Annotated in this window: 53 protein-coding genes, 5 tRNA genes, 1 other RNA gene and 2 pseudogenes (1 of these 61 only partly in view); 34 read left to right on the top strand and 27 right to left on the bottom strand. The window is 70.5% G+C overall.

Annotation, left to right across the window (positions count from 1 at the left end; all coding sequences use genetic code 11):
• The 3 genes from hrpA to ACWEQO_RS25590 all read left to right on the top strand — a co-directional run.
• Nucleotides 1-99, top strand: the final stretch of a protein-coding gene (hrpA, locus tag ACWEQO_RS25600) for an ATP-dependent RNA helicase HrpA (RefSeq protein ID WP_452985376.1). The gene continues 3978 nt to the left of window position 1, outside the view; only the last 99 of its 4077 coding nucleotides appear in the window; its start codon lies beyond the left edge, outside the window; its stop codon occupies nucleotides 97-99.
• Nucleotides 100-193: 94 nt separating this feature from the next.
• Nucleotides 194-268, top strand: a tRNA-Asp gene (locus ACWEQO_RS25595).
• A 429-nt stretch (nucleotides 269-697) separates the two neighbouring features.
• Complete coding sequence (locus ACWEQO_RS25590) at nucleotides 698-949, top strand: DUF6274 family protein (RefSeq protein ID WP_452985375.1); 252 nt, start codon at nucleotides 698-700, stop codon at nucleotides 947-949.
• Nucleotides 950-1515: 566 nt separating this feature from the next.
• Here ACWEQO_RS25590 and bldC read toward each other — a convergent pair.
• The gene (gene bldC / locus ACWEQO_RS25585) at nucleotides 1516-1722 is read right to left on the bottom strand and encodes a developmental transcriptional regulator BldC (protein ID WP_003949541.1); all 207 of its coding nucleotides are present in this window, start codon (nucleotides 1720-1722) and stop codon (nucleotides 1516-1518) included.
• A gap of 560 nt (nucleotides 1723-2282) precedes the next feature.
• Entirely contained in the window at nucleotides 2283-3137 is an 855-nt protein-coding gene (locus tag ACWEQO_RS25580) for a hypothetical protein (protein ID WP_452985374.1), read from the bottom strand.
• 275 nt (nucleotides 3138-3412) lie between these two features.
• Here ACWEQO_RS25580 and ACWEQO_RS25575 point away from each other — a divergent pair, with 275 nt between their 5' ends.
• Nucleotides 3413-4501, top strand: a complete 1089-nt coding sequence (locus ACWEQO_RS25575; protein ID WP_452985373.1) for a Leu/Phe/Val dehydrogenase — start codon at nucleotides 3413-3415, stop codon at nucleotides 4499-4501.
• Between the two features lie 372 nt (nucleotides 4502-4873).
• Nucleotides 4874-5125: a DUF3073 domain-containing protein gene (locus tag ACWEQO_RS25570; protein ID WP_361458267.1), complete on the top strand. Its 252-nt coding sequence runs from the start codon at nucleotides 4874-4876 to the stop codon at nucleotides 5123-5125.
• A 184-nt stretch (nucleotides 5126-5309) separates the two neighbouring features.
• On the opposite strand, the gene purM is transcribed toward ACWEQO_RS25570, so the two are convergent.
• From purM to purS, 8 genes are all read right to left on the bottom strand, one after another.
• Complete coding sequence (gene purM, locus ACWEQO_RS25565) at nucleotides 5310-6392, bottom strand: phosphoribosylformylglycinamidine cyclo-ligase (RefSeq protein WP_452985372.1); 1083 nt, start codon at nucleotides 6390-6392, stop codon at nucleotides 5310-5312.
• 40 nt (nucleotides 6393-6432) lie between these two features.
• Nucleotides 6433-7959 (bottom strand): amidophosphoribosyltransferase, encoded by a 1527-nt coding sequence (gene purF, locus ACWEQO_RS25560; protein WP_361458261.1) that lies wholly within the window; start codon nucleotides 7957-7959, stop codon nucleotides 6433-6435.
• A 305-nt stretch (nucleotides 7960-8264) separates the two neighbouring features.
• A complete protein-coding gene (locus tag ACWEQO_RS25555; protein ID WP_452985371.1) occupies nucleotides 8265-9071 on the bottom strand; it encodes a sterol carrier family protein in 807 nt (268 codons plus the stop codon).
• A 9-nt stretch (nucleotides 9072-9080) separates the two neighbouring features.
• The gene (locus ACWEQO_RS25550) at nucleotides 9081-9920 is read right to left on the bottom strand and encodes a M23 family metallopeptidase (RefSeq protein WP_452985370.1); all 840 of its coding nucleotides are present in this window, start codon (nucleotides 9918-9920) and stop codon (nucleotides 9081-9083) included.
• 48 nt (nucleotides 9921-9968) lie between these two features.
• On the bottom strand, nucleotides 9969-10469 hold the full coding sequence (locus ACWEQO_RS25545) for an ArsR/SmtB family transcription factor (RefSeq protein ID WP_452985369.1): 501 nt from the start codon (nucleotides 10467-10469) through the stop codon (nucleotides 9969-9971).
• A gap of 135 nt (nucleotides 10470-10604) precedes the next feature.
• The gene (purL, locus tag ACWEQO_RS25540; RefSeq protein ID WP_452985368.1) at nucleotides 10605-12863 is read right to left on the bottom strand and encodes a phosphoribosylformylglycinamidine synthase subunit PurL; all 2259 of its coding nucleotides are present in this window, start codon (nucleotides 12861-12863) and stop codon (nucleotides 10605-10607) included.
• Entirely contained in the window at nucleotides 12860-13540 is a 681-nt protein-coding gene (purQ, locus tag ACWEQO_RS25535) for a phosphoribosylformylglycinamidine synthase subunit PurQ (protein ID WP_361458246.1), read from the bottom strand. Before purQ ends, purL begins: the two co-directional genes overlap by 4 nt.
• On the bottom strand, nucleotides 13537-13800 hold the full coding sequence (purS, locus tag ACWEQO_RS25530; RefSeq protein WP_202275301.1) for a phosphoribosylformylglycinamidine synthase subunit PurS: 264 nt from the start codon (nucleotides 13798-13800) through the stop codon (nucleotides 13537-13539). The genes purQ and purS overlap by 4 nt, the downstream gene beginning before the upstream one ends.
• A gap of 351 nt (nucleotides 13801-14151) precedes the next feature.
• Here purS and ACWEQO_RS25525 point away from each other — a divergent pair, with 351 nt between their 5' ends.
• The 8 genes from ACWEQO_RS25525 to ACWEQO_RS25490 all read left to right on the top strand — a co-directional run bounded on the left by ACWEQO_RS25525 (nucleotide 14152) and on the right by ACWEQO_RS25490 (nucleotide 19010).
• The gene (locus ACWEQO_RS25525) at nucleotides 14152-14469 is read left to right on the top strand and encodes a histone-like nucleoid-structuring protein Lsr2 (RefSeq protein WP_361458242.1); all 318 of its coding nucleotides are present in this window, start codon (nucleotides 14152-14154) and stop codon (nucleotides 14467-14469) included.
• 220 nt (nucleotides 14470-14689) lie between these two features.
• Nucleotides 14690-14761 (top strand) — tRNA-Gly (locus ACWEQO_RS25520).
• Nucleotides 14762-14841: 80 nt separating this feature from the next.
• Nucleotides 14842-14914: transfer RNA gene (locus ACWEQO_RS25515), tRNA-Gly, on the top strand.
• A gap of 173 nt (nucleotides 14915-15087) precedes the next feature.
• Nucleotides 15088-16074 (top strand): ABC transporter ATP-binding protein, encoded by a 987-nt coding sequence (locus tag ACWEQO_RS25510; protein ID WP_452985367.1) that lies wholly within the window; start codon nucleotides 15088-15090, stop codon nucleotides 16072-16074.
• Nucleotides 16071-16922, top strand: coding sequence for an ABC transporter permease (locus ACWEQO_RS25505; RefSeq protein WP_452985366.1), 852 nt, complete (start codon nucleotides 16071-16073; stop codon nucleotides 16920-16922). The genes ACWEQO_RS25510 and ACWEQO_RS25505 overlap by 4 nt, the downstream gene beginning before the upstream one ends.
• Nucleotides 16923-16947: 25 nt before the next feature.
• The gene (locus ACWEQO_RS25500; protein ID WP_452985391.1) at nucleotides 16948-18285 is read left to right on the top strand and encodes a sensor histidine kinase; all 1338 of its coding nucleotides are present in this window, start codon (nucleotides 16948-16950) and stop codon (nucleotides 18283-18285) included.
• Complete coding sequence (locus tag ACWEQO_RS25495) at nucleotides 18282-18911, top strand: response regulator (protein WP_452985365.1); 630 nt, start codon at nucleotides 18282-18284, stop codon at nucleotides 18909-18911. Before ACWEQO_RS25500 ends, ACWEQO_RS25495 begins: the two co-directional genes overlap by 4 nt.
• Nucleotides 18912-18934: 23 nt before the next feature.
• Nucleotides 18935-19010, top strand: a tRNA-Gly gene (locus ACWEQO_RS25490).
• A 52-nt stretch (nucleotides 19011-19062) separates the two neighbouring features.
• Here the strand turns inward: ACWEQO_RS25490 and ACWEQO_RS25485 are convergent.
• The 6 genes and pseudogenes from ACWEQO_RS25485 to ffs form a co-directional block, all read right to left on the bottom strand.
• Nucleotides 19063-19962 carry a phosphoribosylaminoimidazolesuccinocarboxamide synthase gene (locus ACWEQO_RS25485; RefSeq protein ID WP_452985364.1) on the bottom strand — a complete coding sequence of 300 codons (900 nt, stop codon included), beginning with the start codon at nucleotides 19960-19962 and terminating at the stop codon, nucleotides 19063-19065.
• 166 nt (nucleotides 19963-20128) lie between these two features.
• Nucleotides 20129-21454 (bottom strand): annotated as a pseudogene (locus tag ACWEQO_RS25480) (N,N-dimethylformamidase beta subunit family domain-containing protein); the annotation flags it as partial.
• 212 nt (nucleotides 21455-21666) lie between these two features.
• Nucleotides 21667-23523 (bottom strand): hypothetical protein, encoded by a 1857-nt coding sequence (locus ACWEQO_RS25475; RefSeq protein WP_452985363.1) that lies wholly within the window; start codon nucleotides 23521-23523, stop codon nucleotides 21667-21669.
• 305 nt (nucleotides 23524-23828) lie between these two features.
• Entirely contained in the window at nucleotides 23829-25082 is a 1254-nt protein-coding gene (gene purD, locus ACWEQO_RS25470; RefSeq protein WP_452985362.1) for a phosphoribosylamine--glycine ligase, read from the bottom strand.
• A gap of 167 nt (nucleotides 25083-25249) precedes the next feature.
• Nucleotides 25250-27568 (bottom strand): DNA polymerase III subunit gamma and tau, encoded by a 2319-nt coding sequence (locus tag ACWEQO_RS25465; RefSeq protein ID WP_452985361.1) that lies wholly within the window; start codon nucleotides 27566-27568, stop codon nucleotides 25250-25252.
• 71 nt (nucleotides 27569-27639) lie between these two features.
• Nucleotides 27640-27738: signal recognition particle sRNA small type (gene ffs, locus ACWEQO_RS25460), an RNA gene on the bottom strand.
• Between the two features lie 72 nt (nucleotides 27739-27810).
• Between ffs and ACWEQO_RS25455 the strand changes: the two genes are divergently transcribed.
• Nucleotides 27811-27898 (top strand) — tRNA-Ser (locus tag ACWEQO_RS25455).
• Between the two features lie 89 nt (nucleotides 27899-27987).
• On the opposite strand, the gene ACWEQO_RS25450 is transcribed toward ACWEQO_RS25455, so the two are convergent.
• Both ACWEQO_RS25450 and ACWEQO_RS25445 read right to left on the bottom strand, forming a co-directional pair.
• Nucleotides 27988-29334: a hypothetical protein gene (locus ACWEQO_RS25450; protein ID WP_452985360.1), complete on the bottom strand. Its 1347-nt coding sequence runs from the start codon at nucleotides 29332-29334 to the stop codon at nucleotides 27988-27990.
• A gap of 78 nt (nucleotides 29335-29412) precedes the next feature.
• Nucleotides 29413-30942, bottom strand: a complete 1530-nt coding sequence (locus ACWEQO_RS25445) for an ATP-binding SpoIIE family protein phosphatase (RefSeq protein ID WP_452985390.1) — start codon at nucleotides 30940-30942, stop codon at nucleotides 29413-29415.
• 857 nt (nucleotides 30943-31799) lie between these two features.
• Between ACWEQO_RS25445 and ACWEQO_RS25440 the strand changes: the two genes are divergently transcribed.
• Nucleotides 31800-32003 carry a hypothetical protein gene (locus tag ACWEQO_RS25440; RefSeq protein WP_452985359.1) on the top strand — a complete coding sequence of 68 codons (204 nt, stop codon included), beginning with the start codon at nucleotides 31800-31802 and terminating at the stop codon, nucleotides 32001-32003.
• A gap of 89 nt (nucleotides 32004-32092) precedes the next feature.
• Here ACWEQO_RS25440 and ACWEQO_RS25435 read toward each other — a convergent pair whose 3' ends face one another.
• The 3 genes from ACWEQO_RS25435 to ACWEQO_RS25425 form a co-directional block, all read right to left on the bottom strand.
• Nucleotides 32093-33859 carry a tyrosine-type recombinase/integrase gene (locus tag ACWEQO_RS25435; protein WP_452985358.1) on the bottom strand — a complete coding sequence of 589 codons (1767 nt, stop codon included), beginning with the start codon at nucleotides 33857-33859 and terminating at the stop codon, nucleotides 32093-32095.
• Nucleotides 33856-34155 carry a helix-turn-helix domain-containing protein gene (locus ACWEQO_RS25430; protein WP_363044036.1) on the bottom strand — a complete coding sequence of 100 codons (300 nt, stop codon included), beginning with the start codon at nucleotides 34153-34155 and terminating at the stop codon, nucleotides 33856-33858. The genes ACWEQO_RS25435 and ACWEQO_RS25430 overlap by 4 nt, the downstream gene beginning before the upstream one ends.
• A 142-nt stretch (nucleotides 34156-34297) precedes the next feature.
• Nucleotides 34298-34840, bottom strand: a complete 543-nt coding sequence (locus tag ACWEQO_RS25425; RefSeq protein ID WP_452985357.1) for a helix-turn-helix domain-containing protein — start codon at nucleotides 34838-34840, stop codon at nucleotides 34298-34300.
• 274 nt (nucleotides 34841-35114) lie between these two features.
• Between ACWEQO_RS25425 and ACWEQO_RS25420 the strand changes: the two genes are divergently transcribed.
• From ACWEQO_RS25420 to ACWEQO_RS25405, 4 genes are all read left to right on the top strand, one after another.
• Nucleotides 35115-36644 (top strand): DnaB-like helicase N-terminal domain-containing protein, encoded by a 1530-nt coding sequence (locus ACWEQO_RS25420; protein WP_452985356.1) that lies wholly within the window; start codon nucleotides 35115-35117, stop codon nucleotides 36642-36644.
• Nucleotides 36645-36894: 250 nt separating this feature from the next.
• Nucleotides 36895-37794: a DUF2637 domain-containing protein gene (locus ACWEQO_RS25415; protein WP_452985355.1), complete on the top strand. Its 900-nt coding sequence runs from the start codon at nucleotides 36895-36897 to the stop codon at nucleotides 37792-37794.
• Between the two features lie 192 nt (nucleotides 37795-37986).
• Nucleotides 37987-38478 carry a mobilization protein gene (locus ACWEQO_RS25410; RefSeq protein WP_452985354.1) on the top strand — a complete coding sequence of 164 codons (492 nt, stop codon included), beginning with the start codon at nucleotides 37987-37989 and terminating at the stop codon, nucleotides 38476-38478.
• Nucleotides 38475-40190: a relaxase/mobilization nuclease domain-containing protein gene (locus ACWEQO_RS25405; RefSeq protein WP_452985353.1), complete on the top strand. Its 1716-nt coding sequence runs from the start codon at nucleotides 38475-38477 to the stop codon at nucleotides 40188-40190. The genes ACWEQO_RS25410 and ACWEQO_RS25405 overlap by 4 nt, the downstream gene beginning before the upstream one ends.
• 23 nt (nucleotides 40191-40213) lie before the next feature.
• Here the strand turns inward: ACWEQO_RS25405 and ACWEQO_RS25400 are convergent, their stop codons facing one another.
• The gene (locus ACWEQO_RS25400) at nucleotides 40214-40762 is read right to left on the bottom strand and encodes an ATP-binding protein (protein WP_452985352.1); all 549 of its coding nucleotides are present in this window, start codon (nucleotides 40760-40762) and stop codon (nucleotides 40214-40216) included.
• 331 nt (nucleotides 40763-41093) lie between these two features.
• Between ACWEQO_RS25400 and ACWEQO_RS25395 the strand changes: the two genes are divergently transcribed.
• Complete coding sequence (locus tag ACWEQO_RS25395) at nucleotides 41094-41717, top strand: nucleotidyltransferase domain-containing protein (RefSeq protein WP_452985351.1); 624 nt, start codon at nucleotides 41094-41096, stop codon at nucleotides 41715-41717.
• On the opposite strand, the gene ACWEQO_RS25390 is transcribed toward ACWEQO_RS25395, so the two are convergent.
• The 3 genes from ACWEQO_RS25390 to ACWEQO_RS25380 are packed head-to-tail and all read right to left on the bottom strand — an operon-like array spanning nucleotide 41704 to nucleotide 44659.
• Nucleotides 41704-42162 (bottom strand): PPC domain-containing DNA-binding protein, encoded by a 459-nt coding sequence (locus tag ACWEQO_RS25390; protein WP_452985350.1) that lies wholly within the window; start codon nucleotides 42160-42162, stop codon nucleotides 41704-41706. The genes ACWEQO_RS25395 and ACWEQO_RS25390 overlap by 14 nt on opposite strands.
• Nucleotides 42163-42189: 27 nt before the next feature.
• Nucleotides 42190-43191: an asparaginase gene (locus ACWEQO_RS25385; RefSeq protein WP_452985349.1), complete on the bottom strand. Its 1002-nt coding sequence runs from the start codon at nucleotides 43189-43191 to the stop codon at nucleotides 42190-42192.
• Nucleotides 43192-43249: 58 nt separating this feature from the next.
• Nucleotides 43250-44659 carry a helix-turn-helix domain-containing protein gene (locus tag ACWEQO_RS25380; protein WP_452985348.1) on the bottom strand — a complete coding sequence of 470 codons (1410 nt, stop codon included), beginning with the start codon at nucleotides 44657-44659 and terminating at the stop codon, nucleotides 43250-43252.
• Nucleotides 44660-44964: 305 nt separating this feature from the next.
• Here ACWEQO_RS25380 and ACWEQO_RS25375 point away from each other — a divergent pair, with 305 nt between their 5' ends.
• The 14 genes and pseudogenes from ACWEQO_RS25375 to ACWEQO_RS25310 all read left to right on the top strand — a co-directional run.
• Nucleotides 44965-45726, top strand: coding sequence for a hypothetical protein (locus ACWEQO_RS25375; protein ID WP_452985347.1), 762 nt, complete (start codon nucleotides 44965-44967; stop codon nucleotides 45724-45726).
• Nucleotides 45723-46409 (top strand): dTMP kinase, encoded by a 687-nt coding sequence (locus ACWEQO_RS25370; RefSeq protein WP_452985346.1) that lies wholly within the window; start codon nucleotides 45723-45725, stop codon nucleotides 46407-46409. The genes ACWEQO_RS25375 and ACWEQO_RS25370 overlap by 4 nt, the downstream gene beginning before the upstream one ends.
• Nucleotides 46402-47271, top strand: coding sequence for an isocitrate lyase/phosphoenolpyruvate mutase family protein (locus ACWEQO_RS25365; protein ID WP_452985345.1), 870 nt, complete (start codon nucleotides 46402-46404; stop codon nucleotides 47269-47271). The genes ACWEQO_RS25370 and ACWEQO_RS25365 overlap by 8 nt, the downstream gene beginning before the upstream one ends.
• The gene (locus ACWEQO_RS25360; RefSeq protein WP_452985344.1) at nucleotides 47262-47732 is read left to right on the top strand and encodes an NUDIX domain-containing protein; all 471 of its coding nucleotides are present in this window, start codon (nucleotides 47262-47264) and stop codon (nucleotides 47730-47732) included. Before ACWEQO_RS25365 ends, ACWEQO_RS25360 begins: the two co-directional genes overlap by 10 nt.
• Before the next feature lie 5 nt (nucleotides 47733-47737).
• Nucleotides 47738-48403: a TylF/MycF/NovP-related O-methyltransferase gene (locus tag ACWEQO_RS25355; protein ID WP_452985343.1), complete on the top strand. Its 666-nt coding sequence runs from the start codon at nucleotides 47738-47740 to the stop codon at nucleotides 48401-48403.
• On the top strand, nucleotides 48400-49323 hold the full coding sequence (locus ACWEQO_RS25350) for an NAD(P)-dependent oxidoreductase (RefSeq protein ID WP_452985342.1): 924 nt from the start codon (nucleotides 48400-48402) through the stop codon (nucleotides 49321-49323). Before ACWEQO_RS25355 ends, ACWEQO_RS25350 begins: the two co-directional genes overlap by 4 nt.
• Nucleotides 49320-50186, top strand: coding sequence for a hypothetical protein (locus ACWEQO_RS25345; RefSeq protein WP_452985341.1), 867 nt, complete (start codon nucleotides 49320-49322; stop codon nucleotides 50184-50186). The genes ACWEQO_RS25350 and ACWEQO_RS25345 overlap by 4 nt, the downstream gene beginning before the upstream one ends.
• A gap of 30 nt (nucleotides 50187-50216) precedes the next feature.
• Complete coding sequence (locus ACWEQO_RS25340) at nucleotides 50217-52100, top strand: radical SAM protein (protein ID WP_452985340.1); 1884 nt, start codon at nucleotides 50217-50219, stop codon at nucleotides 52098-52100.
• The gene (locus ACWEQO_RS25335) at nucleotides 52097-52816 is read left to right on the top strand and encodes a 2OG-Fe(II) oxygenase (RefSeq protein WP_452985339.1); all 720 of its coding nucleotides are present in this window, start codon (nucleotides 52097-52099) and stop codon (nucleotides 52814-52816) included. The genes ACWEQO_RS25340 and ACWEQO_RS25335 overlap by 4 nt, the downstream gene beginning before the upstream one ends.
• A 94-nt stretch (nucleotides 52817-52910) precedes the next feature.
• Nucleotides 52911-53072, top strand: coding sequence for a hypothetical protein (locus ACWEQO_RS25330; RefSeq protein ID WP_452985338.1), 162 nt, complete (start codon nucleotides 52911-52913; stop codon nucleotides 53070-53072).
• A gap of 56 nt (nucleotides 53073-53128) precedes the next feature.
• On the top strand, nucleotides 53129-54019 hold the full coding sequence (locus tag ACWEQO_RS25325; protein WP_452985337.1) for an aKG-HExxH-type peptide beta-hydroxylase: 891 nt from the start codon (nucleotides 53129-53131) through the stop codon (nucleotides 54017-54019).
• A gap of 105 nt (nucleotides 54020-54124) precedes the next feature.
• Entirely contained in the window at nucleotides 54125-54598 is a 474-nt protein-coding gene (locus ACWEQO_RS25320; RefSeq protein WP_452985336.1) for a hypothetical protein, read from the top strand.
• Entirely contained in the window at nucleotides 54595-55257 is a 663-nt protein-coding gene (locus tag ACWEQO_RS25315) for a hypothetical protein (RefSeq protein WP_452985335.1), read from the top strand. The genes ACWEQO_RS25320 and ACWEQO_RS25315 overlap by 4 nt, the downstream gene beginning before the upstream one ends.
• Before the next feature lie 410 nt (nucleotides 55258-55667).
• Nucleotides 55668-55778, top strand: a pseudogene (locus ACWEQO_RS25310) (adenosylhomocysteinase); the annotation flags it as partial.
• Nucleotides 55779-55818: 40 nt separating this feature from the next.
• On the opposite strand, the gene ACWEQO_RS25305 reads toward ACWEQO_RS25310, so the two are convergent.
• Nucleotides 55819-56364 carry a Pycsar system effector family protein gene (locus ACWEQO_RS25305; RefSeq protein ID WP_452985334.1) on the bottom strand — a complete coding sequence of 182 codons (546 nt, stop codon included), beginning with the start codon at nucleotides 56362-56364 and terminating at the stop codon, nucleotides 55819-55821.
• A 110-nt stretch (nucleotides 56365-56474) separates the two neighbouring features.
• Nucleotides 56475-56907 (bottom strand): hypothetical protein (locus ACWEQO_RS25300; protein WP_452985333.1); only part of this gene is annotated, 433 nt, incomplete at its 5' end.

Below are 56907 nucleotides of genomic sequence, written 5' to 3'. Positions count from 1 at the left end.
GAGGAGCTGCGGGTCAGCTATTTCGCCCACGCGCTGGGCACGGCGTACCCGGTGTCGGACAAGCGGATCGTGAAGGCGATCGACGCCGCGGTTCCGTGACCGGAGCGGCACGCAGGGTGAATTCGACCAGCGGGCCAGGACTCCTGTACAGTCTCTTCTCGCAGCGCAAGAAGGTGATCGCGCCGCGAAACCTGGTCCTGTGGAGCAGTTAGGAGTGCTCGCCACCCTGTCAAGGTGGAGGCCGCGGGTTCAAATCCCGTCAGGACCGCTTTGTCGAAGGGGCCCACACCGTACGGTGTGGGCCCCTTCTCCATGAGGCGACCAGGTCAGGAGAGAGGCTGCGCCCGCGGCGGCGGCCGCCGCCGAACACGGCGAATCCCGTCAGGACCCCTTCACCGTGCGACGACCGGGTCGGGCCGGAACAAGAGGCCGTGCCCGCGCCCGTGCCCGCCCCCCACGCCCGCTGCCGCGGTCCGGTCGCCCCGAAGGCATGATCGCCCCGAAGGCGCTCACCGGCGGCGTGAGGGCCTTTCAGGTAGTCCCGCGCGTCTGTCCCGCTCCGGCCGGACCCCGTTACCCGCTCCGAGCGCCTCCAGGGCCTTCGACGGGACTTCCTGCGCCTTGACGGGACGGGATTCCCTGGGTACCCCGGACAGCAGGGCAGGCCGCTCTCCGTGCGGCCCTCTGGAGGTGGCACATGGCCGCATCGGCCAGGCACGAAACGCGGGCGCTGCTCCGCGCGCACCTGTCGGCCGCGTCGTCGCTCGGGGGGCACCTCACCCGCCACTGTCCTGTCTGCCACCGCCTGTTGCGGCTGGCGATGGACTCCGCTCCCCACGACTTCACCGCGGGCACCGAAAACGCCGAAGACGCCGAAGACGCCGAAGACGCCGAAGACACCGAGGGGCCACCGGAGCCCGTCGAGAGCGAGGGCGCCGTGACCGCCTGACCCACCCACCCGGACCACCGCCCCGGCCGGCGTCCCGACCGCCCAGTTGCCGGGCCCCGCCGCCGAGTTGCTCGCCTCGTCCTCGACGCCGGTCCCCTTTAGCGCATATGCCGGTGGCTCAACAACCCGGCCGTCATGTGACGGGTGTCACCGCATGAGTTTTGGAATGTGCGGTACTTGCTCCCGCCCTGAGCCGAGTCAATTTAATATGTACAATTGCACTCCTCTCAGGGGCCCGCACAGATGGCCCCACAGTCGCTCCCGGAGTCGGACAGGCCCGCGCACGAAGCACCCGTCGATCCGCCCGGCCGGCCTTCCGGGGCCTCGGCCAGCAGCGATCACCGAGCGTTCACACCCTCTGGCCGGCGGCCCGGCGCACAAAAAAATCGCGCTGGACTCGGCGGAGTCCAGCGCGATCGACGACGTACCCTGTGCAGCTGCCCGGAACGTCACGTCCGGCCTGGGAGAGGGGCCTGTTGGGGCAGTCCCCGCGTCGTGTGGAGCTGTGGTTCCGGACGTCTCGACCAGTTGGGGGACCAGCCGGTTTGTCCGGGTTATTCAGTTGTTCAGGCCTCGCTGCGCTGCTGCGGAATGCCCGCGAGCAGGGCGCGGACCTCGGCTTCGCGGTAGCGGCGGTGCCCGCCGAGCGTGCGGATCGACGTGAGCTTGCCGGCCTTCGCCCAACGCGTGACCGTCTTCGGGTCCACGCGGAACATGGTGGCGACCTCAGCCGGGGTCAACAGCGGCTCGGCATCAGGGGTGCGAGCGGTCATGAGCGGCCTCCTCGGGAGAACCGAACCTTCTCGGTTCTTTCCTCTAAATTCTGCACCTTGACCCGCGTTGCCCGAAATGGTGGACGCGGGTCGAGTCGGTTATAGGACGAACGGCTTGTCCTCGGCACTACAACTACACCATCCGTCCAGCCGCGTCGGCCAAACCGATGGAATTGCCCTCCCAGGTGTTCATCAGCCGCGGAAGCCGATGGACCATGCCATAGCGGACAGTTACCCGCTTGTGACGATCAGTCACAGGCGAGGTCAGGAGCCACTCGACCCCCCAAAGCGTGCAATGTGGAGATTCCACCCATAGTCGAGCACAGCAGGACGGAGGAGCCCTCCCGGACTCCTTGTCCTATTTTGGCACGAGGGGGTGCAAGGGGCGCAAGGGCCGCGTACGTGCGGTCCGTCACGCTTGACCCGCTTGGGACATACGCCCGGATCGACGCCTACGTCCGTTGTCGGGTCCGGGCTGACGCAACCTCAGGGCGATGAGAAAACCCCAAGAAGGGCGTTTGGTCAAACGCCCGTTCGCCTTCCCGGCCGTGCGGCGGGCGTCAGTTGGCCGACCGCAGGTCCCGTACGGAACGCCACCGCTCCACCAGCCGCCCGTAGGCCTCCCCGGCGGCCACCCCGTCGCCGCGGCGCAGGGCCGCGATCCCCTCGGCCACGTCGGCCGCCGAGTGGTCGCCCTCCAGGGCGCCGGCCGGCAGGGCGTGCACCAGGCCGCCGTAGTCCAGCTCGACCAGTGAGCGCGGATGGAACTCCTCCAGCCAGCGCCCGACGTCCACCAGGCCGTCGATCAGCGGTCCGCCGTCCATGGTGTCCTTCAGCGCCCTCAGCCCGCGCGCCACCCGTCGCCGCGCCTCGACCATGGGCGTCCGGTAGCGCAGTACGGGGGCCCCGGTGGAGCCCCCGCCGCTGGGACCCTTGTCGTACTCGCGCTCCTCGTCCGAGAACAGCACGAACCAGTTGATCGGCACCTGCCAGGTCGCCGTGCGGATCCACGGCCTGGCGTCGGGGTGGGCGGTCAGCCAGCGCTCGTAGTCCTCGACGGCCTGGCGTCGTACGAACGGGGGCAGGAACGCGTCCAGGACGGGCAGGGGAAACTCCTCGGCGAGTTCGCCCAGGGCCTGCCAGCCGCGCAGCCGGGTGCGCCAGGGGCAGACGCAGACCACTCCGTCGACCTCCAGCACGAACGCGTCCTCGCTCTCCCGCACCGGGACCGGGACCGGCGGGGTGGGCACGACGTCGGCCAGGGCCCGGCGGAGTTCGTCCTGGTAGGAGGGGAGGTCGGTGCGGCGGGCGTAGCGGGCCCAGTGGCCGCGCTCCGGCTCCGGGAAGGCGGCCAGCGGTTCGTACACGCGCAGATAGGTCGCGTAGGGGACGACCACCGAGGAGACCTTGGGCACGCCTGCTCCCTCCCCCGCGCACCGGCGCGAAAACCTGAGGGCCCGCTCACACGCGCGCGGGTGACGCGGACGCACGGGCAATCCAGGCAAATGGTCGCACGGCGGCACCCCGGGGGTGACCACGGGAACGTGATCCTGGACACGGCACCGTTCTCGGCCACGGCAGGGCCTAATCTCGTGCTCACAGCCTCCGCGGGCTCCTCCATCGCCACAAGCGGCGGGGGAGCTTTCGGGATCTGCGTCCACCCGCCGCTACTTACTCAGGAGTCACCACCGTGACCGACGTATCTGACGGCGTCCTGCACACCCTGTTCCGTTCGGACCAGGGCGGTCACGAGCAAGTCGTGCTCTGCCAGGACCGTGCAAGTGGCCTCAAGGCCGTCATCGCCCTCCACTCCACCGCTCTGGGCCCCGCCCTCGGCGGTACGCGCTTCTACCCGTACGCGACCGAGGAGCAGGCCGTCGCCGACGCGCTGAACCTCGCCCGCGGGATGTCGTACAAGAACGCCATGGCCGGCCTCGACCACGGCGGGGGCAAGGCCGTGATCATCGGGGACCCCGAGACGGTCAAGAGCGAGGAGCTGCTGCTCGCCTACGGCCGGTTCGTCGCCTCACTGGGCGGCCGGTACGTCACCGCCTGCGACGTCGGCACCTACGTCGCGGACATGGACGTCGTGGCCCGCGAGTGCCGCTGGACCACCGGCCGCTCCCCGGAGAACGGCGGCGCGGGCGACTCCTCGGTGCTCACCTCCTTCGGCGTCTACCAGGGCATGCGGGCCGCCGCCCAGCACCTGTGGGGCGACCCCTCGCTGCGCGACCGCAGGATCGGCGTCGCGGGCGTCGGCAAGGTCGGCCACCACCTGGTGGAACACCTGCTCAAGGAGGGCGCGGAGGTCCTGGTCACCGACGTGCGCGAGGACGCCGTGCGGCGGGTCCTGGACCGGCACCCGCAGGGCGTCACGGCCGTCGCCGACACCGAGGCGCTGATCCGGACCGAGGGACTGGACGTGTACGCCCCCTGCGCTCTGGGCGGTGCGCTGAACGACGCCAGCGCGCCGGTGCTGACCGCCAAGGTGGTCTGCGGCGCCGCCAACAACCAGCTCGCCCATCCGGGCGTGGAGAAGGACCTCGCCGACCGGCGGATCCTCTACGCGCCGGACTACGTGGTGAACGCCGGCGGTGTCATCCAGGTCGCCGACGAGCTGCACGGCTTCGACTTCGACCGGTGCAGGGCGAAGGCGGCGAAGATCTTCGACACCACGCTCGCAATCTTCGCACGTGCGAAGTCCGACGGGATTCCGCCGGCCGCGGCGGCCGACCGGATCGCCGAGCAGCGGATGGCGGAGGCCCGCGCGGCGCGCTGAGACGCGAGCAACGGGAAAGACGGGAACGACGAGCACGGGGTGGGGGCGGGCCGACCGGTCCGCCCCCACCCCTGCCCCGACGTTGTTCGTACGTTCGGCCGGTACCTGTGGCGGAACACTTCGAGAGAACTCTCACTTCTCCCGGCGGGTCGGCCCTCGACAAGTGCCCAAAATCGCAGTTGACCTGCGAGAACAGGGTGCCGTAGGGGGCACGGAAGGGGGCACGTCATGCGGGCGACGTACCGTATGGGCGTGGGCTCAGGTACCGTGGGAGCCCTACGGACCGGCCTCTCCACGGAGAGTTCGTTCCGGACCATGAACGCGTGTCAAGACTCTGGGGCCGTCGAGCCCCGTCGTTGAGGGGGTCGAGCCATGGGGCGCGGCCGGGCCAAGGCCAAGCAGACAAAGGTCGCCCGCCAGCTGAAGTACAACAGCGGTGGGACGGACCTCGCACGTCTGGCCGAGGAGCTGGGTGCATCGCCTTCGAACACATCACCGAATATCAACGGTGACCCGATCGAGGACGATGAGCAGGACGACCTGTACGCACGGTACGCCGACCTCTATGAGGACGACGACGAGGACGAGGACGGCCAGTCCCCTCCCCGACGTCGTGGCGCTTGACCTTGCACTGATTCATCAGCCCGGTCGGTGACTCCGGTCACCGACCGGGTTCTGTGCTGTCCGCGCGGCCCGGGTCCACCGGGCGCGGTCCGGTGGGGCCGGGCCCGGTGGGCCCGGCTCCGGTCCGCCGGTCCGTACGGGGATCCACCGTGCTCGGTCCGCTGCTCGGCGTGTCCGTCCTGCATCAGCTCGCGTAGTCACCCACCAGTGCCGCTCCCGTGGTGTGCTCGCCGCGGTCGGTGATCTCACCGGCCACCCAGGCGTCCACACCGCGGTCGGCCAGCGTGGTCAGCGCCGCGTCCGTGGACTCCTCCGGAACGATCGCGATCATGCCGACGCCCATGTTGAGGGTGCGCTCCAGCTCCAGACGCTCGACCGAACCGGTCCGGCCGACGAGGTCGAAGACCGGGGCCGGGCTCCAGGTCGAGCGCTCCACGACCGCGTGCAGCCCGTCCGGGACGACGCGGGCCAGGTTGGCCGCGAGGCCGCCGCCGGTGACGTGGCTGAAGGCGTGCACCTCGGTGGTGCGGAGCAGGGCCAGGCAGTCCAGCGAGTAGATCCGGGTGGGCTCCAGGAGCTCCTCCCCGAGGGTGCGGCCCAGCTCGTCGATCCGGCTCTCCAGGGCGAGCCCGGCCTGGTTCAGCAGGACGTGCCGGACCAGCGAGTACCCGTTCGAGTGGAGCCCGGAGGCGGCCATGGCGACGACCCGGTCGCCCTTGCGGATGCGGTCCGGACCGAGCTGCCGGTCGGCCTCCACGACGCCCGTGCCGGCGCCGGCGACGTCGAAGTCGTCCTCGCCCAGCAGGCCCGGGTGTTCGGCCGTCTCCCCGCCGACCAGGGCGCAGCCGGCCAGTACACAGCCCTCGGCGATGCCCTTGACGATGGCGGCGACCCGCTCGGGGTGGACCTTGCCGACACAGATGTAGTCGGTCATGAACAGCGGCTCGGCGCCGCACACCACGATGTCGTCCATCACCATGGCGACCAGGTCGTGCCCGATGGTGTCGTAGACGCCCATGCGGCGGGCGATGTCGACCTTGGTGCCGACGCCGTCCGTGGCGGAGGCGAGCAGGGGGCGCTCGTACCTCTTCAGGGCGGAGGCGTCGAAGAGGCCGGCGAAACCGCCGAGGCCGCCGAGGACCTCGGGGCGCCGCGCCTTCTTCACCCACTCCTTCATCAGCTCGACCGCTCGGTCACCCGCGTCGATGTCGACGCCCGCGGACCTGTACGACGCCGCCGCGTGGCCGGCGCCAGTGTTCTCAGACATGACTGGGAGAGCCTTCGTCTCGTTACGGCAGGACAGGGGTTTACGGACGGCGGATCGCGTCGAGCGCGGCCGGCTCGGCCGTACCGGCCGCCAGCTCCGACTCCAGGAGCCGCTTGCCGAGGAGCTCCGGGTCGGGCAGCTCCATCGGGTACTCGCCGTCGAAGCAGGCGCGGCACAGGTTCGGCTTGGCGATGGTCGTCGCCTCGATCATGCCGTCGATGGAGATGTACGCCAGGGAGTCGGCGCCGAGCGAGGTGCCGATCTCGTCGATGGACATGCCGTTGGCGATCAGCTCGGCGCGGGTCGCGAAGTCGATGCCGAAGAAGCACGGCCACTTCACGGGCGGCGAGGAGATCCGGATGTGGATCTCGGCGGCGCCCGCCTCGCGGAGCATGCGGACCAGGGCGCGCTGGGTGTTGCCGCGCACGATCGAGTCGTCGACGACGACCAGGCGCTTGCCTTTGATGACGTTCTTGAGCGGGTTCAGCTTCAGGCGGATGCCGAGCTGGCGGATGGTCTGCGAGGGCTGGATGAACGTGCGGCCGACGTACGCGTTCTTCACCAGGCCGCTGCCGAAGGGGATGCCGGAGGCCTCCGCGTAGCCGATGGCGGCCGGGGTGCCGGACTCCGGGGTGGCTATCACCAGGTCGGCCTCGGCGGGCGCCTCCGCGGCGAGGCGACGGCCCATCTCGACGCGCGAGAGGTAGACGTTCCGGCCGGCGATGTCGGTGTCCGGGCGGGCCAGGTACACGTACTCGAAGACACAGCCCTTGGGCTTCGCTTCCGCGAATCGGGAAGAGCGCAGTCCGTTCTGGTCGATGGCGACGAACTCGCCGGGCTCGATCTCGCGGACGAAGCTGGCGCCGCAGATGTCGAGGGCGGCGGTCTCGGAGGCGACGACCCAGCCGCGCTCGAGCCGGCCGAGGACCAGTGGGCGGATGCCCTGCGGGTCGCGGGCGGCGTACAGCGTGTTCTCGTCCATGAAGACGAGACTGAAGGCGCCCTTGACCTGCGGGAGGACCACATGTGCGGCCTGCTCCACGGTCACCGGTTCACCGTCGGCGGCGCGCTGGCCGGCCAGCAGGGCGGTTATCAGGTCGGTGTCGTTGGTGGCCGCCACCTTCGGGGCGCGGCCGTTCTCCTTGGGCAGCTCGGCCACCAGCTCGGCGAGCTCGGCCGTGTTGACCAGGTTGCCGTTGTGGCCGAGCGCGATCGAGCCGTGCGCGGTGGCGCGGAACGTCGGCTGGGCGTTCTCCCACACGGAGGCGCCGGTGGTCGAGTAGCGGGCGTGACCGACCGCGATATGACCCTGGAGCGAACCGAGCGAGGTCTCGTCGAAGACCTGGGAGACCAGGCCCATGTCCTTGAAGACGAGGATCTGGGAGCCGTTGCTGACCGCGATACCCGCGGATTCCTGGCCCCGATGCTGGAGGGCGTACAGCCCGAAGTACGTGAGCTTGGCGACCTCTTCGCCCGGAGCCCAGACACCGAAGACGCCGCAGGCGTCCTGGGGGCCCTTCTCTCCGGGGAGCAGGTCGTGGTTGAGTCGTCCGTCACCACGTGGCACGCCACCGAGTGTAGGCGAGGTCGAGTGCTGGTCCGAATTGGGGACGGGGTCCCGGCCGCGGCCCACTCGGCGGCGAACGCGTGGACAGTCCCGCCGTCTGCGCTGGTCAGCGTCGTGATCCGGTGATCGACCCGATGGTCGAGCCCGGTCTCGAAAAGCTTCGGCGGCGTCTTCCCGGCCTTCATGAGTGAGTCTTCGCACACCATTCGGGGCGTACCGGGCGTGCCGACGGTGATATGGCCGTCGCGGACGGTGGCGTCGGCCTCTCCGTCCACCGCCCTCGACCGCCGTCGACCGCCCTCGCCTCAGGTCGTCAGCGGCAGGTACGGCCCTAGGTCCGCCCGCTCCCCGCTCGCCCTCACCTCGGCGTCGGCCACCGCGTCCTGCCAGGCCGTGCGCCCGGTGGCCAGACGGATCCAGGTCAGCGGGTCGGTCTCGACGACGTTGGGCGGGGTGCCCCGGGTGTGCCGCGGCCCCGCCACGCACTGCACGACCGCGTACGGCGGGACGCGCACCTCCGTCGAGCCGCCGGGCGCCTTCGCGGCGAGCGTGTCGGCCAGCAGCCGGGTGCAGGTGGCGAGGGCCTGGCGGTCGTGAGGGACGTCGAGGCCGGGCACGGCGGCGCCCAGGTCGTCGGCGTGGACGACGAGCTCGACGGTGAGGGTGACCAGGTGGTCGGTGAGGCTCATGGCCCCCGAGGGCAGGGCGAGCACCCGGGTGGGCGGAGCCGCGTCGAGGTCCCGGGCCAGGTCCTGGGCGGTGCGGGTGAGCAGGGCGTCGAGGGCGCCGAGGTCGGGGGTCGCCTCGGCGAGCGCCCGGGCGTCCTCGGCGACGGCGCCGGTGTGGGCGATGGTCGCGGCGGGATGGCCCGGCAGCGCGGGCCCGGGCTTCGCCGGTTCGCCCCGCTCCAGGGCCCGGCTGACGCTCCCGACGGTCAGGGCGAGGTGCGCGAGCAGGTCCCGTACGGTCCAGTCGTCGAGGCGGGTGGGCAGGGCGAGGTGGTGCGCGTCCAGGGTGCGTACCGCCTGCCGTACGTTCTCGAACTGGGCCAGGACGGCGGTGCGGGTCCTGGCGGGGTCGTAGGAGCGGGCGCGCTTCTTGGCCGGGGGCATGGGGGCAGCCTAGGAGGTGCGCTGCGCGGTCGGCGCGGGCACCTCGAACACCTCGCCGCCCCGGGGGACGCCGAGGCCGCTCCAGGTGAACGGGATGCCGCGCGCGGTGTCCGGGTCGGGGCCGTCCATCAGCTGGAAGTGCAGGTGCGGCTCGGAGGAGTTGCCCGAGTTGCCGCAGCGGGCGAGCACCTGTCCGGCCCGCACCCGGTCGCCCTCGCGGACGGTGAACGAGCCGCGCCGCACGTGCGCGTAGGCGGCGTACGTCCCGTCGCCGAGGTCGAGCACCAGGTGGTTGCCGATGATCCGGTGGACCCCGGCCATCTCGCGCACCGAGCCCTCGACGAGCATCAGGTACAGCAGTCCGGGGAGCGAGGCACGGCTGAGGTGGTCGCGCTGCCTGTCGGACACGCGGACGACCGTGGCGTCGGCGACCGCGTGCAGGGGGGCGCCGAAGGCGGGGAAGGCCTCGGGGCGGCGGGCGAGCGGCCACAGCGCGGAGAACGCGGGACGGGCGCCCGGCTCGGGTTCGGCGACGATGTCGATGGCGTACGTCTGGCCGTAGGCGTGGGTGCCGTGGCTCGGGGTGCGGTCGGCGGGGCTGTTCAGCGCGGACCAGCGGCCGGTCACGGGCGGGTCGACCTCGACCGGTTCACGCGCGAGGCGCGGATGGTCCGGGGCGCCGCCGCCCCACCGGTTGACCACGGCGATCAGGACGTAGGCCAGGGCCAGCGGCAGCAGGTTCCACAGGATCGGGTAGTCCCAGCCGAGGCAGATGTGGGCGGTCACCAGGGCGATGAAACCCAGTTGCAGCCCCCGGAAGGTGATCATGGCGAGCTTGCGTGCGGTCATGGTTCCCCCTGGTCGTCGTGGGTGCCGTGGGTGCGGGTACCGGCCCGGTCAGGGCCGCGCCGCGGACAGCAGCACCAGCAGCGGTACGACCCGGCCCGCCGGTACCTCGTGGCGGCCCCGGCCGGTGGTGTGGAGCCAGCCGGCGCAGGTGAGCTGGCGCAGGTGGTGGTAGATCTGGCCGGTCGTGCCGACGCCGTCCAGCTCGGCGAGTTCGGCGGCGGTGCGGCGGCCGCCGAGGATCTCGCGGAGCAGCCGCAGCCGCACCGGGTGCCCGAGGGCGGCGAGCGGCTCGGCTGCCGCGGGCCAGTCGTCGTCCAGCAGTCCCTCGGTGAGCGCGCCGTGCTGCCACTCGTACTGCTCGCCGGTCGGCAGCCGGACCGCGCCGGTGAACAGCACGCCCCCGTCGGCCGCCGTCAGCTCGGCCAGCCGGCTCTTCAGGCCGTCCAGGGCCCAGAAGTCGCCCTCGCCCAGGCGGGGTGCGCCGCGGCGCTCCGCCTCCAGTTCCGTCAGCCGGCGTTCGAGGTCGGCGACGCGCTCTTCGAGTTCCACGGCTCTGATATTACGTAACTACGTAATTCCGTACAAGCCCTGATCGGTCTCCACGGACGACGAAGCCCCCGCCCGGTGGACCGGGCGGGGGCTTCGTGCGGGAAACCGGGAAACCTGAACGACGCAGGCTTCGGATCAGGCCAGCAGGGCCGGGATCGTCTCCTCGTGGACCGTGCGCAGTTCATCGAGGGTGAGTTCGAACTCGCCCTGGAGGTCCACCGTGTCCCCGTCGACGACCCCGATGCGGGTCGCCGGGAGGCCTCGCACGCCGCACATGTCGGTGAAGCGGAGCTCCTCCGAACGCGGCACGGCGACGATCGCGCGGCCGGCCGACTCGGAGAACAGGAAGGTGAACGCGTCGAGTCCGTCCGGTACGACCAGACGCGCGCCCTTGCCCCCGAGCAGCGCCGACTCGACCACGGCCTGGATCAGACCGCCGTCGGACAGGTCGTGCGCGGAGTCGATCATGCCGTCGCGGGAGGCGGAGATCAGGATCTCGCCGAGCAGGCGCTCGCGCTCCAGGTCGACCTGCGGCGGCAGGCCGCCGAGGTGGTCGTGGACGACCTGGGACCAGGCCGAGCCGCCGAACTCCTCACGGGTGTCGCCCAGGAGGTAGATCAGCTGGCCCTCCTCCCGGAAGGCGACCGGCGTGCGCCGCGCCACGTCGTCGATGACGCCGAGGACCGCGACCACCGGGGTCGGGTGGATGGCGGCCTCGCCGGTCTGGTTGTAGAGCGAGACGTTGCCGCCGGTGACCGGGGTGCCGAGCTGGAGACAGCCGTCGGCCAGACCGCGCACGGCCTCCGCGAACTGCCACATGACCGCGGGGTCCTCCGGCGAGCCGAAGTTCAGGCAGTCGGAGACGGCGAGCGGCTTGGCGCCGGTCGTCGCCACGTTGCGGTAGGCCTCTGCCAGGGCCAGCTGCGCCCCCGCGTACGGGTCGAGCTTGGCGTAGCGGCCGTTGCCGTCGGTGGCGATGGCGACACCGAGGCCGGTCTTCTCGTCGACGCGGATCATGCCGGCGTCCTCGGGCTGGGCGAGGACCGTGTTGCCCTGCACGAAGTGGTCGTACTGCCGGGTGATCCACTCCTTGGAGGCCTGGTTGGGCGAGCCCACCAGCTTCAGGACCTGGTCCTTCAGCTCGTCGGACGTCTGCGGCCGGGGCAGCTTGTTCGCGTCGTCGGCCTGGAGCGCGTCCTGCCAGTCGGGGCGGGCGTAGGGGCGCTCGTAGACCGGGCCGTCGTGGGCGACGGTGCGCGGGTCGACGTCGACGATCTTGCCGCCGTGCCAGTAGATCTCCAGGCGGTCGCCGTCGGTCACCTCGCCGATGACGGTGGCGATGACGTCCCACTTCTCGCAGATCTCGAGGAAGCGGTCGACCTTCTCCGGCTCGACGACCGCGCACATGCGCTCCTGCGACTCGCTCATGAGGATCTCCTCGGGCGAGAGCGTGGAGTCGCGCAGCGGTACGTCGTCGAGGACGACGCGCATGCCGCCGGAGCCGTTGGAGGCCAGCTCGGACGTGGCGCAGGAGAGGCCGGCCGCGCCGAGGTCCTGGATGCCGACGACCAGCTTCTCCCGGAACGCCTCCAGGGTGCACTCGATGAGGAGCTTCTCCTGGAAGGGGTCGCCGACCTGGACGGCGGGGCGCTTGGAGGGCTTGGCGTCGTCGAAGGTCTCGGAGGCCAGGATGGAGGCGCCGCCGATGCCGTCGCCGCCGGTCCTGGCGCCGTACAGGATGACCTTGTTGCCGGGCCCGGAGGCCTTGGCGAGGTGGATGTCCTCGTGCCGCATGACGCCGATGGCACCGGCGTTGACCAGCGGGTTGCCCTGGTAGCAGGCGTCGAAGACGACCTCACCGCCGATGTTGGGCAGGCCCAGGCAGTTGCCGTAGCCGCCGATGCCGGCGACGACGCCGGGCAGGACGCGCTTGGTGTCGGGGTGGTCGGCGGCGCCGAAGCGCAGCGGGTCCACGACGGCGACCGGGCGGGCGCCCATCGCGATGATGTCGCGGACGATGCCGCCCACACCGGTGGCCGCGCCCTGGTAGGGCTCGACGTACGACGGGTGGTTGTGCGACTCGACCTTGAAGGTGACCGCGTAGCCCTGGCCGACGTCGACGACCCCGGCGTTCTCGCCGATGCCGACGAGCATCGCGTCGGACTCGGGGGCCTTCTCGCCGAACTGGCGGAGGTGGACCTTGGAGGACTTGTACGAGCAGTGCTCGGACCACATCACCGAGTACATGGCGAGCTCGGCACCGGTCGGGCGGCGGCCGAGGATCTCCACGATCCGCTCGTACTCGTCCTTCTTGAGGCCGAGTTCGGCCCAGGGCAGCTCGACGTCGGGGGTCTTCGCCGCGTGCTCGACCGTGTCCAGAGGCGTCCTGCTCATGCGTTGACCAGCTTCTTGAGGATCGAGGTGAAGAACGGGAGGCCGTCGGTGCGACCGGTGCCGATCAGTGACTCGACGGCGTGCTCGGGGTGCGGCATCAGACCGACGACGTTGCCCGCCGCGTTGGTGATGCCGGCGATGTCGTTGAGCGAGCCGTTGGGGTTGAAGTCGAGGTACCGGAAGGCGACGCGGCCCTCGGCCTCCAGCTCGTCCAGCGTGTACCGGTCGGCGACGTAGCGGCCGTCCATGTTCTTCAGCGGGATGTGGATCTCCTGGCCGGCCGTGTAGTCGGTGGTCCAGGCGGTCTCCGCGTTCTCCACCCGCAGCTTCTGGTCACGGCAGATGAAGTGCAGGTGGTCGTTGCCCAGCATGCCGCCGGGGAGCAGGTGCGCCTCGGTGAGGATCTGGAAGCCGTTGCAGATGCCGAGGACCGGCAGTCCCGCCTTCGCCTGCTCGATGACGGTGTCCATCACCGGCGAGAAACGGGCGATGGCCCCGGCGCGCAGGTAGTCGCCGTAGGAGAATCCGCCGCACAGCACGACCGCGTCGACCTGCTTGAGGTCCTTGTCCTTGTGCCAGAGCGCCACGGGTTCGGCGCCCGCGAGCCGGATCGCGCGCTGCGAGTCCCGGTCGTCGAGGCTGCCGGGGAAAGTGACGACGCCGATACGAGCGGTCACTTCACGGCCTCCGAGACTTCCTCGACCCTGACGGTGAAGTCCTCGATCACGGTGTTGGCGAGGAAGGATTCCGCAAGATCATGAATGCGGGCGAGCGCGGCCTCGTCGACCGGCCCGTCAACTTCCAGTTCGAATCGCTTTCCCTGGCGGACGTCCGAGATCCCCTCGAAACCCAGCCGCGGCAGTGCGCGCTGCACCGCCTGGCCCTGGGGGTCGAGGATCTCCGGCTTGAGCATGACGTCGACTACGACGCGTGCCACTGGCACTCCCGGTGTGTGGTGCTGAGCAGGTCCCTTCAGACTACCCGCACAAAATTTCTACGCGAGTAGAGTTGGAGGAATCTACGTGACCCCGATCACGGCCCGGCATCGCGGGGAGGCGCCCGGGAAAAGATCCGGGAAAGATCCGCGATCTGTCACGCATCGCTATTGCGCACCGGACACGCGGGCAGATTTAGTCGAGCTTCACAATGCATTGCCGAGCACTGTACAAATGAATTGTCATTAGCAGATGGTTTGCCCGTTTACAGGCGGACGTCGACATCTCCGCGACACCCTGGGCGTCCTCACCGACGTCGGCACAGAGGCGTCGCACGAAGGGACCGATTATTCGTGGCGCAGAAGGTCGTGGTCACTCTCTTTGACGACATCGACGGCTCGGAAGCGGCGGAAACGATCGCCTTCGGACTCGACGGCAAGTCGTACGAGATCGACCTGAACGAAGCCAACGCCGACGACCTGCGGAAGGCGCTCGCGCCCTACGTGCAGGCCGGCCGCAAGCGCTCCCGCTCGGGCCGGGCGTACCGGCAGACGGAGGTCGCCCCCGATCCGGCGGCCGTGCGCGCCTGGGCGCTGTCGAACCAGCTGGACGTCCCCGCCCGCGGACGGATCCCCAAGCGGATCTACGAGGCGTTCGCCGCGGCGCGGTGAGACGCCCGCGCGGCGGGACAGGCGTGACGGGCACGGCGGGGCGCGCGGTGCGGTGGGGCGCGCTCCGCCGACCGGGCCCGGTCGGCTGCGTTCCGGCCGTCCGGGTCGTCCGGGTCGTCCGGGCCCCGCGACAGCCGACTTGCACAACACCCCCATTGATCAGCTAGAGTCTGGAGCACGCCGCGAGGGAAGGCCGAAAGGCCCAGCTCACGGAGTGCATGCGGGTGTAGTTCAGTAGTAGAACATCCCCCTTCCAGGGGGAAGGCGCAGTGTGCAATTCCTGTCACCCGCTCTGCGTAGCCGTACCGATCGGTGCATCCGATCAGGTAGGCTGGTGCTCGCACCGATCGGTGAAAGCCGATCGGGGGCAATGCGGACGTAGCTCAGTTGGTAGAGCGCAACCTTGCCAAGGTTGAGGTCGCGAGTTCGAACCTCGTCGTCCGCTCGGGAATCAGACCCCGGTCCATCGGACCGGGGTCTTTTCGTGTCGCCGTGCCCCCCTCGGTGTCCGGGCGAGGGCGCCCGCACGAGGGGGACCTGCGTCTTTCTGACATTTGTCACGCCCGGTGGTGACAGCCCGCACGGCGGCCCGGCCGGTCGATCCTGAATGATCGGGGTATGCGAGGAAACGAACATCAACACGTGATCGAGGTCACCGGCCTGCGCCGGGTGTACGGGGGCGGGTTCGAGGCCGTACGCGGGATCGACTTCTCCGTACGGCGTGGAGAGGTCTTCGCGCTGCTGGGCACCAACGGCGCGGGCAAGACCTCCACCGTCGAACTGCTGGAGGGTCTCGCGGCGCCGACCGCCGGACAGGTCAGGATCTTCGGTCACGACCCCTACGCCGACCGCGCCGTGGTCCGGCCTCGCACCGGCGTGATGCTCCAGGAGGGCGGCTTCCCCTCCGACCTGACCGTCATGGAGACCGCGCGGATGTGGGCCGGCACCGTCAGCGGGGCCCGTCCCCCGCAGGAGGTGCTGTCGCTGGTCGGGCTGGCCGGCAAGGACGGCGTACGGGTCAAGCAGCTGTCCGGGGGTGAGCGGCGCCGCCTCGACCTGGCCCTCGCGCTGCTCGGCGACCCCGAGGTGCTGTTCCTCGACGAGCCGACGACCGGTCTGGACGCCGAAGGGCGCCGCGACACCTGGCGCCTGGTGCGGGCCCTGCGCGACAACGGCACGACCGTGCTGCTGACCACCCACTACCTCGAGGAGGCCGAGTCCCTGGCCGACCGCCTCGCGATCATGCACAAGGGGCGCATCGCCATCACCGGCACCCCCGCCGAGGTGACCGCCGCGCAGCCGTCGCGGATCACCTTCGAACTGCCCCACGGCTACTTCCCCGGTGACCTGCCGCCGCTCGACGACCTGGGCGTGACCGGGCACGAGCTGGACGGACAGGTCATCCGGCTGCACACCCGTGAGCTGCAACGGGCGGCCACGGGCCTGCTGGTGTGGGCGGAGCAGGCCGGTGTGGAACTGAAGGGGCTGGACGTGCGCTCGGCCTCGCTGGAGGAGGCGTTCCTGGGTATAGCCCGGGAAGCCTCCGCGCGCGAAACCCTCGAGCAGGGGGAGAGCACCACCATGGAAAAGGAGTACGCGGCATGAGCGGGACCGTCAGCACGACCGAGAAGTCGGCCGAGAGGCCGACCGGGGGAACGGCGGAGGCCGTGAGCGGCGGGAGCTCCGCGGCGAGCACCCCCGTGGGACGCATGCGGGCCCTCGCCCGAGCCGAGTTGGCGCTGCTCGGACGCAGCAGGGGCACGCTCTTCGCCGCGTTCTTCGTCCCGCTGGTGCTTCCCCTCGGCCTGCACGGGGCGGCCGACGGGATGGACCTCGACGAGGTGGGTCTCGATCTCGGCGCGGTGGTCCTGCCCGGCGCGATCGGCTTCTCCCTGCTGTTCGCCGTCTACACCTCGCTCGTCAGCGTCTTCGTCACCCGGCGCGAGGAACTGGTCCTGAAGCGGCTGCGCACCGGGGAACTGCGGGACGCCGAGATCCTCTGCGGGGCCTCGCTCCCGTCCGTCGCCATCGGGCTGGTGCAGTCGCTGCTGCTGGCGTCGGGCTGCGCACTGCTCCTGGACATGGCCGCGCCGCAGGCCGTCCATCTGTCCGTGCTGGGGCTGCTGCTGGGCCTGGGGCTGTGCGCGATGCTCGCCGCCGTCACCGCGGGCTTCACCCGGACCACCGAGAGCGCGCAGGTCACCGCGATGCCGATGATCCTGGTGTCGATGGCCGGCTCCGGGGTGATGGTCCCGCTGGAGGTGCTGCCCGACCGGCTGGCCTCCTTCTGCGAACTGCTGCCCCTCGCCCCCGTGATGACCCTGCTGCGCGGCGGTTTCACCGGCAACCTGTCCGGCTCCGAGACACTGTTCGCCCTGGCGACCGGCGCGGCCTGGGTGCTGCTGTCGGTGTTCGCCGTCCGCCGGTGGTTCCGCTGGGACCCGAGGCGCTGACGTGCCGGCGGCGGGGGGCGGGGGCCTGGGCAGGCCGGGCGGCTGGTGGGGGAGCAAGAGCACCCCGGACAAGGTGGAGACGTACACCCGGTGGTCGTTCCACTCCTTCGCCCTGGTCGAGTTCATGGCGGCCGGCAGTCCGGTGATCGGGCGGTTCGGGCACCTCGGGCCGAGGCTCGCCGCTCCCCTGCTGCTCGTGATCGCCGTGCACTGCGCGCTGTGCGCCGTGACCGCCTCACGGGCACTGGACTGGGCGCGCGGACAGCGGGAGCAGCCGCTCCCGCTGCTGTGGGCGCTCGGGGTCGTCTCCGCGGTCGTCACGGTGACGGCCGTGGCGGCCGCCGAGCACGGGCTGGCCGGCCGCGACGTCACCGAAGCGGTCACCGGGATCCTGATCCTCGTCCCGCCCTTCGGCGCCGGGATCGTCGCGCTCGGGGTGCGCAGCCGGCTGCGGGTGTTCGGCTGGGTGGTGGGCTTCGCGGTGGGCACGGGACTGGTGTCGCTGTCCTTCGGCATGTCCGCTCCGAACGCGCCGCTCTTCGCGGTGGTGATGCTGGTCAGCAGCGGAGTCATGGCCTTCACCTCGGTGATCTCGGTCTGGCTGCTCAACACCGTGTACGAACTCGACGAGGCCCGCGAGACCCGTACCCGGCTCGCCGTCGCGGAGGAGCGGCTGCGGTTCGGACGGGATCTGCACGACGTCATGGGCCGCAACCTCGCCGTGATCGCGCTGAAGAGCGAGCTGGCCGTCCAGCTGGCCCAGCGGGAACGGCCGGAGGCGGTGGCGCAGATGGTCGAGGTGCAGCGACTGGCGCACGAGGCGCAACGGGAGGTGCGCGAGGTCGTCCGCGGCTACCGCGAGGCCGACCTGGGCAGCGAACTCGCGGGCGCCAAGAGCGTTCTGGAAGCGGCCGGCATCGACTGCACGGTCACCGGTTCACCGACCGGACTCCCGGCGCAGGTGCAGTCCGCGCTGGGCTGGGTCGTACGGGAAGCGGTGACCAACGTGCTGCGGCACGGGGACGCACAGCGGTGTGCGGTGGGGATACGGGCACTGAAGGGGCAGACGTCGCTGAAGGGACAGACGGTGCGAACGGTACTGACGGTGGAGAACGACGGCGTGCCGGAGAACGGCGGTCCGGGCCGGGGAGCCGGGCTGGTCGGGCTGCGTGAGCGGCTGGCCGAGATCGGCGGGACCCTGCGGGCCGGCCCGACCGGGGACGGGCGGTTCCTGCTGACGGCCGAGGTCCCGTTGCCGTCGGCCGCCGGTTCCGGGACGTTCCCCTCGGAGGAGTCCGCCGCGCCCGCGGTGTCCACCGCGTCCACCGCGTCCCGTACGAACGTGAGCGAGGTCACGCCGTGACGACAACCCGGCCCGCGCCCCCCGTCCGGCTGCTGCTCGCCGACGACGAGCACCTGATCCGGGGCGCGCTCGCCGCGCTGCTCTCCCTGGAGGAGGACCTGCTGGTCGTCGCCGAGGCGGCCTCCGGTCCGGAGGCGCTGGCGATGGCCCGGGCGCACGCCCCCGACGTCGCCGTGCTGGATCTGGAGATGCCCGGCGCCGACGGCGTGAACGTCGCCACATCGCTGCGGGCCGAACTCCCCGGCTGCCGGGTGCTGATCGTGACCAGCCACGGACGGCCCGGACACCTGAAGCGGGCGCTCGCGGCGGGGGTGCGCGGCTTCGTCCCCAAGACCGTCAGCGCACAGCGCCTCGCGGAGATCATCCGCGCGGTGCACGCGGGAAACCGTTACGTGGATCCCGAGTTGGCCGCCGACGCGATCGCCGCGGGTGACTCACCGCTGACCGCGCGCGAGGCCGAGGTGCTGGAACTCGCGGCCGACGGGGCGCCCGTGGCGGAGATCGCGGAGCGGGCCGCGCTGTCCCAGGGGACCGTGCGCAACTACCTGTCGTCGGCCACGTCGAAACTCGGTGCGGAGAACCGTCATGCCGCGGTACGCCTCGCTCGCGAGCGAGGTTGGGTATAGTTGGCCTCGCGCCACGGCGCAACGCGGACGTAGCTCAGCTGGTAGAGCGCAACCTTGCCAAGGTTGAGGTCGCGAGTTCGAACCTCGTCGTCCGCTCCACACCGAAGGCCCCGGTCATCGACCGGGGCCTTCGCCGTTCCCTGCCGCTCCCTCAGCTCCAGCTCAGGCCCGTCAGACGCTCGTACGCCTCCACGTACTTCGCCCGGGTCGCGTCGACGACGGGCTGCGGCAGCGCCGGCGGGGGCTGCTCGCTCGCACGGTCCCAGCCCGATTCGGCGGAGGTCAGCCAGTCCCGCACGTACTGCTTGTCGTACGACGGCTGCGCGCGGCCCGGCTCCCACTGGTCGGCCGGCCAGAAGCGGGAGGAGTCCGGGGTGAGCACCTCGTCCGCGACGACCAGGGTGTCGCCGTCGAAGCCGAACTCGAACTTGGTGTCCGCGAGGATGATCCCCCGCTCGCGGGCGACGTCCCGGGCCCGGGTGTACGCGGCGAGGGTGGCCTGCCGCAGCTGCGCCGCGACGTCGGCGCCGACCTGGCGGGCGACCTCCTCGTAGGAGACGTTCTCGTCGTGCTCGCCGACGGCGGCCTTGGTGGCCGGGGTGAAGATCGGGCCGGGGAGTTCCGATCCGTCCACCAGGCCCTCGGGGAGGGCCAGACCGCAGACCGTACGGGACTCCTGGTACTCGGCGAGGCCCGAACCGGTGAGGTAGCCGCGGGCCACGCACTCCACGGGGACCATCCGCAGGGACTTGCAGACGAGTGTGCGGCCCTCCCAGTCGGCGGGGGCGCCCGCGGGGAGTTCGGTGCTCAGGACGTGGTGCGGGACCAGGTCGGCGAGCTGGTCGAACCACCAGAGGGAGAGCTGGGTGAGGACCCTGCCCTTGTCCGGGATCTCGGTCGGCAGCACCCAGTCGTAGGCGGAGATGCGGTCACTGGCGACCATGACGAGGTCGCCGGCCTCGTTCCGGTACAGCTCGCGCACCTTTCCGGTGTGCAGGTGCACCAGGCCCGGAACCTGGATCGGCTCGGGCTTCTCGACGAATCCGGACACGGTTCCTCCGCGTGGCTCGGAACAGCAGGGCAGGCACCCCGCGGGGCTCGCTCCGCTCGCTCGGGACGGCGGTGGGAGACGGCGGGACGGTGAGGCCAATTGTCCCGTACGGACGGCCGCCCCCGCCGCTCGGGGGCGGCCGCGGGGGTCCGCGGGCCGGAGCCGGTCAGGCGTGTTTGCAGATGCGGTCGAGGAGGTTGGCCGTGGCTCGCTGGATGCGGAGGTCGCCCCGGCCGGGTCCGTCCAGGGCCGGGGACCAGGCGAGCGTCCCCGACGCGAAGACCCACGCGCCGGAGGGCGCCCGGTGCAGGGAGGTCTCCTGGTGCCGTCTGCCGTCCGCCCGGTCGGTGTACGGGGAGTGCGCGAGCAGGACCCGCTCCTCGTGCTCGGGCAGCGGGGTGCGCGGGAAGTAGCGGTCGGCCCCGAGGGCGACCAGCCCCTCGATCCCGTCGCCCTCGGACGCCCCCGTCCCCTGCCACAGCCAGTGGTCGGCGTTGCGCACGATCAGCGGATGCGGGGCGGGGACCTGACCGGCGTACTGGATGCCGAGCAACTGCTGTTCCGCACGGTCCGTCTCCCGCCACAGCGACGGTCGGCCCGGATTCCCGCGCTCCGGATTCCTGCGCTCCGGGGCCCGGCGTCTGCGGTGGGTCAGCAGGCGGTCGGGGGCCCCGGACGGGGAGGGGGCGAGCTCCACCTGCCCGTACATGGTGCGGGCGGAGAGGAAGACGAGGGAGGTGCCGTACTCGCGGGCGCGTTCCACGGTGTCGCGCATGGCCTGGGACCAGTACACGTCGGGGCCGGGGAAGACCATCCCCCGGTAGCGGGTGGGATCGACCCGGCCGGCGTGCAGGTCGACGGCGTCGGCGTAGGCGAGATCGTAGCCGTAGCGTTCGGCCCAGCGGATGACGTCGTAGGCGTGACCGGCGTACGGCGGCAGGCCGGCACCCGCGTACGGGCGGTCGAAGGAGACGGTGGTCGCCGCCTCCTCGGCTCCGTCGAGCGGCTGCCCGCCCTCGTCCCACGGGTAGCGGTTGTGGACCTGCCAGGTGATGTCGGGCAACACCAGGAGCAGGTCCGCCGGGCGGTCGTCGCGCACCGTGAAGGGGATGTGGGACCGGTGGCGGCCGTCGGCGGTGGTCAGGACGGCCACATGGGCGCCGACGCTCCAGTCCGACGGGACCCGCAGCCGCCAGGACAGCCACCAGTGGTGGCAGGAGGCCGTGCGGTCGGCGGTGAGCGGCGGCGGCTGCGCGAGGCCGGCCAGGCGGGGGCCGGACGCGATCCGGGCGGTGCGCCGCCCGTCGTGGTGGCCGACGCGGTGGACGTCGACGCCGAACTCCTGGGGCGGGTCGACGGAGATGTGGAAGTCGATGGTCCCTCCGGGCGCCACCCCGCCGGTGGAACTGAACCCCTCGATCCGGCGGCGGCCCTGCTCCGGCCCCATGGTCGCTCCCCTCCTCGGCCCCCGTCGGCCCCGCCGGCCCCGTTGGCCCCGTTGATCTGGTCGGCCCCTTTGACCTCGTCGGCTCCGTCGTCGGCGGTCGGCGGTGCGCTTGTCGTACGGCGCAGGCCCTGGTCACGGAGCACGAACAGGCCAAGCACATCACATGGGGCACACGTTCCATCACCCTTCGTCGCGAACCGGTCAAAAGCGGAAGGCGGAACTCCGGGTGATGGAGCGGGAGTTGCGGGGCGACCGGCTCAGACGAGCCGTACGGGCTTCTCCGGGCGTATGCCCTGCCGGGTCAGCCACCGGCGCAGGGCCACGGGATCGCCGTTCTCGATCAGCGCCATGACCTGGGCGGGGAGGTCCGTGACGCGGACGCCGCCGATGAGGAGGGCCGGGCCGTCGAGCCAGTCGAGCCCGGGGGTCGCGCCCACGGTGTCCATGGCCGCGCAGCAGACCATCGCCATGATGTGGTCGGCGAGCAGTTCGCGGCCGGTGCGCGGGGGCTGGAGGGGGAGCAGGGGCAACGTCCTGTCGTCCCAGAGGGGGGCCGGGCCGGCCGGTGCGGGGGGAGCGGTCGGGGCGCTCTCGGCCGGGGCGAGGGCGGAGGCGGGTATGGATATGGACGAGGCCGCGGCCCGCTCGGCGGCCGCGGCGCCCTCGCGGGCCACTTCGGCGCTGATCCGGGCGGCCAGGGCGGCACTGCGCGGGGTGGTTCCGGCGAGGTCCTCGGCGTCGGGGTCATCGGGGTCGTCGGGGTCCCCGGCGTGACCGGTGGTGCCGGCGGCGTTTCCCGGTCCCGTGGGTACGGGCGGTTCCGCGCGCGGGACCGGCACCGGGTCCGTCAGGTGGTCGAGGACGCGGGAGAGGGTCGGGCCGTCGGATCCCGGGCTCTCCCCACCGTCGACGGGACGTACGCCGAGGGCGTCCAGAACGCGGTGCAGCCGGGCCGCGTCCGTGCGCCATTTGCGGTCGACGACCTCCTCCGGGTAATCACCCCAGCCGACCGGCGACCACTCGGGCCCGCTCCCGGCGGGGCCGCCGTGGAAGAGGCGGGCGGCGAGGAGGGAGGTGGCCTCGTCCACCGCGCCGGGCTCTTCGAGCAGATCGCAGGCGGGACGCTCACCGAGGCGGGAGGCGAACCCCTCGGCCAGCCGGTCCCGGCGGGACAGCTCGGTGAGCGCGGCCACCACCCCCGCGTTGAGCCGTGCGGGCCAGCGGCCCATCCGCCAGGCGGGCAGCGCCACCCGGGTGAGCAGCCGGTCCCAGCCGGCGTACGCCAGCCCCACCTGTTCCTGGGCGACGATCCTCAGCCCGTAGTCCACGGCCTGGGCGCGGTCGGCCGCCGCCGCGGCGACCCCGCGCTCCATCTCGGCGGTGTGCACCCGGCAGCCGCGCAGCAACGACCGCGCGACCCAGCCCACGCCCGCGAACACCACCCGGAACACCGGCCCGCGCCGAGGTTCCGAGGCCACGGCCACCGCCGCGTCGAGCCCCCGGACGAAACGCCGGGCGGCGGCTATGTCCGGGTGCGCCGAAGGCCCCGTACCGGCGACGACCGGGGCGAGGACCGCGCGCAACTCGCCGACCCGCATCCACCACAGGAACGGGGAGCCGATCACCAGCACGGGCGCGGCGGTCGTCCGGTGGTGCGGGGGCCGGCCCGCGCCCACCGTGCCGCCGTGCTCCCCGAGGGGCGGGGGACCGTGCGCCGGGTGGGTGCGGTCCTCCAGCCAGCTGTCGCAGTCCGGGGTGAGCGCTATCGCGGACGGGGCGGGGACGTCGAGGCGGTCGGCGAGGTCGCGCACCATCCGGTACAGGTCCGGGGCCGCCCGCTCGGCGATCGGGACCGTCGGGCTCATGGCGGGCCGGGCACGGGCGACGACCAGGGCGACTCCGGCGGCGGTGAGCAGGGCCAGTACCGCGAGCGGCGTGAGCGTCCAGCGGACGGCGTCCCAGCCGGTGCCGGCGAAATGGCCGGTGGAGCCGCCGACGAGCAGGATCACGGCGACGGCCGCGGGCAGCAGGGCGACGGCCAGTGCCCTGCTGCGCAGGCGGAGCACCGCGAGCGCCCGTGAACGCGCCGACTGCGCACCCGCGTCCCTGCCCATGCCACCTCCGCTCACCCTCATGTCCCTGCCTCACCCCCTCCCGACGGTCCGGACGCCTCCTGGCGTCGCCCACTCCCCCACTGTGACACCCGTCACTGACATCGCAATGCCGGTGGGCCAAGTGCCGGAGCATGCCGGAACGCTTGCGCGGCACCCTAGTTGGGGCCCCGGCCCTCGTCAGCCGGATGGCGCATCGGTCACTCGATGGAATGGCTCAGGGCAAAGGTGAGTGACGGACGGCAAAGTTCGGGCCCCGGATCCTGAGGCGGATCGGGGCCCGTGGGTTCAACGGTGGCGGTGAGGGCTCATGCGCCCTCGGCCGCCGCCGCCGCGATGTCCGTGCGGTGCTGGGAGCCGTCGAGGCGGATCCGGGAGACCGCGCGGTAGGCACGGTCGCGGGCCTCGGTGAGATCCGCGCCGGTCGCCGTGACGGAGAGCACCCGGCCGCCCGCGCTGACCGTCTCGTCGCCCACCCGCTTCGTCCCCGCGTGCAGCACGTACGCGTGCGGGGCGTCCTGGGCGGCGACCTCGTCCAGACCGGTGATCGGGTCACCGGTACGCGGCGGACCGGGGTAGTTGTGCGAGGCGACGACGACCGTGACGGCGGCGTCGTCGCTCCAGCGCAGCGGCTCCAGGTCGGCGAGGTTGCCGGTGGCGGCGGCCATCAGCAGCCCGGCCAGCGGGGTCTCCAGCCGGGCCAGCACGACCTGTGTCTCCGGGTCGCCGAACCGGGCGTTGAACTCGATCACGCGCACACCGCGCGAGGTGATCGCGAGACCGGCGTAGAGCAGGCCGGAGAAGGGGGTGCCACGCCGCCGCAGCTCGTCGACGGTCGGCTGCAGGACCGACCGCGTGACCTCGTCGACCAGCTTCGGATCGGCCCACGGCAGCGGGGAGTACGCCCCCATGCCGCCGGTGTTGGGGCCCGCGTCGCCGTCCAGTGCGCGCTTGAAGTCCTGGGCGGGCTGGAGCGGCAGCACGGTCTCGCCGTCGGTCACGGCGAAGAGGGAGACCTCGGGGCCGTCCAGGTACTCCTCGATGACCACCTGCCTGCACGCCTCGGCGTGCGCCCTGGCCACCTCGAGGTCATCGGTGACGACCACGCCCTTGCCGGCGGCGAGCCCGTCGTCCTTGACCACGTGGGGAGCGCCGAAGGCGTCGAGGGCGGCGGCAACCTCGGCGGGGGTGGTGCAGACGTACGAACGTGCCGTGGGCACGCCCGCCTCCGCCATGACGTCCTTCGCGAAGGCCTTGGAGCCCTCGAGCAGCGCGGCCTCCTTGGAGGGGCCGAAGGCGGCGATGCCCGCCGCGCGCACGGCGTCGGCGACACCGGCGACGAGGGGGGCCTCCGGGCCGACCACCACGAGGTCCACGCCGAGCCGTGCGGCCAGCGCGGACACGGCCGCGCCGTCCAGGGCGTCGACCTGGTGCAGCTCGGCCACCTCGGCGATACCGGCGTTGCCGGGGGCGCAGTGGAGCGCGGTGACGTCGGGATCGAGGGACAGAGAACGGCACAGGGCGTGTTCGCGGGCACCGCTGCCGATGACGAGGACCTTCACGGGGTCAGCCTAACGGGACCGGAGGCGTGCGCCTTGTGCGGGCTTCCGAAGGGCCGGGGCGGGCGGGTTCGTGCGTTCCTCCAATCCGCCCCACCGCTCCACCCGTCCGGCTCCGCCCGGCCGGGTCACCCGTTCACGTCCCCACGCTCGCGTCCACTCGTTCGCGTCTACTCGTTCGTGAGCTCCTCGATCACGGTCGCACCCAGCTCCCGGACGATCAGCTCCTTGCCGGAGAGTGCGGACTCGTCCAGGTCGGGATCGTCCTCCTCGGGGACGTCGTCCTCGGGGGAGACGGGGGGCGGCTCCGGAGCGGAGGGCCGAGGCGCCGGCGCCGGTGCGGGCACGGGAGGCGCCTGCTGCGTGGAAGCGTACGCGGAGGGACCGGACGGGCCGGCCGCGCCGGAGGGCCCCGACGGCTGGGCGGGCCCGGAACGCTGACCGGCGCCCGCACCCCCGTAACCACCGCCGCCGCCCGAGCCGCCGCCACCACCCGCGCCGTAGCCCGCAGCGCCCCCACCGCTCCGGCCGACACCGGGGGCCGGAGCCACCGCCCCGCCCCCGGACGGGTCGACGACGGCCTCGATCTTCCACTGCACGTTGAACTGCTCGCCCAGGGCCTGCCGCAGCACGTCCTCGCTGCCGCTGCTCAGGAAGTTGTCCCGCGCGCCGGAGTTCACGAAGCCGATCTGGAGGGTCGTCCCGTCGAAACCGGTCACCTGGGCGTTCTGGCTGAGCAGGATCCAGGTGAACCGACGGCGGTTCTTGACCACCTCGAGGATGTTCGGCCAGAGCATGCGGGGGTCGAGCCCGCCGCCACCGCCACCGGAGGGCCCGGGGCCCGCCTGGGGCGCCTGGGGCGCCTGGGGTGCGGAGGCAGGCGTGGAGACGGGGGCGGGAGCGGGGACGCCCGGAGCGGCGGCCTGGGGCCGCCCGCCGCCCGCCGCCGCGGCCGTGGGCCAGCCACCGGGCCGGCGACCGCCCCCGGCGGAGGCCGCGGTGGGCCAGGCCCCCGGAGCGGGCGCACCGGACACGGGCTGGTTCGGCCCCGCGACGGGCGGAGCCACCGAAGCCGCGGCCGGAGGCTGAACGGGAGCCGGAGCCGGAGCCGCAGCCGGAGGCGCGGCAACCGGAGGCACCGGAGCCGGAGGCTGCACCGGCGAGGACGGGAGCGGAGGCGAGGGCGGGACCTGCCCCCGTGCCGCGGCCCGCGCCGCGGCCGGACCGCCCCCCGGCGGAACCGGGGCGCCCTCGGCCCCCCCGTGGCCGCCGCCCTCCGGCGCATACCCCATGGCCGGCAGGCCGGCGGCGGGACCGCCCGCCGAGAAGTTCACGCCCCGCTCGATCCGGTCCAGGCGGGCCATGACCGACCGTTCGTCGCCGTACGCGGCGGGCAGCAGCACGCGGGCGCAGATCAGCTCGAGCTGGAGCCGGGGCGAGGTGGCGCCCCGCATCTCGGTGAGCCCCTCGTTGACGAGGTCGGCGGCGCGGCTGAGCTCGGCGGCGCCGAAGACGCCGGCCTGGGCCTGCATCCGCTCGACGACGTCGGCGGGAACGTCGATGAGCCCCTTCTCCGCGGCATCCGGGACCGCGGCGAGGATCACCAGGTCACGAAGGCGCTCGAGCAGGTCGGCGACGAACCGCCGGGGGTCGTTGCCGCCCTCGATCACGCGGTCGACGACCTCGAAGGCCGCGGCGCCGTCCCCCGTGGCGAACGCCTCGACCACGGAGTCGAGCAGTGAGCCGTCGGTGTACCCGAGCAGGGAGGTGGCCATGGCGTACGTCACACCGTCGGGTCCGGCGCCGGCGAGCAGCTGGTCCATGACGGACATGGAGTCACGAACGGATCCGGCTCCGGCCCGCACGACGAGCGGCAGCACGCCCTCCTCGACGGGGCTGCTCTCCTTGTCGCACACCTCACCGAGGTAGTCCCGGAGGACCCCGGGCGGCACCAGCCGGAACGGATAGTGGTGCGTGCGCGACCGGATCGTCCCGATGACCTTCTCGGGTTCGGTGGTCGCGAAGATGAACTTCAGATGCTCCGGGGGCTCCTCGACGACCTTGAGCAGGGCGTTGAAGCCCTGCGGGGAGACCATGTGGGCCTCGTCGATGATGTAGATCTTGTACCGGCTGTGGGCGGGCCCGAAGAACGCCTTCTCGCGCAGGTCACGGGCGTCGTCCACACCACCGTGGGACGCGGCGTCGATCTCGATGACGTCGATCGAGCCCGGCCCGTTGCGCGCCAGGTCCTGGCAGGACCGGCACTCGCCGCACGGCGTCGGCGTGGGGCCCTGCTCGCAGTTCAGGCACCGGGCCAGGATGCGCGCGCTGGTCGTCTTGCCGCAGCCTCGCGGACCGCTGAACAGGTACGCGTGATTGACCCGGTTGTTCCGCAGCGCCTGCTGCAGCGGGTCGGTGACATGTTCCTGCCCGATGACCTCGGCGAACGACTCCGGGCGATAGCGGCGGTACAGCGCGAGAGACGACACAGCTACGAGGTTATAGGCGCTCACCGACATCGGTCCCTGCCCTCGGGACGCCCCGCGCGTACGGGGCCGGGAACGCGAACGCCCCCCACGCACCCGCCAGAGCCGACCTACCCTTGCTGCCTTCCGGCCCTGGGGGAGTTCAGTCAGATAGCGCCGCGTGAGGGGCTGCGCAAAGGCTACCTCATGTCGTGGGGAGGGAACGAGTTCGCGAGCACGGCCCTCGGTCATGTAATGTTCCTGCCGGAGGATTCGCCTAGTGGCCTAGGGCGCACGCTTGGAAAGCGTGTTGGGGGCAACCCCTCAAGGGTTCGAATCCCTTATCCTCCGCCAGTGCCTCACCGGGCACGATGTCGTAGGGCCCCGCTGTTCGCAGCGGGGCCCTACGACGTTGATGGTCTCAGTTTTGGTCTCAGTTGCGGTTACCGCCCGTTGAGGGCGGCCCGGCACACGTTGCAGTACATGGCGGCGTTCCGGCCGTATCGCCGCATCAGCTGACCGCAGCCCGCACACAGCCCGAGCTCCCATGGCGGGCATCCCAGTGCGGCGGAGGCGGCAGCCCGCTCGACATCAGTGATCCGCATCGGGTCGCGGGAGCGCTGGACCGGCATGCGTGGCAGCGTGAAGCCGCCGGTCGGTTGATCGAGATCACGAAGGGGTCGGCCGTCGCTGACGAACCAGCCATCCTCTCCCGCCCGGCAGGTGCGGTCGATCTCCTGCTCGGCGAAGGTGATCACGTCGTCCTCGTCTTCGGCCGGGGCCGTGGGGAGCGGGGCCTTCTCACCGATGAGCTCCTGCCACAGAGCACGGTCGTCGGCCGACACCCACATGTGACGGCCGGCGCGGCCGTTCCCTCGACTGGGCACGTAGACCGGGACGCTCTCGCCCGTCGCGCTCTGCAGGACCAGGTCCTCGATGTGGACGGGCTTCCGCTCCGGCAGACACAGCGCGGGCACAAACCAGTCCGCGTGAATCGCGTCACAATAGCTGGCACCCTCACTGATGAGGCAGTGGCGCTCGCTGCTCGGTACGCACTTCCAGACTTCGAGGTGTCGGTACCCGCCGCGGATCACCATCTCCTTGCCGTCGGCGATGTCCTTCCACGGCATGTCGTCGACCCGCGCCCAGGGTGCCCGGTCGATCAGGGAAGCCGTCCGGTCCTTCGCCACCCACAGCGGAGTGATGCCGTGCTCCACGGCGTTGACCGAGCGCCGGTGCACACTGCTGGGGCTGAGGTGGTGATACTGGATCTCCCAGCCGATCCTGAGACCGCCGGGACCGGTGACAACGGCATCCGAGATGCTCCGCCGGTTAGCCACGGGAACCTCGGCCTCGGCTTCCAGGCCGTACCGCCCGGCGGTCTCGACGATCCGTTCCTTAGTGGCCTTGTGTTGGGCGCTCTCCGCCGGCGTCGCCTTGTGCGTGAGCGGCAGGTGCGAGGCGACGAGCGGTCGCCGGCCGCCCACGCGCCCTCGACGGATGAACATCCAGGGCGACTTGCCGCCCGACTCCGACAGGCACTCGCGCTTGTCGTGGTGCGCGAGGCATTCGAGGAGCTGTGGGTCGCGATCGGAGACGCTGGCGGTGATCTCTTGGAGCAAGTCGGGACGGTCCGGGTGACCGAGGTCGGGCAGGGACAGATTGATCTCTATGCCATATCCGGTGTGCCACACCCCATTAGCCATTCCTCCACCATAGGAACGACCACTGACACTCAACAGTGCACATGAGGGGACCAACGCCGCTATTTGAAACGGTAGTTCGAGCACAGTCTCTGAACGTCGACGTGGCGCGGATGGTCTTATTGGCGAAATCCGGAAGAGCTGTGCTCGCAACCGTGGCCTGTCCTAGGACCCCAACGGCAGCTCGCACCAGACAGCCTTGCCCCCGCCTGGGCTGCGACGGGACCCCCAGGACGAGGCAATCGCGGCAATGACCCAGAGGCCACGACCGGCCTCGTCGGCTGGTCCAGCTTGCCGTCGACGCGGCAGATGATCGTCCTCGTCCGCGACCTCGATGATTAGCCGACGGTCGGTACGGCGCAGGCGGAGCTCCACGGGTGGGGTGCCATATTGGAGAGCATTCGACGCCAACTCACTCGCGGCCAGCACGCCAAGGTCACACGTCTCAACCGGGAGGCGCCAGGAGGTGAGCGTGTCCCGTGTGAATGCCCTGGCGCGTGGGGCCGCCTCCATGCCGCCGACGAGTTCCAGCGCCGCCTTGTCGAAGAGCTCGGCGTCCACGCCGGTGCGGGTGGGATGTTGGAGTGCCATAACGGCGATGTCGTCATCGAGATACGCGTCGACGTCCAGAGTTCCCAGGAGCGTGGCGCAGATGTCGGCAGGGGTGCCCTGGGCGCCAGCGAGCGCGCGCTCCAGTACGGCCATGCCTTCATCGATGTCCTTGCCACGGCGTTCGACCAGGCCGTCGGTGTAGAGGACAGCGGTGGAACCGGGCGGCAGGGCGATGCTGCCGGAGGTGTGCAGCCAGCCGCTGGTGCCGAGGGGAGGGCCGGTCGGCTCCTCGGCGCGGCGGATAGTGCCGTCCTCGTCCCGTACGAGGATCGGGAGGTGGCCGGCGGAAGCGTAAAGCAGCTTGCCCTCGTTGGGATCATGAATCGCGTAGACGCAGGTGGCGATCTGGCTTACTGCAATCTCGGCGGCGAGGCCGTCGAGCAGCTGGAGCACCTCGTGTGGCGGCAGGTCGAGTCGGGCATAGGCCCGGACGGCGGTGCGCAACTGGCCCATGACTGCAGCGGCGCGCACGCCGCGACCCATCACGTCGCCGATGACAAAGGCCGTGCGGCTGGCGCCGAGGGTGATGACGTCGTACCAGTCGCCGCCAACCCCAGCGCCAGAGTCTCCGGGCTGGTAGGTGGCGGCGATCCGCAGGTCATCGGGCTGCTCCAGCTCCTGCGGGAGCAAGGACTGCTGGAGACTGACGGCCGTCTTGTGTCGATCCTTCTCGACGAGAGCGAGCCTCTCGCGCAGCACAGCAACAATCTCGTCTGAACGCGGCTCAAGCCCCCCAGCATCGCCGTCCGGCCCGTGAGAGTTGTTCAGGGTTGTTCGGAACAACTCCGGGTTAGGGTCGCCTGCGGGCGCTCTAGGGTGGGGAAGCACGCTGCTGGCGATGACGCGTGCTTCAGAGGATTCGTGGCGCTCTGAAGTGACGCCCAGTTCATCTGCGGCGTCCCGCACAGCCTCCTGTTCACGGTCCAGGGCGTCGCCGGTGCGCGCCAGAATCTCGTCGATTTGGTCAAGAGCGCTCTCCTCGCCTGGTGCTTCGTGAGCGATGGCGTCAGCGGGGATTGCGAGCGGGTATCCAGCATTGCTGACCAGCAGCTGTTGGCCGATATCCAGCAGATACGCCTCCAACCTCTGCACTCGACGGGCCGCGAGATCGGCAATGCGCTGGGCTTCGTCGCGCTGCCTTACCGCACGCTCAAGCTGGGCGCTCAAGCGCGTCTCTTGGTCCAGAGCCCGTTCAAGCTGCGGCTGCAGCGCGCGCATCGGGTCCGGTGAGGGCACATTGACTCCGGTGAGTGCGTCGATACGTCGCGACAACTCTGCGACCTTGGCCTGTGCCTGGCCGAGGACAAGAAAGAGCATCGACGCGATACGGAGAGCCTGTTGCCGCCCCTGCTCACTCGTCTCGTATGCCTGGCGCGCACGCACGAGGTCCCTGTAGACCTCGATCGTGCGTTCCTTCTCCTCGATGAGCTCGCGCGGCGAAACGACCACCTGACCGTCGATGCCAATCAGGGTCGGAGTCTTCTGTGCCTTGTCCCAGAGGGCCTTGGCGTCGCGTACACGACCCAGCGCCTGCTGGCCCGGCTCGTCAGGGAAGCACACATCTGCCATGGCCTCCACGACGTCCCAGGTCAGGTCTTCACCTGACAAATGAATGCGCAGACGGCGGAGGTCTGGGACTCTCCCAGCCGCGAAGTGTTCCGGGGTCAGACGGCTGTGGATATCTCGCACGCTCAGACCGGCATCGTCGATCCACGATCGAATCATGCGCACCAGCGCATTGGATTCGGCGCTTGTTCCTTTGGGCTGCGCCCAGGGACGCCCCGGGCGCTTCCGCTCCCCCATCACTACTCCCCGCGTTGTTCCGCGACAACCCGCCATTGTCGCCAGAACAACATCCAAGCGGCATCACCAGCCGCAGCGCAGCTGGATCGTGTAGGCGCAAGAACCGTGACCGCCACAACCCAACTCGGAGACTTCCCATGCACCTCACGCAAGCCGGACTGCTCCTCGCTACCCTGCTGGTGATTGCCCTTCTGGCGATGGGAGTAGCAGGTGCAGCAGTGGCCCTTGCGCGCTGGGAAGGGCACACCGTGCCTGCCGCGATCAGTCGAGGAGGCATCGCCTTCGCGGGGGCCATGACCCTCGGAGCATCCTTGGTCGGTCTCTTCCTGATGCTCAAGTGAGGCGGGGGAGCAGCCGACCGATGTCACCCGCTCCCCCCACACACACGCTCCGCGCCTACCTTCAAACCGAGGCGCGGGTCACAGGGCGTCTACCACTCGTCGGTGTCGCCGTACCTGCCCGGGTTCCGGGCGCGGTCCACAGCCTGTGCACAAGCCTCAGCGAAGGCCGCTTCCACGGCACCCTTGTCCGTGCCTCGCACCTGCGCCTCGACCTCCTGGCCCGTGCCGGGTCGTCGGGCCGTGCGCCAGGCCGAGGCGCGGTCGGTGTAGCGGTCGGTCTCGAAGTCCCAGGTCGGCACCGACCACTGCTCCGGGAGTTCGGTCACGGCACGTTCGCCGCCGGGGAGGAATAGGGCTCGGGCATGGAAGACCACGGCCCGATTCGGCACGCGGTCGCGAATGGCACTCGCGCAGCTGGGGTCCTGGTGCTCCCAGCGCCAGCGGTCCCACTCCTCGACCTCGGCAGTGTGGTCAGGCCAGTCCTCGCTCCAGCGTGCGGCGACCTCGTCGGCGTGCTCGCGGTGGAGGAAGGGCACTCGCCGCTCGCCGAGGCGGGCGACGTGGACCACTAGCTCGGCGGGGACAGGGCTTTGGCCAGCGTCCGGCGCGGCACTTCCCACAGGCTCGTCCGTGCCCCACAGGAGGCCGCCGACCTTGGCAGCGGTGTCCTTGAGAACGCGGCTGGTCAGGTGCTGGTAGCGGCGGCGCATGCGGGCGGACTTGCCGGGTTCCCATCCCATGATGGCGTCGACGACCGCGTCGGAAACGCCGAGGATGAGCAGGACGGTCGCCGCGGTGTGGCGGGCATCGTGGAGGCGGGCGTCGCGGACGCCTGCGGCCTTCAACAGCTCCTTCCACTTGTGGTAGTCGGTGTTCGGGTTCAGGGACTCGCCGATGGGTGAAGTGAAGACATACCCCTTCTCCGTCCACAGGTCGCGGGCCACCGTGCGCTCATGGGCCTGTTGCTCCTTGTGCCGGCGCAGGAGCTGGAGGAGCTCGTCGGGGACGCCGATGGGCCGCTGGCCGGCGCGGGACTTCGCATTCTTCGTCTCACGCCGGGTGTTGACCTTCTGGGGGCAGTAGCCGGGCTTTCGGCCGCAACGGTCGCCGCATCCGTGCCTGTACCGGGGGCGCAGCCGGCCACGCCGTACGCGAATGACGCCGAGCTCGAAGTCGACGTCGTCCCACTGCATGCCGAGGACCTCGCCTTGGCGCAGGCCGAGGGCAAGCGCGATGACCCAGCGGGCAGTGTTGCGGTGCTTGCCCGCTTCGCGGAGCAGGCGTTGGACCTCCTCGACCGTGTACGGCTCGACCTCTTCCTCTTCGACCTTGGGGGCCTTGGCAATGGCGGCCGGGTTCGCGGTGAGGTGTTGGCGGCGCACAGCCTCGTTGAGGGCCGTACGGACCGTGCGGTGGGCCTGGTGGGCAGTGCCGGCGGCGCTGCCGTTCTCCTGCATCTTCTTGTAGAAGCGCTCCAGGTGCTCGGGCTCCAGCTTCTCCAGGCGGTGGGCGCCCAGGCCGGGTATGAGGTGGTGGTAGACCGCCACCCGGTAGCCGTCAATCGTGTTCTCCGAGACGTGCGCGGCGGCGATGTTCTCCACCCAGTGGGTGAGCCACGTCTTCACGGTCCAGGACTGGCCGACCTTGCGAACGGTGCCCTTGTCGCGCTGACGTTCCAGCTCGCGGACGACCTTGGTGACCTCGGCGCGGGTCTTGCGGCTGACGTGGCGCCGGTCCGGGGTTCCGTCGTCCTTGACGCCGACGGTGACGCGGCCGTGCCAGCGACCGTCCTTGCCGAGGTAGATGGACGAGGCGCCGTTGGGCTGGCGGGTCTTGGCGGTACGGGACTCGGTCACGCGGCCGTCCCGAAGTCCGGCGCGCCGAGACGGCGGGTCAGGAAGTCGTTCACCGCCTCCGCTGGGATGCGCCGGAGACTGCCGATTTTGACCGAGGCGATTTCTCCGGTGGAGACGTACTCGTACAGCTTGGTGCGGCCGATGCCGAGGCGGCGGGCGGCCTCCTCGACCGTGAGCGCGACGAGCGTGGCGTCACCGGCGGCGGGGCGGCGCTGGGCCACCAGGGTGCGCAGGGCGTCCTCGGGGACACCCAGAAGGCGGGCTATCTGGGCTAGCGGAAGACCGTTTTCGTGCAAGGGAAAGTCCTTCTCTGGCCAGGCGTGGGACGGCGAATCCCGTGCTGTGGCCGGTCGATCGTTCAGGGATGGGCGTTGTGTGGTGACGTGACCGGCGAGGGCCAACCCCTGCTGTTCGTAGCAGCGAGGGACGGCGGAACGGTCAGTCCTGCGGGGTGATGTCGTTGACGTGTTCGCCGAGGTAGCTGACCAGCTTCGACGGCGGGAAGTGGCGGTGGAACTCGCCGTTGGAGGCGACCGCGAGCTCGTGTGCCAGGAGTCCCTTGACCATGTCTTCCTGGTTCGGGTTGGCGTCGGTGTACTCCTGCAGCTCACCCTGGATCCGGCCCATTTCCTTGCGTGCTACGAGGTGCTGCTTGTACTTGACCACGTACTCGGCGATGAGCCTGCGGACGTGCGCGTTGGCGATCTGGCCCGGAGGGCTGGTCAGCTCGTCCATGTCGAGGTCGAAGATCTTGCAGAAGCCGATGGCCTCGTCGAGGTTGACCCGGCGTCTTGGCTTGCCGCTCTCGATGCGCCAGATGGCGGCCTGGTTGACGGGGTGGCCGGCCTCGGCCATTCGCTCGGACAGCGTGACCGTGCTCCAGCCGCGGGCTTCGCGTTCGAGCTTGATCCGCTCGGCAACGTAGTCCTCGGGCAACGGCCGGTCCGGCCCGGCACGGGCCGCCCCTTCCTCACTGCTCACCGCTCCATCTCCTCGATCAGTCCCAGGGGGCACCCGGGGCGATGATCCAAGGAAACACTATTGCGGAGGCGAATGCAAGCATTGCATTTTCGAAATCGCCAGGTAGTGTGGGTCGTCCGCTCCCGCACGGGGGTGAACGCAAAAAGCCCCCGGTGCTACGAACACCGGGGGCCAAGCTCGAACTCTCGTAACCGCCCATCCCTGAACGATCGACCTGCGGGACCTGGGATTCGCCGTCCCATGTGGCCCGCAAGTGAGGAGCTCAGTGCCCAGTATGGACGAACCCCGTCCTGCCGCGCCACACCACGACACCCCCAGCCGCTCTCGCCCCTTCGACGACTTCACCACCGTGCCACCGCACGACGCGGACGCCGAAGCCGCTGTGCTGGGCGCGTGCATGCATGATCCGGCCGTGGTCGACGCCGTACGGAACCTGCTCGACGGTCCGGACTTCTACCGGCCGGCACACGAGACGGTCTGGCGAGCGGTTCTCGCCCTGCGCGGCGAGGACAAGCCCACCGACCCGATCGTGCTCTGCGACCGGCTGCGCGAGCAGGACGACCTGGAGCGGGTCGGCGGTGCCGCCTACGTGCACCGGCTCGCTTCCGCCACGCCCTCGGTCAGCGGTGCCATCCACTACGCGGGGATTGTGCGTCGGTTGTCCGACCTGCGGCGCCTGCGCGCCTCCGGCCTGCGCACGGTGCAGCGGGCCATGGAGCCCGGCGCCGATCCCGATGCGATCCGCAGCGAGATCGAGACCGAGGTCCGGGCCGAGCGGGAGCGCGCCCTGGCTTCTGGACAGGGACGGCTCTCGCGATTCATCACCGACGGATGGAGCTTCGTCACCGAGACCGGTGCGGACACCGAGCCGCTATGGGGCACCCGCGAGCAGACCGCCTGGTCCTCGGGGGAGAGCCTGATGATCGTCGGCGCCCCCGGTGTCGGCAAGACGACCCTGGCTCACCAGGTGGTCCTCGCCCGCCTGGGCCTGGCCGACAGCGTCCTGGACATGCCGGTCGCCCCCAGCAGGCGAGTGCTGTACCTGGCGCTCGACCGGTACAAGCAGATCGCCCGCGCCCTGGCCCGCCGCATCCAGCCCGATCACGAGGCCCGCATGCGCGACGGACTCGCCGTCTGGCAGGGACCGCTACCCGCCACGCTGGACAAGGAGCCCGACCTCCTCGCCGACCTCGCCGCCGCCCACCAGGCCGACACGATCGTGATCGACAGCCTCAAGGACGCGGTGAGCACCCTCGTCGACGACGCCCTCGGCGTCGCCTACAACAATGCCCGACAGCGGGCCATGCGCGCCGGGGTCGAGGTCCTCGAACTGCACCATCAGCGCAAGGCCACCGAAGGCACCCCGCGGGCCCAGAAGCCCACGCTGGACCGGGTGTACGGCTCCACCTGGATCGTCTCCGGCGCGGGCAGCGTCCTGTACGTGGCCGGAGAGGCCGGCGAGCTCGCCGTCACCCTCCACCACCTCAAGACCCCTACCGGCGAGATCGGCCCGCTCCAACTCATCCACGACCACGAACGCGGCACCACGACCGTCGACCCCGCGCTCGACCCGGTCCAGATCCTCCGCCAGCGACCCGACGGGCTGACCGTCCGCGAACTCGCCGCCATCCAGAGCAGCGAGGCCAACCCCGACCGCGCCGCCACCGAGAAGGCCAGGCGCACCCTGGACCGCCTCGTGAAGGCCGGACTCACCACCAAGGCCGAAGGCGCCGCGGGCGGCAGCGGAGGCGGCCAGCAGGCCCGTTACCACGCCTCCGTCCGCCACATCGGCGTCGTCTCCTGACCCTGCGCGCCAGGCACCCGGACCGTACACGGGGGCGTACACGCACGCCCTCCACGCTCACGGGCCCACGCCACGCCCCGCGCGTACACGCGCACCACGAAACCGCAGGTCATACGTTCACGCGCCCGTACACGCCGTACACGCGCCCAAGCGTTCACGCGCGGGCCCCCCTTTAGAAGGGGGCTCGCGTGTACGCCCCCTCCGTGAACGCCGTGATCGCCTCCCTGAAACCACCCCAGGAGCATCCCGCTTGACCCCCGTCACCACGCCCAAGACCGCCCAGGCCGCCGAACGGTACGCGCTGCTCGCGGCCGGCGCTGTGATCGTCGCCCTGACCGTCGCCGGGTTCTGGCTCTCCTACGCCCACCTGGCCGAGGTCGCCGGCCAGCACGGCCTGGGCGATTCCCCCGCCCGCCAGTGGGCCTGGCCCGCGACCCTCGACGCGTTCATCATCGCGGGCGAGCTGCTGATGCTGCGCGCGGGCCTTCGCCAGACACCGGACTGGTGGGCCATCGCCCTCACCGCAACCGGGTCGCTCGGCTCCATCGCCCTCAACGTCGCCGGCGTCAACGGCACCGGCACTACCCCGGTCCCCTTCCTCGACTACGTGGTCGCCGCCGTCCCACCGACCGCCGCGCTCCTCGCCTTCGGCGTCCTCATGCGGCAGATCCACCAGCACGTCGCCGTCCCCGACACCCACCACAACCGTCCCGCTGGCGAGGACCACGGCAAGGAATCCGCCCATCCCGCCACCCGGGAAACAGCGCGCCCGCACCCCGCAGCCACAACGTCCGGCGGCGGTGAACCGGTCCACCGCCACAGCACCGACCGCCACAACGCCCCTGTGGCTGACGGTCCCGGACCGTCAGCCACTTCAGGACCGAGCGGCGATGCGGCGAAGGTCCCTGAGCAAGTGGCGGAAATCCAGAACAAGCCGGAGAAGCCGAGTGGGCGGAAGGCCGCCGTCCCCCTGGACAAGCTCCTCGCCGTCGGCCGCACCGCCCCACTCGGACGGGACGGACGCATCTCCCGCCGCAAGGTCGAAGACGCCATCCGGTCACACCGCCTCCCCGTTGGCCGAGAGCGCCTGGACAAAATCACCCGCCAGCTCCAGGACGAACTCGACAAGGCCACCGCCAGCGAGCGATGACCCACCGCGCACCAGCCAGCCCATCCCCATCACCCGCCCCACGAGAAAGGCCCCCTGATGCACGAGCACTTCACCCCCATGTCCACAGCCCAGCAGCAGGAACGCCCGGCCTCAGCCCATGACAGCACAGCAAGTTGGAGGTCCGGACACTCCCCCGCAGGGGGAGCGCCCGAACCCGACCCCGCCCCGGGGGTGGCGGGGTCCTCCCGACGCCAAGGGGCGCCGGACAGGAAGGCTGCGACCGAGGGCGGACCGCAGCCGGGCAAGGCCGGCCACACGGCCAGGACCGGGAAGGGCAAGTCGCGTCCGCGCGACAAGAAGCAGCGCCCCGCCCACAGCGTCCGCCTCAACGAACAAGAACTCGCCATCATCCAGTCCGGCGCCGACCACGTCGACATGAGCGTGGCCGGGTTCCTGGCCCACTCCGCCCTGGCCGCCGCCCGCGACCAGTCCCGCACCGCAGCAGCCATCTCGACCGAACGGGACATCCTGACTGCCCTGTTCGGCGTGCGCCGTCAGCTCGGCTGGGCCGGCAGCAACGTCAACCAGGCTGTCAAGGCCCTCAACTCCGGCGTGGACGCACCGCACTTCGCCGATGCTCTCGCCGATCTGCGACGCGCCGCGCAGGCCGTCCAACGGGCGGCCGACCGGATCACCAATCGGCAGGAGGATCAGGCGGCTTGATCCCCCGGATCCATCAGCAGGGCAGCAACACTCTCGGGCTTCTGCACTACCTGTACGGCAAGGGCACCCACGAGGAACACGTCGACCCCCACCTGGTCGCCTCCTTCGACGACATGGCCCCCGACCCCGGCCGCGACCCCTCGGTGACGAAGAAGGACCTCCAGCACCTCCTCGACCAGCCCTTGGCCCTCCTCGGCCCCGGGCAGCGCCCGGACAAGCACGTCTGGCACTGCTCCGTGCGCGCCGCCCCCGACGACCCGATCCTGTCCGACGAACAGTGGGCCGAGATCGCCCGCCGCATGGTCGCCGCCACCGGCATCGACCCCGGCGACGGCGCCGGCTGCCGCTGGGCCGCCGTCCGCCACGCCGACGATCACATCCACATCATCGCCACCCTCGTCCGGGAGGACGGCCGCCGCCCGGATCACCACCGCTCCGGCAAGCGCGCCCAGGCCGAGGCCCGCCTCATCGAAGCCGCCTACAACTTGCACCGTGTGGCGGCCGGCGACGGCACCGCCGCCAAGCGGCCCAGCAGCGCCGAACGCCACAAGGCCGACCGCCACAACCGGCAGCACACTCCCCGGGAGGAGCTCCGCGAGACGGTCCGCCGCTCGGTGGCCGGCGCGGCGAGCGAGGAGGAGTTCTTCGACCGCCTCGCGGCGGCCGGTCTGCTCATCCGGCGCCGCATCGCACCGTCGGGCGACGCCCTCGGCTACACCGTCGCCCTCCCCGACGACCGCAACGGCAAGGGCGAGCCCGTTTTCTACTCCGGCTCCAAGCTCGCCCCGGACCTCTCCCTGCCTCGCATCCGCGAACGCTGGACCCAGACCTTGGAAGGCACCACCCATCAGCCGGCCCTGCCGCCGGTGACCGGGCCCGCATCCGCGCACCGGCGCGCCACCACCGCCGCCTGGCAGGCGCTGCTCGTCATCGACCACGGCGACGACGGCGCGATCGCCGCCCAGATCGCCGCCACCGGGGAAGTCCTCGACGCCCTCGCCAAGACCTCCGCCGCCCACACCCGCCACGAACTACAGGCAGCCGCCACCTCGTTCGAACGCGCCTCCCGCTCCCACACCCGCGCCGCACGCGGCCACGACCGCGCCCTGCGCCAAGCCGCCCGCGACCTCGTCCACAGCGGCCCAGCCCTCGGCCGAGGTGAAGACGGCGCCACCACGGCGATGGCCATCGACATGCTGCTCTTCCTGATCACCGCCGCCGCGCAGTGGCACGCCAAGAAGCAGCACGCCCAGCAGGCCGCGGCCGCCCACCAGGCTGCCGAGCACCTGCGCGTGGCCTACCAGGCCGCCGCCGAGCAGCCCATAGGCGTGCTCCACCAGCGTGGCCGCCGTCTGGCTCCATCCCTGCAACGACACTACTCCGCCGTCGTACGCCAAGCCCTTCCCGACCTTGCCGAGCAAATCCTGGCCGAACCAGGCTGGCCCGCCCTCGCAGCCACCCTCACCGAGACCCAGACCGTCGGCCACGACCCCACCGCCCTGCTCACCAAAGCCGCCGCCCAAAGGGAAATGGACACGGCGGAGAGGATCAGCGACGTGCTCGTGTGGCGACTACGACGGATGGCCGACCTCCCCGCAGACCCTCAGAACGCCCAGAGCCAGCACCCTCAGGGCCGCCCCGCCGTCTCCTCGCCGGAACAGGTGGCACAAAACTGGGCCAAGTCCACAAATAGATCTCAGCCTCGACGCTGAACCTCGAGCAGGGTTACCAACGCCTACGTCCGCATCCCCGCGACCGGCGCCGAACCAGCGGTCGGCGGCCGGGCCCCCTCGGCTCGGCCGTCAAATCTGGCCGCCTTCGGTTTCCTCGCCGCCGAAGCCTCGGCCAGAACCACCCAGGCGGCCTTGGTCCCCCGGTCCGTCACGTGGTATCCCCACTGGCCCCGGGCCAGCTCGTTCACGATGTGCAACCCCCGTCCGCGCTCAGTAAGCGGCCCGCTCCCCACCTCCACCATGGCGGCCTCCGCCGGAGGCAAGGCAGCCACGTAGAGGTCCACGGGAAGCAGAGGATCACCGTCGTGGATCTCGCAGATGTACCTCCCTGCGGCAGAGCGAAGACGCACCTCGTACGGGCCGCACGCGTGCTCGTCCGCATTCGCCACGAGCTCCGAGACGGCCAGGATTCCGTCGCTGATGACGTCGTCGGGCAGGCCCAGATCCTTGAGAACACGTCGCAGGATCACGCGTGCTTCGCCCGGGGGATTGATGGTGTGGTCGGTCCAGCGGTACACGGGGCCGCGAGCGGCGGCAGGCGGGCTGATCATCGGGCGGCGGACCTCCTGCGGGTGACGTCGGTGGAGATCTTTCAGGGCTCCGATGTGGTCGTGGCACAGAGCGACCGCATACCGCCGAGAGGCACACGGGGCCTCATGAAGCACCCCGGCATCAAGCGGGCGGACCCCAGAAGGGGTGTGGCGTAAACCCCGGTCACAAGGCCGGTAGTGGGCCACAGGCTCAACAATGGCCGTCGATACCCCTGCTGCCCATGGGCGTTTATGAGCCCAGGGGCGAACGAACAACAAGACTCCCGAGCCGAACCGGCGGCCTGCCGCTTGTCTTCGCCTCCAACCGTCCCGTCGCTGGGAGTATGGGCCGGTGAGTGATGACAGGTGGGGACGCTGGGTGCCGGATCGTCCCGAGGATGTAGCCGCGGTCTTCAGCACGGGGGACTTCCCGTGGTGGATCGCAGGTGGTTACGCAATCGAACTCGCGGTCGGCCGCGAGCTGCGCGCACACAGCGATCTCGACGTCCTCGTCCTCCGGCGGGACCAGGCCCGCGTACGGGATCTCCTGGACGGCTGGGACTTGTATGTTGCGGATCCGCCGGGCCAGGGGAAGCTGCGACCGTGGCACCCCGGGGAGGTCCTTCGGCCGCCGCTCCACGACATCTGGTGCCGCCGCACCCCCGAGACCCCCTGGTCCATCCAGCTCATGCTGGACGAGGCCGAGGGCGCCCACTGGGTCTCGCGACGAGACCCGGCGATCCGGCTCCTGATCGACCGGCTCGGGCGGACGAGCCAGACGGGCATCCCGTATCTCGCGCCCGAGGTGCAGCTCTCCTACAAGGCGAAGGCGACCCGGGAGAAGGACGAGATCGACTTCGAGGCGGTACTGCCGCTGCTCGACGATCCGGCGCGTGCCTGGCTGGCGGACGCGATCAGCGTGATCGCCCCCGAACACCCCTGGCTCGCCCGGCTCCTGCCGGTCAGCCGAAGGTGAGCAGCGGGACGTCGTACAAGTCAGGGTTCCGCGGTCGGGTCATCGTAGGCGATGTGACCTCCACGATCAGCAGCTCGCTGAGGAACTGGACCTTGGCGTTGAGGAGATGGCTCGTCCTGCCGTCGGCCGACTGGGCCTTCAGGCCGGCGGAGACGTGGATGTGCGGGAGCATCCCGCCGGTGGCCGGGTCGTGGGCGAGGGTGCCGGCGCCGAACGCCTCGACGTTGGTGACGTACGTCTTCGCCCAGACCGGCGCGTTTGGGTCCGCCAGCTTCTCGCAGGCGCCCACGATCTCAGCTTCCGCGAACGCCCCGATGAACGAGGGGATGTAGCCCTGCCGTACGCCGTTGTCCCGGCAGAAGGTCGACAGCGCCTCGAAGAAGTTCTCTCCGTGATCGAAGGTGACGCCGAAGGTACGGCCAATGGTCAGCTCGTGAGCACGCATATACGGGTGTCTCCTGACGAGGTGGGATCAGCGGGCGGATGCGGCGGCGAAGGTCTCCCGGATCGTTGCCCCGTCGGCGCCCTCGGCGAGCAGGGCGTGCAGCAGGAGCCGCGCCTGGTACGGGCCGAGGTCTCCAGCGCCGATGAGCCCTCGGCCGAGGAGGTCCTTCTCGGAGCCGGGGAAGCCGTACGTGCCGGACAGAACGGGTCCGTTGCCGATGCGGGAGGCCAGGACCACGGGGATGCGGGCCGCGAGCCTGGTGAGTCCCTCAACCAGGCGTTCCGGGACGTGGCCGACGCCGAAGGCCGCAACGACGAGTCCGTTGCAGTTGCCGTCCCACAGGTCGAGCAGGGCGCCGTCGTCGCCGAGGGTGACGGTGTAGAGCCCGACGCGCGCCTCACGGTCAGGGGCGCCGACCAGCGGTCCGCGGGACGGCAGGCCGCCCACCATCCGCACGCGGTTCTCCGAGATCGTGGCGATCGGGCCGCACGCCGGTGAGGTGAAGGCGGCGGGGCTGGTGGTGTGGGACTTGCGGACGGTCCTGGCCACGTGGATCTCGTCGCCGAGTACGACGAGGCAGCCGACGCCCCTGAGACCGGGATCGGCGGCGGCCAGGACGGCGGCGTGGAGGTTGGCCGGGCCGTCGGCGCCGGGAAGAGTGGGGTTGCGCATGGCTCCGGTGACGACGACCGGCTGCTCGTGGCCGTGGTGGAGGTCGAGGAGAAAGGCGGTCTCCTCGATGGTGTCGGTGCCCTGGGTGATGACGACGCCGTCGACGTCCCCGGTCTCCAGTTCCACCGTGATCGCGGCTGACAGCGCGGTGAGGTCGTCGAAGGCCAGGGAGGCGCCGGGCAGACGCCGGAAGTCCCGTACCCGGAGGCCGATGCCGCTTGTGGCCAGGGCGGGTACCGCGGCAAGCAGTTCGTGTGCCGAGAGCGCGGGCACGACACCCCCGGTGGTGGGATCGGTGGTCATGGCGATGGTGCCGCCGAGGGAGAAGACCGCCACGTTCCTGACCGGCCCCGCCATATCCTCTGCCCCCTGTCCGGACGCCGCCGAGCGCGGCCTCATGAGTGGTTCACGCAGGCTAGCGGGTCGGATCCGCCCGGGTACGCGGAATGATCACCAGCTGCTCGGCCACGAACCGGCAGGCGGCCTCCAGTCCTTCGAGACCGAGCAGCCGGCTGCGTGGCCGAGCGAGCCGCTCCGTGCCGACGACCGATAGCTGTGAGCATCGGCGCCCGAGCCAGGAGACGTCGAGTCCGAGGTACGCCGCCGTTGCCGCGAGGCGCTGTCCTGTTTGCCCGGCCGCTGTGGCCGAGTGGCGGCTGACGTGGCCTGTCACGTCGGCGAACGTGCGCAGGGCGCTTGGACGCGCGGTGACCGCGAGGTGGGACCTCCCATCGGTCCGTACCCATGAGGCGATGACGACCCGACGCCCGTGGGAGAGGGCGAAGCCGTCGGTGTGGGCGAAGCCTCCGTCGTCGGTCACCCAGGTGCGGATACCGAAGGACTCCATGAGCGCGATGGCGAGGAACAGCAGAACGCGCTCGTACGCAGGCGAGGAAGCGACCGCTGTCTCGGGGACGCAGAATCCCCGGCCGCTGCCACCATCCGGACGCCGCGGAGACATTCGTTCGAGGTAGCGGTACTTGTGCCGGAAGAACAGCCACGTGGCGGCCTCCTCCCCGCGCTGTTCCCTGGTCCAGAAGACGGGCGTGTCGCCCAGGTGGTCACGGTGACCCAGGATGTACCGGGCAGCGGTCTCCGAGCCGATCAGCATCCTGGAGACTTCGGTCAGGCCATGGCCGGAGGCGACGGGTGAGCCTGGGGAAGCGGTGAAGGCCGTCGTGGCGTGCAGGGCCTGGTCGTCGCCCAGCAGTGCCGCTTCGAATCCCGACACAGCCCACAGAATGCCGTACGTCAGATCGTCCAGCTCGTACGCGGCGGGGATGTCGACCGGGTCGGAGGCTGTGCCGCGTATGCCGCTCGTCCGGGCGTCGGCGACGAACTGCCGGACCGCACCGTTCACCGTGCGGTTCGCGACGACGAGCGCGCGCATCGGCATGGTGCGCCAGGCGTCCAGCTCCGGGCGGGAATCGAGCCTCAGGCTGTCCCCCAGGAAGGAGGCCGCGGGAAGGGTCAGCACGGGAAGCGCCGTCGTCGAGACGGACCGGCCGGCGGGTAACAGGAGCTGGCCCGGCCCTTCGGGCAGTGCCGCGTACCCACCGGCTCGAACACCCGCCGTTCCTGGTCGGCCCGCGGAGGCCGGAATGTGGGGATCGGCCGCGGGCAGGAGCCCGAGCAGTTCTTCCGGGACTCCCAGCGCGTTGGTCCACTGGACGAACTGCCGTCGGTCACGGATCTGCTTGAGTCCGCGTTCCAATCTGCTGACCTCGGCCTGGTCGATGTTGACCATCCGCGCCACGCCGGCCTGGGAGAGGCCCGTGTGCTTCCTGAACAGCTTGACGACGGTGCCGAGTTCCCATGTGACCACGGCTCGTCGGACCGTCGGATCACGCCAGAAGGCCGGGTCGGCCCGGCGGGCTGCCGGGCCGCCCTGGCACGAGGCGCACCTGATACCGGCGTTGAAGCGACTGAGGAGGGCACCGCAGCGTGCGCACCGCCGCTGTCCGCTGTCGACCATGTCGGCATTCTTCCTCGCTGCACGCCCGCTCGGGCGCGTTCCATGGGTGGAGCTCATAAACACTCATAGGCGGGGGACCTAGCCGCAGTCATCGTGAAGGAGCACCACCGATCGGAGCCGTGTGCCGCGACTCCCCGGACGTGAGGATCCGACTTGTGACCTCCTTGACCCTGCCTCCTCGGCCGCCTGGTTCACCGCCGCCGGCCCATGCCTGGCAGACGCTGGCGGACGGACTGCTGACCCAGCGGCTCCACCTCCACCTCGATGAATGGCGGACTGTCGTCGCGGAGGGGAAGGCCCTGCCGGACGTGCCCGGCGCCGACGTGTCCTTGCTGGCCCAGCACCCGTCCCCGCTGCCGGAAGACGACGACTCCGCCCTGATGCTGCTGGAGGGCGCCGGGCTGGGATTCTGGTGGGAGCTGCCCCAGCGATACGGATCGGATGCGCGGAACCCGTGCGGGTTCCTTGCGCACGCCGCCGACACCGCTGCCCGGAGCATCCTCGCGGGCCACTCCAGGGCGGCCTGGTCCGACGCCGTGACTGCCGTCAGCGGCGCCGCCGCGTGGTGGGTGGGCTTCTTCACGGCCATCCGCCACCGCGGGGTGCACCACGTCACGCTGGAGCCACGCCCCGGCCCGCTCCACGAGCAGGCCCTGGACACCGCAGTGAGCGTCGTGGCCCACGGCATGGCCACACGAGTACTGGAGGCGGCGCTGCACACCTTCGACGACAACCCGGCCGTCCGTGCCGCGTACTGCCGGGCTGTTGAGACCGGTATCTGCATGGAGCCCGAGCTGCCCCGCCTCGTCGACGAACTGTCCGAGCTGCGGCTGGTGGACCTGGTGTCCACCACCGCCCGTTGGCGGGGTCGCTTCACCAAGTACGCCGGCGGCACGGGGGCGGGGCAGGTCGAATGAACGACCGCTATCCGTTCATCGTCATTGAGGGGCTCGACGGCACCGGGAAGACAACGCTGCGCAAGGGCCTTTTCCGGCTCTGGGAGGGGCTTTACGGCGTCACCCCGCTGTGCGTGCTCACTACCAACTTCCTCGCCGTCGACCAGGCCGCCGCCATCGTCACCGGCAAGTACCAGCCGAACGCCGGGAACCGCGACGCCTATCTGTCCGCGATTGCGGCGGACAAGCGGGCCACGCTGGAACGACTCGTACTCCCCCAGCGGCCGGCCCGGCCCGTGATCGCAGATCGCTGGCTCCTCAGCGAGCTGGCCTTCTTCGCGGTGAAGCACGACATGAAGGTGTCGAAGACGTACGAGGCGCTGGCCACGCGGCTCACCGCGGCCCCCGACCTCACGCTCGTCCTGGACCTGGAGACCGACGCCTCGATGAGCCGGGCGCACGCCCGGCAGGGTGACGCCGTCCGGGCCGACTGGGACGTGCACGACGTCCAGAGCCGGGTTCGCGAAACCTACGAGTCCGTGGTCACGAAGCCCGACGAGTTTCCGCTCCTCGGCGACGTGGTCCGGCTGGACGCCCGCCGGCCCCGGTGCGAGGTGCTGCTCGCCGCCTGGGACGTATTGCGCGAACGGCACCTGGTGCCGTCACTCACCGCTCAAGTGGAAGGAGGAGAAAACCATGGCTGACGGCACGAAGGCGATGCGTCTGCGCAGGGCCCTCGGCGACAGCGAGCAAAAGCACCCGCTCCTGGCGATCGGTGCGGTGAACGCGCTCGCCGCGCACGTCGCGGCGGAAACGGGCTTCGACGCGCTGTGGGTGAGCGGTCTGGAGGTGTCCGCGGCCTCCGGACTGCCCGACGCCAACGTCCTGGGCTCCCGGGACCTGGCCGACGTGGTCGCCTCGCTCGGCCGTGTCACCGATCTGCCCGTCATCGTGGACATCGACAACGCGGGCGGTTCGGGGCGCACGGCGGAGCGGTTCGCGTACGACCTGATGCGCGCCGGAGCTGCGGCGGTGTGCGTCGAGGACAGCGCGTACCCGAAATGCAACAGCTTCGCGGTCCACCGGGCCCAGACCCTCGCCGACCGGGACCTGCTGTGCGAGCAGGTGGGACGCATACGGAAGCTCGCTGGTGACGGCCTCGTGGTCGTGGCCCGCACCGAGGCCCTGATCGCCGGCGAGGACATCGCCACGGCGATCGCAAGGGCCGAGGCGTACGCCGAGGCCGGAGCGGATGCGGTACTCATCCACTCCAAGGACTCGACCGGTGAGCAGCCGCGGGCCATCGGACATGCGTGGAGTCACGGCGTACCGCTGGTCAGCGTGCCCACCGCGTTCCCCGACCTGAGCGCCGCCGAACTCGGCGAGGCCGGCTTCAGCCTCTGCATCTACGCGAACCAGCTCAGCCGTGCCGCTCTCGCGGGTATGCGCACCGCCGCCCGTCAGTTCCGTCGCGGAGGGAGTTTCCGCTCCACCGTCGCGGGGTCTCTCGCGGAGGTCGGCGACCTGATGCGCGTCGGCGAACCGGAGGCACTGTCGTGCCTCTGACACCCGAACTGCCCCGGATCAGTGTCTCCGTGAAGGCGGCGATCGTGCGCGACGGCGCCGTCCTGTTGTTGTCGTACGACGACGAGGCCGGGTTCCACTACAACCTCCCGGGCGGCAAGGCCCAGGTCGGCGAGGACCTGCGCCAGGCTGTGAACCGCAAGGTCGCGCAGGAGACCGGCCTCCAGGTCGTGGCCCGGCGTCTGCTGTGCGTCGTCGAGTACGTCCCCGAGTCGTGGCAGGGCGAGTTCGGAGACGTGCAGAAGGTTCAGTTCAACTTCCTCGCCGAGCAGGTGGACGACGTCGAGCCGCGTATGCCGGAACCGCCGGACCCCATCCAGGTGGGCTTCGAGTGGGTTCCGCTGGAACGTCTGGGAGACGTGTACCTGCTGCCCCGGATCAACCGTCCGCTGCTGGCGGCGTTGAGCGGGGAGCTCACCGATCCCTTCGTGGACAGGTGGTGACCTTCATGCATCCGACGCTGGAGGACCTGCGGGAGTGGCTGCTGCGAGAGCACTCCGGGACTGTGTGTGCCGACCGGCTCCGCGTGATCGCCGACGAGCTCGCCGGTCTCACCGCGCGCGATCTGCCGGGCGCCGTGGTGGAACTCGGCTGCTACCGGGGTGCGATGGCCCTCTGGATCCGTAGCGTGCTCGACTTGCTGGGCGACCGCAGCCGCGAGACCCACGTGTACGACTCCTTCCAGGGCATGCCCGCACCCGGGGCCGAGGACTCAGACCATCTGGCAGCAGGCGAACTCCGGTCGTCCCCGGCGGATGTGCGGGCGACGCACGCGGCCTGGGGCAGGCCGACGCCGGTCATCCACCCGGGATGGTTCGACGAGACCCTTCCCACGGAACTGCCCGACAGGATCGCGTTCGCCTACCTGGACGGCGACTTCTACGACTCGACCCTCACGGGACTCATGCACTGCGTCACCCGTCTCGTGCCGACGGGTGTGCTGCTGGTCGACGACTACGCGGACACGGCGGTCAATCCGCGGGCCTGGGCCGGGCTCCCGGGGGTGAAGCGAGCCTGCGACGCGTACTTCGGTGCTCCGTCACCGGTGACCACCATCGTCGGCGAGGGTGATCTCGCCTTCGGCCGGTACGAGAAGCCGGGGTCCCGCCGATGAGTGCTGTCCTGGTGGTACGCGGTGCGGCGGACGCGAGCGCGATCCGCCGCGCCCTGCTCGGCGTCCTCGTGCACGAGTTGCCGGACCTGAAATCGCCTCTGCCCGCCGACGCGACCGTGCTCGTCCTGCGTTCCGGGGTCCGTCTCGGCGAGCGGGAGCTCGACGCGCTGCCTCGCCTGCGGCACGTCGTACGAACGGGCTCCGGCGTCGACCAGATCGACGTGAGCGCCCTCCAACTCCGTGGGATAACGCTGCACCGCAACGCCGAGGCCGGCGCGGTCGCCGTGGGCGAGTGGGTCCTCGCCGCTGCCCTCGCCCTGGCCCGGCGGATTCCCTTGGGCCAGCACGCGCTGCTGCTCGGCCGACACGAGAAGCAGGCGTGCATGGGTACGTCGCTCGGGAGCCTGGCCGCAGGTATCTGGGGCGCGGGCCCGGTGGGGCTGGCCGCCGACTGGGCTCTCGCTCCCTATGTAAGCCGCACGGCCTTCGCCGCATGGCCGTCGAACCCTCCCGGTCTGCGGGAGCTGTCTCAGGCAGCGCTCATGGAGCAGTCGCAGGTACACGTGATCGCTCTGCCGCTGCGTCCCACGACCGAACAGCTCATCGGCGAGGACTTCCTTGCACGCGTCGCTCCGCAGCGGCCTCTGCTGATCTGCGCCGGGCGGCTGGAGACCCTCGATGTCACTGCCTGCCTGCGGGCGCTGGCGGACGGGAGGCTTTCGGGCCTCGCCCTCGACCCGGTCGAGCGGGAGCACCTGCCGCTCTTCGTCGGCTCTACGGCGCCGCTCAACCTCCTGGCCTCGCCCCACATCGGTGCCCAGCGCTCCGACGTGCGTGGCGCGCTCGACCGATGGGCCATCGATCTCCTCATGGAGATCACCGCCGACGACGAGATCCTGAACGAAGGAGGGCACCGGTGAACCCATCGGCACAGCTGCGCCGTGCGATCGCCGACAGAGTCGCCCAGGCGCTGCTCACGTCCGCCGAAGTTCGTGAGGTCTGGCTGGAGGGAGCCCTCGCCTGCGGCTTCGCCCACGCGGCAAGCGACATCGACCTGCGTGGCATCGTGGACGGCCCCCTTCCAGCGTGGGAGTCGCGCATCGTGGACGGCGTACGCGTCGACCTTTACGCGACGGCGCCGCAGCGGGCCGAGGAACTCCGCCATCTGCTCCGCTCCTTCAACGTCCGCCGCGACGACCTCGGATCGTTCCGCCGGGCACGCGCCTCGATGCACGACCTCATGTGCCTGCGTACCGCTCTCTCCTACGACCCCGGAGGCTGGCATCCGGTGCTCGAACCCGGGGAGCGCCAGGGCTACCGACGCTGGGCGGTCGCCGACCAGGCCGAGGTCGCGGCGAGTCTCGCCGAGGACCTGACCGGCCTCGTCGAGGACGGCCTGGCCGAACCCGCCGATGTCGTGTGCCGGAAGCTGGAGACCTGCCTCACCACACTTGAGTGCGCGGCGTCCGGGCATCCGCTCCTGGGCGACAAGTGGCTGCCGCTGCTTGCCGACGCACCGTCCCGTCCGCCGATCGACCCGGCCCGCACGGAGACGTGGGAGTGGTTCCGCCCGGTTCAGCGACGCGTGACCGGAGCGCTCCTGGACTGCTGGCCCGTCGACGACCCGGTGCAGAAGCCGCCCAACCTGAGTGCCCCTGACACCGGCTGGCTGCCCCAGCGGTACGCCGACGGGTGGTTCCTTCGCCGCGGCGACATCCACATCCCCATCACCGGCGGACAGCTCCTCGGGTGGCTGTCCACGGTCTCCACCGATGGCGCGTAGACCGCGCCTCTCCTCCTCGGGAGGCCTCTGATGCCCGTCACCCGCACCACACCCACCGACCTGGAAAGCCTCTACGCCTCGATGTCGAGCACCGGGCCGGACACCGCGGTCTCCGTCATCCTCAAGCTCCGAGGAGAGACCTGCGACATCGACTGCCTGTACTGCTTCGAGAAGCGCAAGGAGTCACCGGGCGGTACCCGGATCAGCGCGGCACAGGTTCACCGCCTCGGTTCGACCTTCTCCGGGCGTCCGCTCAGCGTCGAACTCCATGGCGGAGAGCCCCTGACAGCCGGCCGGGAAAGGGTCGCAGAGATCCTGGACGCGCTCGCCGCACAGCCGAACGTCATCCGCGTGAGCCTCCAGACCAACGGCCTCCAGCTCGATGACGCCTGGTTGGACCTGTTCGAGCGGCACTGTCCGGAGCTGGAGATCGGCATCTCCCTCGACGGCGACGCACTCGGGAACTCGTGGCGCGTCGGTTACGACGGCCGCCCCACATACCCCCGAGTGGTCAAGGCCCTGCACCTCCTCGGCCGTCGCGACCGCCGGGTCGGCGTCATCTGCGCAGTCACCCCGTATGTCCTCGGCCGGGCCTCCGAGGTCGTGGAGCACCTCGTCTCCTTTCCCACCGTGACAACGGTCAGCCTGGTTCCCTGCTTCGACGCGACGGTCACCCGGTCAACCACGGTCGTCGGATCCCGTACACCGGCCAGTCGGGCACTCCAGCGACGGGCGATCGGCCCCACCGGCCCGGCCTGGGCCATCACGCCTCGTCAGTACGCCGACTTCGTCCTGGAGGCCGCCCACCATTGGGTCGCCAGCGGCACGTTCCGCCGCGTCAAACTGGAGCCCGTCGTCTCCGTCATCCGCCGTCTGAAGGGCCTGCGGACCCGTTCCTGTCACTTCTCCGACCTGAAGTGCGACCACGTCCTCACCCTCTATCCCAATGACCGCCTGGGAAGCTGTGACGAGCTGCCCTGGCCACAGGCCGGCCTCGCCGCGCTCGGCGACGTACACGCCGAGTCGGACGTAGCAGGCGCCCAGGGCCGCTCTTCCCTGCTGCGGCAGGCACGCTCCCTGGTCACGAAGTGCACGACCTGCGACTACCGAGACACCTGCGGCGCGGGCTGCCCGGCAGTCCGACTCCGCTTTGCCGCCGCCGGCGACGAGGACGCGTACTGCGACCACCGCATGCGCCTGATCGACGGCGTCGCCGCCCTCCTCGCCCAACCGGACCTCCAACCCGGCACTCCCTGCGCCCGACTGCGGTGGCGCCCCATTCGCCCCAACGACATGCACCACGTCGCGGCGTTCCTGGCCCGCTGGGACGACCCCGCCGCACCCCGCCCACCCGCACGCCTGCAGGTCAGCACCCACGGCAACATCAACACGGTCGGCCTCCCCGGCGTGCACGAGGCAGACGATCTCGACCCCCGCCACCCTCAGTGGTCCGAAGGCATCGAGCCCGGCGTCCGCCCAGTCGTCGACGCGCTCACCGCAGGCTGGAACGCCGTCACTTACGACAGCTGCCAGGGCCACGGGTACGACGGCGTTTCCGGAGCCGAGCCTCGATTCCTTTCGATTGGCATCCTGCCGCGCGACCGCGTCGAGTACGCGCGAACAGCGGGGCGCCTGTGCCGTGCCGCCGGGCTGGCCGAGCCTGCACTCCCGAAGGCGTATGCGCTGGTCCTCGGGCGCAGCGAACTCGGTTGCCGCACCACCGGCCGGGTGCATCCGACACTCGACCTCCGTCTCGTGCCCGCTGCCGACACCACGCCCACCGCATACTTCGGGAGCCTGGACCAGGCCGTACGCGTCCTCACGGAGGCCCTGGCCGCGACGTCTTCCGCCCCGCCGTCCACCCCCTGCGCCTGCGCGACCGAAGCCGATGCCGGCGAGGGAGGACGGCAGTGATCCACATCTCCGAGACACTGTCCGTCCACACCCTGGAGGGCTTCCTCAAGCCGGAGGAGATCCAGCACCTCTCCCTCGTCATGGACAACGCGCTAGGCCCCCTCGGACGCGACCGTTACGGCACGGACCGCCGCACCACCATCCATGAGATCCCCGGCCACTCTCCCGCCGAGGCGCAGGACGTCTACGAACCGGCCGGCCGGATCGAGATGAGCGAGATCCCGGTCGAAGCGACCGCCCGCCTCGACCGGGCCCTGAAGCTCCACATGGCCGCCGTCACGCGCACGCTGCCGTCGGTCACAGGCCACCGGCCCTGGTTCTATCTGGAGTACGGCGCCGGGCAGTACATCACCCCGCACGTCGACGGCATCGCTCCCGATCCACTCACCCGTCCCCGCCAGATCGCCGCCGCGACGGTCACGCTCACGGACACCCGGGACACCGGCGGCGCGTTCTACGTGGAGACCACGGGCAACGACGCCGTCTGGACCACCGACAAGGCGCCGACCGGGTCGGGGTACGCCCAGGGGATGCGCTTCGCGCACGACGGGGCGGACATGTCCTCTCCCTGGTTCCGCGCCATGCCCCGCACGCGATGGAGCGTCACACCCGATCCCGGAACGCTCGTGGTCTTCGGCAGCCAGCTCATCCACGGCACCGAACCGGTCCGCGCCGGCCGCGTTCGCAAGTTCCTCACGCACTTCGTCTCCGAGTAGGGGGCCATGCGCCCATGAACCGGCCTCGCGGCCCGCCCTCCCGCACCCGTCCTTCATCCCAACCCACCGCACCGACCGGAGGAGAGAGCAAGCAGTGGCAGACGACAAGACGTTCGACGAGTTCCTGGAGGCGGTCGCGTCCCTGCGCGACAGCGACCCCGTGCGCACCACCGCACACACCTCCAACGCGTCCACCGAGACCTGGCTGGCCATCACGCCGGACACCAGCTCCAGCGAGCCCACCACCACACCCTGACCTCCACCGGGGCCGGGCTCAGCCGGGTCCGGCCCCGTTCCCCTCTGGAGCCCCTGATGAGCGCCCTCACCGCGGAAGCCCTGATCACCCTCGACGGCATCGCCGACCACCAGCGCCGCAGAACCAGCCGTATCGCCTCCGTGCTCGGCAACCACCTCGGCTCGTCCGCCCTCGACTACGCCGTGGCCCACCAGCTGCTCGAAGGCGCCGAACACGCCGCGCGCGCACGGGACTCGGACCGCCTCGCCTGGTACCGCCGTACGTCGGTGCGAGACCTGACCCACCTGTCGACCGACCAGCACATCGTGCTCAGCCCGTGCCCCGCGGAGCTGCTCCGCTCGGAGATCTCCGAAACCGCGTACTACCTCGTCGGCCCCGACACCGCCCCCGCCCCACCTGAAGCCCAGTCCCTCGTTCGTGCCGCCCTCGCCTCCGCCGCCGAACACGGCTTCGGCACGCTGCTCATCCAGCACGCCCCCGTCATCTGCCTGCTCAACCGCCGCCAGCTCGACGAGACCCTCCACAGCTGGGCCCTCACCCGCCTCCCCGGCACTGTCTTCACCGACTACACCGCCCACCCCGAGGTCCTGGCCCGTGACCTGATCCACGAGGCCGCCCACAACTGGCTCAACGACGCTCTGGCCGCGTACGACGTGCTTCTCCCCGCCGACGTCGCCTTCTTCTCCCCCTGGCGGGGAACTCCTCGCCCCGTCTACGGCTTCCTCCACGCCTGCTGGGCCTTCTCCCTCACCGCGCTGTACGCACGGCAGGCGCGGCGCGGTGTCACAGGCGCCGTCGCCCCCTTCCTCGACACCCACCTGCGCCAACAGGCGGTACGGTTCGCTGCCGCCGCCGAGTATCTGGAACAGGCCCTCTCGTACGTGCCCTCGGACGAGATCCGCGAACGCATCGGACGCGCGGTCGGCAAGGTCATGGAGCGCGAGTAACCCGAACCGACGGAAGACCGGAGGAGGCATGCAGGTTCGTCGGTCGACATGACTGTCAGTCGATCTGAGTAGAGTCCCGACAACTGCAGCAGGAGTGGGGGACACGTGGCCGTCGATTACGACCGGTACGAAGCGATCATGGCGCGGCTGAGAGAGGAGTTGCCGGAGCTGGCTGAAGAGTTGGACCAGGAGGTTCGGCATGGGCGCGCAGTCTCGGAGAAGGACCTTCGGCAAGAGGGGAGGTACGACGAGCGGGCAAGTCGGTTGGCGGAGACTGAGCTGCCACCTCTCGGGAGGAACGATGTCTCCGTGATCCCGTACACGGTCGACGAGCGCATCGAGCTGATCCGTGAGGCCCTCCTCACACTGGCGCAGACCATGTATGCAACGCGCAACTCAGCACTGAAGCTGGCCATGGAACGCCGGATGGAGCCAGAAATCCGATTCGGTGACCCCGAACTGGAAGTTCCCTCCCGTGTTGATCTCCAGGAAGAGACAGAGAGCGCGCACGTCGCGCTGCGAACGGTGCAAGGGCTGCTCTCTGACGACCGTGAATCCCGGCGGGGGGTCTCCCAGTGAGCAGAAGAGACGACCTGGTACAGGCCATCGAGTTGGCCATCGGCGCCCTGCAGCCGGTGTACCGAAACAAAGCGGACGAGTCCGACCTGTACGAGGCATCACTGCTCGCGCTATGCCTCGAAGCGTCCACCGAAGCTGGAGGAACGGCTGTCCTCACACAGGACGGTGCCACCCCAGCTGGTGTGCTCCACTTCCGTAGGTCCCCAGGAAACCTTTGGTCAGGCAGCTTCACCCACGCGCTGGTCAGCTTCCCTGATACTCCGAAGCAGCTAGAGATTCACCTAGGCGTGTACGTGGCTGGCCGGTCGAAAGTGGCACACGAGTGCGATGTGGCGATCATCGAGCACCAGGAGGCCGAACGCAGCCGCCAAGCTGCGGTGCATCCGAGGAGCACTAAGGTTGTCGCGGCGATCGAGGCCAAGCACTACAGCGCTTCGCCTGGCCTGGATATCGGCCGCAGCTTCCTCGGCCTGACCCAAGAGCTCGGCGACCGAGAGAGGTCGCTGGTGTATCCGTCACGAAGTTCCGCAAACCTCGCAGGGCTCATCGCCAAGCGGCATAGCCAGGCGTACGGCGAACTTCTGCCAGGCACTCCGGCGGCTGCGCGGCTCCGTTCGAGCCTCGACCAGGCGGTTCGAAACTGGAAAGCACGCATCTGAGAAAAACATCTGCGTTACATCCGCCGCGTCCGTAGCCGGTCACGGACGCGGCATGGCCCAAGAGAAGCTACTTCGCCAACGCCATGACATTCTCCAGCAGGGCATGCAGGAGTTTTGGCTCCCCGTCGGCATACGGACGGCCTCACCATACGTAAGCGCGTACTTACCATCGGCGTAGCCACCGGTCTGCCTGATCACCGATCCGCCGGGAGCCGGGAGTCTCTCGGCCGTCGGCGTTCTCGCCGCCGCGCCGTACAGCACTCCGTCCTGTCATCCGCAGTGCCTGCGTCATGCCCAGTGCCCTCGCTCGGCCCGGCGAACCACGTGGCGCATCACCGCTCTCCTCAGGGAGAACGGGCAGCAGTCGAGCCTGCGTTCCGCGTAACTCGGGGATTCTAGAGTCCGTCCCGACCGTCGCGCGCGACCGCGAGACCGCGCTCACCGGCGCCGGCCTGGTGCTCTGCGCGACCGGCGCAGTCTCCCTGCGCGGCGAGGACTTCGCTGTACTGGAAGGGGACGCTGCCGATCCTACGCACGTACGCCAATGGCGTCCTTTTCCCATTAGCGAGCGGCAATGATCAATGCAATCAGGGCCAAGCAGATGAGACCTACACGCAGCGCTCGGATTGCACGGTTAGCCCATAGATATTTCCTATTCGCAACCAGAGAGTTTGCGTGCACCTGAAGAGCGATGTGATCAGTGATCTCTCGGTCGTTACCCGTAAGTGCAGCCAACACCTGCGCATATGTTGGCGCATCGTGCTCGTATAGACGCTTTACGTCGCCGTAGAACAGCAGGTTCGTGGGGCTGCGCTCAGCCTCAGACTGCGCTGGCTCGGTCTCGCCTTCGCTAAGAGGCACATGCCGCCCTGCCCACATGCCGCGCAACTTCGCGCGCAGCGCACCACTCAAAGGAGGTTTTAGCTGGGGTGCAAGGGCCGCCATGGCAAACAGTCCGGCAAGGAAGATTGCCAGACAGCCAACGACCGCAACGAGGTCAAGGATGATTCCGGGGTTGCTCTGGTCTTTGAGCAAGTTGTAGGCGACCCCTCCGGCGACTCCAGCAGCGGCCAGGATTGCAACGCTCTTAGTCTCGGCGTGCTTCACCCAGTCGTTGACCAGGCTTAGCGCCTTCCACGCGTGCTCCGGCTGGAGGGTACTCGGGGCAGGGGTGCCTTGCCCAACCTCCCTACCAGATGGGGAGCCTTGCTGCGGCATCACGAGGAGAACCCGGCACGTCGCGCTCGGAGCGCTTCGCGTTCCTGTTGCGCCTTCGACCAGATGGCCTCGCGCATTCGCGCTGAAGTGGCCGCCTTTTTCAAGTGACTGACATCGTCACGCCTTTTCTCGCCGCGCAGGACGGCTGCGCAGTACTCCTCCCCATGGACCGCGCACCAAGAAGAGTGCAATACACGCCCCTGAGCCTCTGGATCTCCGTCAGGGAGCCGATCGATGGTGTGGTCTACCCAGAGCGTGTCGGACGGTCCCTCGCCGCAAGGGCAGGTGTAGGCCAGGTAATCGTTCTTCTCGACTCGGTCCCACACGCTGCCGGTAACGGCCATAAGAGCTCGTAACACGATCATGATCGGGCTTTCTTGAGACGTCTCCAGCAGATCAGGCTGCAGGCCAGGGAGACGAAGGCATCGTGGA

It is taken from the genome of Streptomyces sp. NPDC004051 (assembly GCF_053604275.1).
Note: the sequence above shows the minus strand (reverse complement) of the source record. Positions and strands in the feature narration are given on the sequence as shown.

What these genes read in the sequence shown, in the direction of transcription:
- ACWEQO_RS25590 (WP_452985375.1), top strand. Translation starts at nt 698, where the DNA reads ATGGCCGCATCGGCCAGGCACGAAACGCGGGCGCTGCTCCGCGCGCAC.
- bldC (WP_003949541.1), bottom strand. Translation starts at nt 1,722, where the DNA reads ATGACCGCTCGCACCCCTGATGCCGAGCCGCTGTTGACCCCGGCTGAG.
- ACWEQO_RS25570 (WP_361458267.1), top strand. Translation starts at nt 4,874, where the DNA reads ATGGGGCGCGGCCGGGCCAAGGCCAAGCAGACAAAGGTCGCCCGCCAG.
- purM (WP_452985372.1), bottom strand. Translation starts at nt 6,392, where the DNA reads ATGTCTGAGAACACTGGCGCCGGCCACGCGGCGGCGTCGTACAGGTCC.
- ACWEQO_RS25555 (WP_452985371.1), bottom strand. Translation starts at nt 9,071, where the DNA reads ATGCCCCCGGCCAAGAAGCGCGCCCGCTCCTACGACCCCGCCAGGACC.
- ACWEQO_RS25550 (WP_452985370.1), bottom strand. Translation starts at nt 9,920, where the DNA reads ATGACCGCACGCAAGCTCGCCATGATCACCTTCCGGGGGCTGCAACTG.
- purL (WP_452985368.1), bottom strand. Translation starts at nt 12,863, where the DNA reads ATGAGCAGGACGCCTCTGGACACGGTCGAGCACGCGGCGAAGACCCCC.
- ACWEQO_RS25510 (WP_452985367.1), top strand. Translation starts at nt 15,088, where the DNA reads ATGCGAGGAAACGAACATCAACACGTGATCGAGGTCACCGGCCTGCGC.
- ACWEQO_RS25505 (WP_452985366.1), top strand. Translation starts at nt 16,071, where the DNA reads ATGAGCGGGACCGTCAGCACGACCGAGAAGTCGGCCGAGAGGCCGACC.
- ACWEQO_RS25475 (WP_452985363.1), bottom strand. Translation starts at nt 23,523, where the DNA reads ATGGGCAGGGACGCGGGTGCGCAGTCGGCGCGTTCACGGGCGCTCGCG.
- ACWEQO_RS25440 (WP_452985359.1), top strand. Translation starts at nt 31,800, where the DNA reads ATGCACCTCACGCAAGCCGGACTGCTCCTCGCTACCCTGCTGGTGATT.
- ACWEQO_RS25420 (WP_452985356.1), top strand. Translation starts at nt 35,115, where the DNA reads ATGGACGAACCCCGTCCTGCCGCGCCACACCACGACACCCCCAGCCGC.
- ACWEQO_RS25400 (WP_452985352.1), bottom strand. Translation starts at nt 40,762, where the DNA reads ATGATCAGCCCGCCTGCCGCCGCTCGCGGCCCCGTGTACCGCTGGACC.
- ACWEQO_RS25390 (WP_452985350.1), bottom strand. Translation starts at nt 42,162, where the DNA reads ATGCGTGCTCACGAGCTGACCATTGGCCGTACCTTCGGCGTCACCTTC.
- ACWEQO_RS25385 (WP_452985349.1), bottom strand. Translation starts at nt 43,191, where the DNA reads ATGGCGGGGCCGGTCAGGAACGTGGCGGTCTTCTCCCTCGGCGGCACC.
- ACWEQO_RS25370 (WP_452985346.1), top strand. Translation starts at nt 45,723, where the DNA reads ATGAACGACCGCTATCCGTTCATCGTCATTGAGGGGCTCGACGGCACC.
- ACWEQO_RS25365 (WP_452985345.1), top strand. Translation starts at nt 46,402, where the DNA reads ATGGCTGACGGCACGAAGGCGATGCGTCTGCGCAGGGCCCTCGGCGAC.
- ACWEQO_RS25355 (WP_452985343.1), top strand. Translation starts at nt 47,738, where the DNA reads ATGCATCCGACGCTGGAGGACCTGCGGGAGTGGCTGCTGCGAGAGCAC.
- ACWEQO_RS25350 (WP_452985342.1), top strand. Translation starts at nt 48,400, where the DNA reads ATGAGTGCTGTCCTGGTGGTACGCGGTGCGGCGGACGCGAGCGCGATC.
- ACWEQO_RS25340 (WP_452985340.1), top strand. Translation starts at nt 50,217, where the DNA reads ATGCCCGTCACCCGCACCACACCCACCGACCTGGAAAGCCTCTACGCC.
- ACWEQO_RS25325 (WP_452985337.1), top strand. Translation starts at nt 53,129, where the DNA reads ATGAGCGCCCTCACCGCGGAAGCCCTGATCACCCTCGACGGCATCGCC.